The 49,063-nt window shown below is 64.7% G+C and carries 57 protein-coding genes and 1 tRNA gene; 33 read left to right on the forward strand and 25 right to left on the reverse strand.

Annotated features, from left to right (window positions below; translation table 11 throughout):
- The 3 genes from QZV93_RS10375 to QZV93_RS10385 form a co-directional block, all read left to right on the forward strand.
- Nucleotides 1-590: sigma-70 family RNA polymerase sigma factor (locus QZV93_RS10375; protein WP_295558191.1), on the forward strand; the 590-nt coding region annotated here is incomplete at its 5' end.
- Between the two features lie 137 nt (nucleotides 591-727).
- Nucleotides 728-2,113, forward strand: a complete 1,386-nt coding sequence (locus QZV93_RS10380; RefSeq protein ID WP_295558192.1) for an HD domain-containing protein — start codon at nucleotides 728-730, stop codon at nucleotides 2,111-2,113.
- Nucleotides 2,110-2,625: a hypothetical protein gene (locus QZV93_RS10385; RefSeq protein ID WP_295558193.1), complete on the forward strand. Its 516-nt coding sequence runs from the start codon at nucleotides 2,110-2,112 to the stop codon at nucleotides 2,623-2,625. The genes QZV93_RS10380 and QZV93_RS10385 overlap by 4 nt, the downstream gene beginning before the upstream one ends.
- Nucleotides 2,626-2,792: 167 nt before the next feature.
- Here the strand turns inward: QZV93_RS10385 and QZV93_RS10390 are convergent, their stop codons facing one another.
- A complete protein-coding gene (locus tag QZV93_RS10390; RefSeq protein ID WP_295558194.1) occupies nucleotides 2,793-2,984 on the reverse strand; it encodes a hypothetical protein in 192 nt (63 codons plus the stop codon).
- Between the two features lie 184 nt (nucleotides 2,985-3,168).
- Between QZV93_RS10390 and QZV93_RS10395 the strand changes: the two genes are divergently transcribed.
- The 5 genes from QZV93_RS10395 (at nucleotide 3,169) to QZV93_RS10415 (ending at nucleotide 6,279) form a co-directional block, all read left to right on the forward strand.
- A complete protein-coding gene (locus QZV93_RS10395) occupies nucleotides 3,169-3,648 on the forward strand; it encodes a hypothetical protein (protein WP_295558196.1) in 480 nt (159 codons plus the stop codon).
- Entirely contained in the window at nucleotides 3,645-4,523 is an 879-nt protein-coding gene (locus QZV93_RS10400) for an aldose 1-epimerase family protein (protein ID WP_295558198.1), read from the forward strand. The genes QZV93_RS10395 and QZV93_RS10400 overlap by 4 nt, the downstream gene beginning before the upstream one ends.
- 63 nt (nucleotides 4,524-4,586) lie before the next feature.
- Entirely contained in the window at nucleotides 4,587-5,339 is a 753-nt protein-coding gene (locus QZV93_RS10405) for a hypothetical protein (RefSeq protein ID WP_295558200.1), read from the forward strand.
- 5 nt (nucleotides 5,340-5,344) lie between these two features.
- Nucleotides 5,345-5,704, forward strand: a complete 360-nt coding sequence (locus QZV93_RS10410) for a hypothetical protein (protein ID WP_295558202.1) — start codon at nucleotides 5,345-5,347, stop codon at nucleotides 5,702-5,704.
- A 2-nt stretch (nucleotides 5,705-5,706) separates the two neighbouring features.
- A complete protein-coding gene (locus QZV93_RS10415; protein ID WP_295558203.1) occupies nucleotides 5,707-6,279 on the forward strand; it encodes a nucleoside 2-deoxyribosyltransferase in 573 nt (190 codons plus the stop codon).
- On the opposite strand, the gene QZV93_RS10420 is transcribed toward QZV93_RS10415, so the two are convergent.
- Nucleotides 6,276-7,550: a nucleoside transporter C-terminal domain-containing protein gene (locus tag QZV93_RS10420; RefSeq protein WP_295558205.1), complete on the reverse strand. Its 1,275-nt coding sequence runs from the start codon at nucleotides 7,548-7,550 to the stop codon at nucleotides 6,276-6,278. The genes QZV93_RS10415 and QZV93_RS10420 overlap by 4 nt on opposite strands.
- A gap of 41 nt (nucleotides 7,551-7,591) precedes the next feature.
- On the reverse strand, nucleotides 7,592-8,587 hold the full coding sequence (locus QZV93_RS10425) for a zinc-dependent alcohol dehydrogenase family protein (RefSeq protein WP_363156939.1): 996 nt from the start codon (nucleotides 8,585-8,587) through the stop codon (nucleotides 7,592-7,594).
- A gap of 123 nt (nucleotides 8,588-8,710) precedes the next feature.
- On the opposite strand from QZV93_RS10425, the gene QZV93_RS10430 reads away from it, so the two are divergent.
- Complete coding sequence (locus QZV93_RS10430) at nucleotides 8,711-9,187, forward strand: YbhB/YbcL family Raf kinase inhibitor-like protein (RefSeq protein ID WP_295558209.1); 477 nt, start codon at nucleotides 8,711-8,713, stop codon at nucleotides 9,185-9,187.
- Nucleotides 9,188-9,249: 62 nt separating this feature from the next.
- On the opposite strand, the gene QZV93_RS10435 is transcribed toward QZV93_RS10430, so the two are convergent.
- Complete coding sequence (locus QZV93_RS10435; RefSeq protein ID WP_295558211.1) at nucleotides 9,250-9,486, reverse strand: hypothetical protein; 237 nt, start codon at nucleotides 9,484-9,486, stop codon at nucleotides 9,250-9,252.
- 216 nt (nucleotides 9,487-9,702) lie between these two features.
- On the opposite strand from QZV93_RS10435, the gene QZV93_RS10440 reads away from it, so the two are divergent.
- Nucleotides 9,703-11,235, forward strand: a complete 1,533-nt coding sequence (locus tag QZV93_RS10440; RefSeq protein ID WP_295558213.1) for a GGDEF domain-containing protein — start codon at nucleotides 9,703-9,705, stop codon at nucleotides 11,233-11,235.
- 22 nt (nucleotides 11,236-11,257) lie between these two features.
- On the opposite strand, the gene QZV93_RS10445 is transcribed toward QZV93_RS10440, so the two are convergent.
- The 3 genes from QZV93_RS10445 to greA all read right to left on the reverse strand — a co-directional run bounded on the left by QZV93_RS10445 (nucleotide 11,258) and on the right by greA (nucleotide 13,012).
- Nucleotides 11,258-11,809, reverse strand: coding sequence for a YSC84-related protein (locus QZV93_RS10445; protein ID WP_295558215.1), 552 nt, complete (start codon nucleotides 11,807-11,809; stop codon nucleotides 11,258-11,260).
- A gap of 146 nt (nucleotides 11,810-11,955) precedes the next feature.
- Nucleotides 11,956-12,426, reverse strand: a complete 471-nt coding sequence (locus QZV93_RS10450; RefSeq protein WP_295558217.1) for a hypothetical protein — start codon at nucleotides 12,424-12,426, stop codon at nucleotides 11,956-11,958.
- Between the two features lie 118 nt (nucleotides 12,427-12,544).
- Nucleotides 12,545-13,012, reverse strand: a complete 468-nt coding sequence (gene greA / locus QZV93_RS10455) for a transcription elongation factor GreA (RefSeq protein ID WP_295558218.1) — start codon at nucleotides 13,010-13,012, stop codon at nucleotides 12,545-12,547.
- Nucleotides 13,013-13,058: 46 nt separating this feature from the next.
- On the opposite strand from greA, the gene QZV93_RS10460 reads away from it, so the two are divergent.
- The 5 genes from QZV93_RS10460 to QZV93_RS10480 all read left to right on the forward strand — a co-directional run bounded on the left by QZV93_RS10460 (nucleotide 13,059) and on the right by QZV93_RS10480 (nucleotide 15,956).
- Nucleotides 13,059-13,478: a secondary thiamine-phosphate synthase enzyme YjbQ gene (locus QZV93_RS10460; RefSeq protein WP_295558220.1), complete on the forward strand. Its 420-nt coding sequence runs from the start codon at nucleotides 13,059-13,061 to the stop codon at nucleotides 13,476-13,478.
- 48 nt (nucleotides 13,479-13,526) lie between these two features.
- Complete coding sequence (locus QZV93_RS10465; RefSeq protein ID WP_295558222.1) at nucleotides 13,527-13,808, forward strand: hypothetical protein; 282 nt, start codon at nucleotides 13,527-13,529, stop codon at nucleotides 13,806-13,808.
- Between the two features lie 145 nt (nucleotides 13,809-13,953).
- Nucleotides 13,954-14,379 carry a ketosteroid isomerase-related protein gene (locus QZV93_RS10470; RefSeq protein WP_295558223.1) on the forward strand — a complete coding sequence of 142 codons (426 nt, stop codon included), beginning with the start codon at nucleotides 13,954-13,956 and terminating at the stop codon, nucleotides 14,377-14,379.
- 78 nt (nucleotides 14,380-14,457) lie between these two features.
- Complete coding sequence (locus QZV93_RS10475; RefSeq protein ID WP_295558225.1) at nucleotides 14,458-15,048, forward strand: GNAT family N-acetyltransferase; 591 nt, start codon at nucleotides 14,458-14,460, stop codon at nucleotides 15,046-15,048.
- Nucleotides 15,048-15,956, forward strand: coding sequence for a carbon-nitrogen hydrolase family protein (locus QZV93_RS10480; protein WP_295558227.1), 909 nt, complete (start codon nucleotides 15,048-15,050; stop codon nucleotides 15,954-15,956). The genes QZV93_RS10475 and QZV93_RS10480 overlap by 1 nt, the downstream gene beginning before the upstream one ends.
- A gap of 13 nt (nucleotides 15,957-15,969) precedes the next feature.
- Here the strand turns inward: QZV93_RS10480 and QZV93_RS10485 are convergent, their stop codons facing one another.
- The 3 genes from QZV93_RS10485 to QZV93_RS10495 all read right to left on the reverse strand — a co-directional run bounded on the left by QZV93_RS10485 (nucleotide 15,970) and on the right by QZV93_RS10495 (nucleotide 17,934).
- Complete coding sequence (locus QZV93_RS10485; RefSeq protein ID WP_295558229.1) at nucleotides 15,970-16,170, reverse strand: hypothetical protein; 201 nt, start codon at nucleotides 16,168-16,170, stop codon at nucleotides 15,970-15,972.
- Between the two features lie 108 nt (nucleotides 16,171-16,278).
- A complete protein-coding gene (locus tag QZV93_RS10490; RefSeq protein ID WP_295558230.1) occupies nucleotides 16,279-17,070 on the reverse strand; it encodes a GGDEF domain-containing protein in 792 nt (263 codons plus the stop codon).
- A gap of 150 nt (nucleotides 17,071-17,220) precedes the next feature.
- Nucleotides 17,221-17,934: an SIMPL domain-containing protein gene (locus QZV93_RS10495; protein ID WP_295558232.1), complete on the reverse strand. Its 714-nt coding sequence runs from the start codon at nucleotides 17,932-17,934 to the stop codon at nucleotides 17,221-17,223.
- A 198-nt stretch (nucleotides 17,935-18,132) separates the two neighbouring features.
- On the opposite strand from QZV93_RS10495, the gene QZV93_RS10500 reads away from it, so the two are divergent.
- Nucleotides 18,133-18,208 (forward strand) — tRNA-Ile (locus tag QZV93_RS10500).
- Between the two features lie 94 nt (nucleotides 18,209-18,302).
- Nucleotides 18,303-18,758: a hypothetical protein gene (locus QZV93_RS10505; RefSeq protein WP_295558234.1), complete on the forward strand. Its 456-nt coding sequence runs from the start codon at nucleotides 18,303-18,305 to the stop codon at nucleotides 18,756-18,758.
- Nucleotides 18,759-18,988: 230 nt separating this feature from the next.
- On the opposite strand, the gene QZV93_RS10510 is transcribed toward QZV93_RS10505, so the two are convergent.
- From QZV93_RS10510 to QZV93_RS10520, 3 genes are all read right to left on the reverse strand, one after another.
- The gene (locus QZV93_RS10510; protein ID WP_295558236.1) at nucleotides 18,989-20,371 is read right to left on the reverse strand and encodes an L-serine ammonia-lyase; all 1,383 of its coding nucleotides are present in this window, start codon (nucleotides 20,369-20,371) and stop codon (nucleotides 18,989-18,991) included.
- A 101-nt stretch (nucleotides 20,372-20,472) separates the two neighbouring features.
- Nucleotides 20,473-20,856, reverse strand: coding sequence for a hypothetical protein (locus QZV93_RS10515; protein WP_295558238.1), 384 nt, complete (start codon nucleotides 20,854-20,856; stop codon nucleotides 20,473-20,475).
- A gap of 22 nt (nucleotides 20,857-20,878) precedes the next feature.
- Nucleotides 20,879-21,040, reverse strand: coding sequence for a hypothetical protein (locus tag QZV93_RS10520; protein ID WP_295558240.1), 162 nt, complete (start codon nucleotides 21,038-21,040; stop codon nucleotides 20,879-20,881).
- Between the two features lie 164 nt (nucleotides 21,041-21,204).
- Between QZV93_RS10520 and QZV93_RS10525 the strand changes: the two genes are divergently transcribed.
- The 3 genes from QZV93_RS10525 to QZV93_RS10535 all read left to right on the forward strand — a co-directional run bounded on the left by QZV93_RS10525 (nucleotide 21,205) and on the right by QZV93_RS10535 (nucleotide 23,070).
- Nucleotides 21,205-21,513, forward strand: coding sequence for a hypothetical protein (locus QZV93_RS10525; RefSeq protein WP_295558241.1), 309 nt, complete (start codon nucleotides 21,205-21,207; stop codon nucleotides 21,511-21,513).
- 377 nt (nucleotides 21,514-21,890) lie between these two features.
- Nucleotides 21,891-22,604 carry a hypothetical protein gene (locus tag QZV93_RS10530; protein ID WP_295558242.1) on the forward strand — a complete coding sequence of 238 codons (714 nt, stop codon included), beginning with the start codon at nucleotides 21,891-21,893 and terminating at the stop codon, nucleotides 22,602-22,604.
- 178 nt (nucleotides 22,605-22,782) lie between these two features.
- Nucleotides 22,783-23,070 carry a hypothetical protein gene (locus tag QZV93_RS10535; RefSeq protein WP_295558244.1) on the forward strand — a complete coding sequence of 96 codons (288 nt, stop codon included), beginning with the start codon at nucleotides 22,783-22,785 and terminating at the stop codon, nucleotides 23,068-23,070.
- A gap of 126 nt (nucleotides 23,071-23,196) precedes the next feature.
- On the opposite strand, the gene QZV93_RS10540 is transcribed toward QZV93_RS10535, so the two are convergent.
- The 4 genes from QZV93_RS10540 to QZV93_RS10555 form a co-directional block, all read right to left on the reverse strand.
- A complete protein-coding gene (locus tag QZV93_RS10540; RefSeq protein WP_295558246.1) occupies nucleotides 23,197-23,676 on the reverse strand; it encodes a cyclophilin-like family protein in 480 nt (159 codons plus the stop codon).
- 83 nt (nucleotides 23,677-23,759) lie between these two features.
- Nucleotides 23,760-24,209 (reverse strand): cyclophilin-like family protein, encoded by a 450-nt coding sequence (locus tag QZV93_RS10545; RefSeq protein ID WP_295558247.1) that lies wholly within the window; start codon nucleotides 24,207-24,209, stop codon nucleotides 23,760-23,762.
- 70 nt (nucleotides 24,210-24,279) lie between these two features.
- Nucleotides 24,280-25,524, reverse strand: a complete 1,245-nt coding sequence (locus QZV93_RS10550) for a beta-ketoacyl-[acyl-carrier-protein] synthase family protein (protein ID WP_295558248.1) — start codon at nucleotides 25,522-25,524, stop codon at nucleotides 24,280-24,282.
- 156 nt (nucleotides 25,525-25,680) lie between these two features.
- Complete coding sequence (locus QZV93_RS10555) at nucleotides 25,681-25,947, reverse strand: phosphopantetheine-binding protein (protein ID WP_295558270.1); 267 nt, start codon at nucleotides 25,945-25,947, stop codon at nucleotides 25,681-25,683.
- Between the two features lie 423 nt (nucleotides 25,948-26,370).
- On the opposite strand from QZV93_RS10555, the gene QZV93_RS10560 reads away from it, so the two are divergent.
- Nucleotides 26,371-28,092, forward strand: a complete 1,722-nt coding sequence (locus QZV93_RS10560; protein ID WP_295558272.1) for a long-chain fatty acid--CoA ligase — start codon at nucleotides 26,371-26,373, stop codon at nucleotides 28,090-28,092.
- A gap of 153 nt (nucleotides 28,093-28,245) precedes the next feature.
- On the opposite strand, the gene QZV93_RS10565 is transcribed toward QZV93_RS10560, so the two are convergent.
- From QZV93_RS10565 to QZV93_RS10590, 6 genes are all read right to left on the reverse strand, one after another.
- Nucleotides 28,246-29,124 (reverse strand): intradiol ring-cleavage dioxygenase, encoded by an 879-nt coding sequence (locus tag QZV93_RS10565; RefSeq protein ID WP_295558273.1) that lies wholly within the window; start codon nucleotides 29,122-29,124, stop codon nucleotides 28,246-28,248.
- 133 nt (nucleotides 29,125-29,257) lie between these two features.
- Nucleotides 29,258-30,562 (reverse strand): acetyl-CoA C-acetyltransferase, encoded by a 1,305-nt coding sequence (locus QZV93_RS10570; protein WP_295558275.1) that lies wholly within the window; start codon nucleotides 30,560-30,562, stop codon nucleotides 29,258-29,260.
- A 47-nt stretch (nucleotides 30,563-30,609) separates the two neighbouring features.
- A complete protein-coding gene (locus tag QZV93_RS10575) occupies nucleotides 30,610-32,655 on the reverse strand; it encodes a 3-hydroxyacyl-CoA dehydrogenase NAD-binding domain-containing protein (protein ID WP_295558276.1) in 2,046 nt (681 codons plus the stop codon).
- Between the two features lie 18 nt (nucleotides 32,656-32,673).
- Nucleotides 32,674-35,193, reverse strand: a complete 2,520-nt coding sequence (locus QZV93_RS10580; protein ID WP_295558278.1) for an acyl-CoA dehydrogenase — start codon at nucleotides 35,191-35,193, stop codon at nucleotides 32,674-32,676.
- 319 nt (nucleotides 35,194-35,512) lie between these two features.
- Nucleotides 35,513-36,844, reverse strand: a complete 1,332-nt coding sequence (locus QZV93_RS10585) for an NAD(P)/FAD-dependent oxidoreductase (RefSeq protein WP_295558280.1) — start codon at nucleotides 36,842-36,844, stop codon at nucleotides 35,513-35,515.
- A 29-nt stretch (nucleotides 36,845-36,873) separates the two neighbouring features.
- Entirely contained in the window at nucleotides 36,874-37,281 is a 408-nt protein-coding gene (locus QZV93_RS10590) for a thioredoxin family protein (RefSeq protein ID WP_295558282.1), read from the reverse strand.
- A 147-nt stretch (nucleotides 37,282-37,428) separates the two neighbouring features.
- Here QZV93_RS10590 and QZV93_RS10595 point away from each other — a divergent pair, with 147 nt between their 5' ends.
- The 10 genes from QZV93_RS10595 (at nucleotide 37,429) to QZV93_RS10640 (ending at nucleotide 45,383) form a co-directional block, all read left to right on the forward strand.
- Entirely contained in the window at nucleotides 37,429-37,923 is a 495-nt protein-coding gene (locus tag QZV93_RS10595; protein WP_295558284.1) for a thiosulfate oxidation carrier protein SoxY, read from the forward strand.
- Nucleotides 37,924-37,928: 5 nt separating this feature from the next.
- Complete coding sequence (soxZ, locus tag QZV93_RS10600; protein ID WP_295558286.1) at nucleotides 37,929-38,255, forward strand: thiosulfate oxidation carrier complex protein SoxZ; 327 nt, start codon at nucleotides 37,929-37,931, stop codon at nucleotides 38,253-38,255.
- A 108-nt stretch (nucleotides 38,256-38,363) separates the two neighbouring features.
- The gene (locus QZV93_RS10605) at nucleotides 38,364-38,606 is read left to right on the forward strand and encodes a CDGSH iron-sulfur domain-containing protein (RefSeq protein WP_295558287.1); all 243 of its coding nucleotides are present in this window, start codon (nucleotides 38,364-38,366) and stop codon (nucleotides 38,604-38,606) included.
- A 211-nt stretch (nucleotides 38,607-38,817) separates the two neighbouring features.
- Nucleotides 38,818-39,732, forward strand: a complete 915-nt coding sequence (locus QZV93_RS10610) for a branched-chain amino acid ABC transporter permease LivH (protein WP_295558289.1) — start codon at nucleotides 38,818-38,820, stop codon at nucleotides 39,730-39,732.
- 3 nt (nucleotides 39,733-39,735) lie between these two features.
- Nucleotides 39,736-41,064, forward strand: a complete 1,329-nt coding sequence (gene livM / locus QZV93_RS10615; RefSeq protein WP_295558290.1) for a high-affinity branched-chain amino acid ABC transporter permease LivM — start codon at nucleotides 39,736-39,738, stop codon at nucleotides 41,062-41,064.
- Between the two features lie 8 nt (nucleotides 41,065-41,072).
- Nucleotides 41,073-41,984 carry an ABC transporter ATP-binding protein gene (locus QZV93_RS10620; RefSeq protein WP_295558292.1) on the forward strand — a complete coding sequence of 304 codons (912 nt, stop codon included), beginning with the start codon at nucleotides 41,073-41,075 and terminating at the stop codon, nucleotides 41,982-41,984.
- Entirely contained in the window at nucleotides 41,981-42,700 is a 720-nt protein-coding gene (locus QZV93_RS10625) for an ABC transporter ATP-binding protein (protein WP_295558293.1), read from the forward strand. The genes QZV93_RS10620 and QZV93_RS10625 overlap by 4 nt, the downstream gene beginning before the upstream one ends.
- Complete coding sequence (locus QZV93_RS10630; RefSeq protein WP_295558295.1) at nucleotides 42,700-43,068, forward strand: DUF6867 family protein; 369 nt, start codon at nucleotides 42,700-42,702, stop codon at nucleotides 43,066-43,068. Before QZV93_RS10625 ends, QZV93_RS10630 begins: the two co-directional genes overlap by 1 nt.
- Before the next feature lie 103 nt (nucleotides 43,069-43,171).
- Nucleotides 43,172-44,302 (forward strand): branched-chain amino acid ABC transporter substrate-binding protein, encoded by a 1,131-nt coding sequence (locus tag QZV93_RS10635; protein WP_295558296.1) that lies wholly within the window; start codon nucleotides 43,172-43,174, stop codon nucleotides 44,300-44,302.
- Between the two features lie 7 nt (nucleotides 44,303-44,309).
- Entirely contained in the window at nucleotides 44,310-45,383 is a 1,074-nt protein-coding gene (locus QZV93_RS10640) for a branched-chain amino acid ABC transporter substrate-binding protein (protein WP_295558298.1), read from the forward strand.
- A 54-nt stretch (nucleotides 45,384-45,437) separates the two neighbouring features.
- Here the strand turns inward: QZV93_RS10640 and QZV93_RS10645 are convergent, their stop codons facing one another.
- Nucleotides 45,438-45,635 carry a hypothetical protein gene (locus tag QZV93_RS10645; protein ID WP_295558299.1) on the reverse strand — a complete coding sequence of 66 codons (198 nt, stop codon included), beginning with the start codon at nucleotides 45,633-45,635 and terminating at the stop codon, nucleotides 45,438-45,440.
- 589 nt (nucleotides 45,636-46,224) lie between these two features.
- On the opposite strand from QZV93_RS10645, the gene purB reads away from it, so the two are divergent.
- Entirely contained in the window at nucleotides 46,225-47,532 is a 1,308-nt protein-coding gene (gene purB, locus QZV93_RS10650) for an adenylosuccinate lyase (RefSeq protein ID WP_295558301.1), read from the forward strand.
- A gap of 24 nt (nucleotides 47,533-47,556) precedes the next feature.
- A complete protein-coding gene (locus QZV93_RS10655; protein ID WP_295558303.1) occupies nucleotides 47,557-48,531 on the forward strand; it encodes a DMT family transporter in 975 nt (324 codons plus the stop codon).
- On the opposite strand, the gene QZV93_RS17600 is transcribed toward QZV93_RS10655, so the two are convergent.
- Nucleotides 48,528-49,007 carry an excalibur calcium-binding domain-containing protein gene (locus QZV93_RS17600; RefSeq protein ID WP_363156933.1) on the reverse strand — a complete coding sequence of 160 codons (480 nt, stop codon included), beginning with the start codon at nucleotides 49,005-49,007 and terminating at the stop codon, nucleotides 48,528-48,530. The genes QZV93_RS10655 and QZV93_RS17600 overlap by 4 nt on opposite strands.
- Nucleotides 49,008-49,063: the final 56 nt, after the last annotated feature.

Below are 49,063 nucleotides of genomic sequence, written 5' to 3' on the forward strand. Positions count from 1 at the left end.
AGTTCGAGTACCGCCGCGGCTACAAGTTCTCGACCTACGCCACGTGGTGGATCCGTCAGGCCATCACGCGCTCGATCGCGGACCAGGCGCGCACCATCCGCATCCCCGTGCACATGATCGAAACCATCAACAAGATCGTGCGTACATCCCGGCAGATGCTGCATGAGATCGGCCGCGAGCCGACGCCGGAGGAACTGGCGGAAAAGCTCGCCATGCCGCTGGAGAAGGTGCGCAAGGTGCTCAAGATCGCCAAGGAACCCATTTCTCTGGAAACTCCGATCGGCGACGAGGAGGATTCACACCTCGGCGACTTCATCGAGGACAGGAACGCCGTGCTGCCGGATCAGGCGGCGATTGCAGCGAACCTGCGCGAGACGACAACGCGGGTGCTGGCTTCGCTCACGCCGCGCGAGGAGCGCGTATTGCGCATGCGCTTCGGCATCGGCATGAATACGGACCACACGCTGGAAGAAGTCGGCCAGCAGTTCTCGGTCACGCGCGAACGTATTCGCCAGATCGAAGCCAAGGCGCTTCGCAAGCTGAAGCATCCGAGCCGGAGCCGGAAGCTGCGGTCGTTCCTCGATAACTGAGATAAGAAAAACCCCCGAGCGAACCTCGGGGGTTTTTCGTGATCATTACGTCTTTCCAGTTGCGCAAATTTAAGGACACAATCAAATTTCCGTCAATTTCTTCTTTACAGAATCAATGAGAACATATAGAGAACATCATGGTTGGGCAACGGATCCGCGATCCACTGCATGACTTGATTATTTTCGATAATTCCCAGTTGGAGCGCGTGCTTTGGAAGGTGGTCCAAACCCGACCTTTCCAGAGGTTGCGGCGAGTTAAACAATTAGCCTTCTCTGAGCTTGTCTATCCTGGTGCCACTCATTCGCGTTTTGCGCACAGCATCGGCGTTTTTCATACAGCCAAGAGGCTTCTGGAGGTGATCCGTCGCCATCAGAACGATAGGCAGTACGAGGCGAATGCAGCCCAGCATGCGCTGGCAGCCGCCCTAGTTCACGATCTTGGTCACGGTCCCTTCAGTCACGCCTTTGAAACCGTCGGCAAAAAGCTCGGCTTGAAGATGATGGCCAATCATGAGCTGGTCAGTGACGCACTAATTCGCTCGAGCGAAGTCGGCGAGGCGTTGAAGGAGTTGGGAAGCGGCGTACCCAATGATGTTGCGAATATCATAAAGGGCGTCGGCAAGCGCGACATCTATAGCGCGGTAGTGTCCAGCCAGTTTGATGCGGACCGCTTGGACTATATGCGAAGAGACCGCCTTATGACTGGGACACAGCATGCCGCGATAGATTTTGAGTGGCTCCTCACTAACCTCGAGGTGGGCACAGTGCGGTACGGTGTTGACAAAGAATCCCTTGGCGAAATCGATACTTTCGTTCTTGGACAAAAGGCGTTCTATGCCGCAGAAGCCTTTGTTCTAGGCTTGTTTCAGCTCTACCCCACTGTGTATTTCCACAAAGCGACTCGCGGTGCGGAGAAGCTATTCGCGGAAATCTTCGCGAAGGCTGTCAAGCTCGTTCTCGATGGATCTGCTGCCAAAACCGGATTGCCTAACGGCCATCCGATTGTGAAGTTTGCGAAAGATCCCTCCAACCTAGATCGATTTCTTGATCTCGACGATGCAGTGGTGTTGGGTTCACTCTCACTCATGTGCGAGTCGAGTGACACTTTGCTTTCAGAGTGTTCCCGTCGTCTCCGTGACAGAAAGCTATATAAGTGCATCGACGTTAGGGTGAAGCTTGCTGCAGGAGGCGGTGATTCCGTCCAGCAACAGGCAGAAGTTGATCGCGCCTGTGAAGTTGTCGAAGGCAAATTGCTCGAATGGGCAGGAGCGACAGATGGCTCACCGCGCATCCTAATCGATAGAGCTAGCAGATCGACCTATAATCGCCTATCGGAGTCCAAAGGTCCGCTAGAGCAGATAAATATTCGAGCTCCGGGTGGTGCATTAGTTGATCTTGAGAGCGTGTCGAAGGTGGTCGCGGCCAGCGGAACATTTCGATTGTTTCGCGTGTACTACAAGCAGGAGGACGCACAGGCTAAGGAGCAGATCGAGAAAATCGTTGAGGGGGAAAAGCAACGATGACAAGGCGTCTCAACATAGATTCTGTGGCGCGAATTATTTCCGATGCTGGCGGAGAGGTCGTCGGCCGCACGAAACTGCAGAAGCTCACCTACCTACTTGAGGCTGCGGGCCTCGGAGAGGGTTTCAGTTTCGAGTACAAGCACTATGGTCCGTATTCGGAAGAGCTGACCTACACTTCCAAGCGTGCGAGTGTGCTTGGCACTATCCGAGAGAGCGAGCAGCAGGCCGCTTGGGGCGGCTTCTATACAATTTACTCAGTTACGCCAATCGCACCGCCGCGATCAGAGCCGCATAGGCGCTTGGCTCGGGAAGCTGCGCATGCTGATTCCGTTCTTCTTGAACTTGCTGCGACGGCTTTGTTTCTCCGACAGGAGGAGGGCATGGTCGACGCATGGGAAGAGACGGCTCGTCGAAAGCCCGACAAAGCAAGCAATGGGCGCCTGGATGCTGCAAAGCAGCTTTATTCTCAACTACGGCAAATCCCAACTCCTCGGCAATTGCCGGAATTGTGAAAATAGAACATCCGTGTGTTGCGGCGGTGCTTAGAACATCCGCCCACTCCGACATGAACTTGCCGATCTGGCGCGGCAGGAAATTCATGATGGCCGCGTCCTGGACAACTGGTCCAAGAAAAAAGCCCCCGAGAAATTCGGGGGCTTTTTGTTGGGTGAGTGGATGGCTAGGCGCTGAGGCGATTGCGGCGCGCGCGGAGGCTGCGGGCGAAGCGCAGCACGGCGACGGCGGCCGTTCGTCCCTCGCGCGTCTCGAGAGACGCATAGCGGCGGGCCTGCGCCTTGGCATGCTCGATGACGCTCCTATACGTCTCGTCGCGAACCTGAGCGGCCTCGGCCTGGTATCCTGTCATTTGCATCGATCATCCTCCGCACGGGTTGAACTGCCGAGAGATGTAGGCGCGCGACGTGGCTGTGCAACGGCGCTAATGCGGCGAAAATCTTACAAAATGTTCAAATCGCTGCAGATCGCTGCAACAGACCTCACGCCACCCTCAACCTTGCATCTTCACTGCATCGGCTGGCGGCTTTAGCTTCCGCTTCATGACAGAACCGCTCGATATCAAGGCAAAGGCGCCGTGGCCGGCGGGCGTGTTGAGCAATTTCGCGCCGCATGCGTTCACGTTCGATGGTGTTCGCTGCTCGTCGATGGAGGGCTTGCTGCAGTCTCTCAAGATCGCGGATACGGCGGAGCAGGAGCGCGTCTGTGGTTTGGATGGGCCGGTCGCGCAGAGCGTCGGGCGCAAGCACGACTGGCAAACCACGGGGACGCTCTGGTGGCGCGGCGCCGCCTATGACCGGCTCTCCGACGCCTATCAGGGGCTGCTCGACCGCGCCTATCAGGCGCTGTTCGACCAGGCGAAGAAATTCCGCGACGCGCTCGAGGCCACCGGGGATGCGCGCCTGACGCACAGCTTTGGCAAGACCGATCCGACCGAGACCATTCTGACCGCCGACGAGCTCTGCTCGCGGCTGGAGCGGCTAAGGAGCGGGCAGTCGCTGTTGAAGAGGTCCGACGCATGACCGCCGACACCCTTGCCATCTCCGGTCCCGGCCTTTCCGCCGAGATCAATCCGCTCGGAGCGGAGCTTTGGACGCTGCGCGATGGAGACGGGCGCGACCTGCTCTGGACGGGCGACGCGGCGTTCTGGAGCGGGCGGGCGCCGATCTTGTTTCCGATCGTCGGCACGGTCGCCGGCGATACCTATCGCGTCGGCGACACGGCCTACACGTTGCCGCGGCACGGGTTCGCGCGGCGGCGACGGTTCGCTCCGGTCGAGGCGCGCGCCGATCGCGTCACGCTGCGGCTCACGAGCGACGACGAGACGCGCGCCGTCTACCCGTTCGCGTTTCAGCTCGATCTTGCCTTCGCGGCGAGCGGCGCGCGGCTCGACATCGCCGCCGAGCTTACCAACACCGGCGGCGGGCCGCTCCCCGCGAGCTTCGGCTATCATCCGGCGTTCCTGTGGCCGCTGCCCTACGGGGCTGCGCGCGCCGAGCATCGGATCCTGTTCGAAGTGGCGGAGACGGCGTCGGCGCATCGCCCCGATGCGCAGGGGCTCATCGTTCCCGCGTCGCGACCGGCTCAGCTCGACGGGCGGACGCTCACGCTCGACGATGCGCTATTCGCCGACGGCGCGCTGGTCCTCACCGAGCTCAAGAGCCGGTCCCTCACCTACGGTGCGGCGACAGGACCGCACCTCCGTATCACCGCTCCCGACACGCCGCATCTCGGCATCTGGTCCATGCGGACTGCGCCGTTCGTCTGCATCGAGCCGTGGCAGGGCTATGCCGATCCGGCGGGATTTGAAGGTGAAATCTGGGACAAGCCGGGCATCGTGCGCGTTGAACCGGGCGCGCGGCGCTCCTGGCGCATGGGCATCGAGCTTCTGGATTAAAGCTTTGTCATCGGGTTCGGCGCCGGGGCCATGATACGCTGATCGCACAGGAGACGTGTGCGCATGCCAATCCCGCGCTTCGAGCACCAGAGCCAGAAGGTCGTCTCCAGCGCCGCGTTCGGGCCGCTTGCGACGGCGGCGCTGATCCTTGCCGTCTGGCTCACCGGTTCAGCCGGGGCCGCGCACGCGACGGACAAGATCATCGGCAATGCGCCTCTCCCCCAACAGGAGATCGCAATGCCTCCGGACCTTCCGGACATCGGCAAATGGATGTTCGACAAGGACGGGACGATCGCGCACTGGCTCGGCCAGATCGTCGACGGCAAAAAGCTGCACGAGCCGATCAATGTCATTCTCATCGATGCGTCGTCCGCCAGCCCCGACCAGGCGCGGGCAAGGCTTAAGGCGGCGACCAAGGCGGCCGGCTATCCCGTGCGCATGGGACATTCAACCGGGTATCGCGGCTTCATCGGCGGAGATCTTTTCAGCCAGCTGCCGCAGGGCCGTGACGATGCCTTCTCCAACCGCATTTTCGAAGAGACCAATAACCACGGGCGCATCTTCGGGCCGTATCCCTCCAGCCGCGGATACGTCTTCATCGGCGCCTTCAGCCGCGAAAGCGTGGACCTCATCCGCGATCCGCCGCACCGATACGCCTCGTTCAACGCGGCACGGGATGATTTTGCGCGGGCTCTTGCGGCCCACACCGGGTTTCGGCCATCCAACATGGTGGCTCTCGATAACGCGATTTCAGATGACCCGCATGTCACAACCGGCGATCATGACGGTCATGCCGTCGTCCTCGAAATGAAGTGACGCCCATGCTCACAGGCTTCGAACCCAGACGTCAGAAAGTGATCTCGCGTACCGCATTTGCGATGCGCATGGCGCGGGCCATCGGATTGTGGGCGCTGCTGACGTTCAGCGGGCTCGTGATCGGAATGATCGGATACGCATGGACCGAAGGCATGGGGCTTGCAGATTCGTTCGTCAACGCGGCGATGATCCTGTCAGGCATGGGGCCCGTCTCCGAGTTGCATACGACGGCCGGCAAGGTGTTCGCCGGCTTGTACGCGATCCTGTCGGGGCTCATCATCGTCATCGGCGCGGGCTTCGTTCTGGCGCCGATCGCGCATCGCGTGCTGCATCACTTCCACGTCGAAACGGGCAAGGGGGACTAGGGTTGGCTCTGCGCGTGTATCTCGCCGGCCCCGAGGTGTTCTTTCCCAATGCCGCCGCGCAAGGCGAGGAGAAGAAGCGACTTTGCGCGGAGCTCGGCTTCGAGGGCGTCTACCCGCTCGACAATGTCATCGGGGACGCGGCGTCGCTCAAGCGCGCGGATGTGGCGCGTGCCATCAGCCACGGCAACGAGCGGCTGATGCGCTCGTGCGACCTCGTGGTCGCCAATTGCACGCCCTTTCGCGGGCCGAGCATGGATGTGGGGACCGCGTTCGAAATCGGCTTCATGCGGGCGCTCGGCAAGCCGACGTTCGGTTACTCGAACGTAGCAGGCGACTATGCGGCGCGCGTGAAGGCCACGCCCGCTACGGCGCGGGCCGCCTGGGACAGCGAGACGCGCGGCGCGGACATCGAGGACTTCGGGCTCGCCGAGAACCTGATGATCGCGGTCGCCGTCATGGAGGCGGGCGGCACGTTCGTCGCCCGCGACGCGCCGGAGGATTGCGTGCTGTCGGATCTCGCGGCCTTCCGAGCCTGCCTCGCACTCGCACGGCGCGTGCTCGGCGAGACGGATTAGGGCGCCGTCAAGACGCCGACGACGGCGGCGGTCATGAGGGTAGCGAGCGTGCCGGACACGATGGTCTTGGCGCCCAGCTCCACGATCTCGGCGCGCCGTCCGGGCACCATCGCCACCATGCCGCCGATCATGATGCCGAGGCTGCCCAGATTGGCAAAGCCACAGAGCGCATAGGCCATGAGCAGGCGCGAGCGCTCCGACAGTGCCTCGGCCGGCGTTTCGGCGAGCTTCAGATAGGCGACGAACTCATTGAGCACGGTCTTGATGCCGATCAGGGATCCCGCCGTACCGCATTCGCTCCACGGCACGCCGATCAGCCAGGCGAGCGGGGCCAGCAGCCATCCCAGAATGCCCTCGATGGTCAGCGTGAGGCCCAACGGGGCCGAGGCGAAAGCGAGCAGCTTGTTGGCGAGCGCTACAAGGGCCACGGCCACGATCAGCATGGCCGTGATGTTGACGAGCAGTGCGATGCCTTCGCGGGTGCCCTGGGCAATCGCATCGACGCTTGAGCGCGTGGGGTCGACCGCGATCGCGGTCTTGTCGTCCGCGGCGACCGGCACGGCTTTGCTCGGAACCATCAGGGCGGCGAACATGAGCGCGGCCGGTGCGCTGATGATGGAGGCGACCATCAGATGCCCAGCGGCGCCGGGGATCTTTGGTTCGAGGATGCTCGCATAAAGTGCGAGCACGGTGCCGGCGACGGTCGCCATGCCGACCGTCATGGTGGCGAAGAGGTCGCCGCGGCTCATGGCAGCGAGGTAGGGGCGCACGAGCAGCGGCGCCTCCACCATGCCGACGAAGATATTGGCGGCGGCCGAGGTGCCGACGGGGCCCGTCAGTGCGAATGCGCGCTCGAGCACCCAGCCGATGGCCGCCACCACCCGCTGCAGCACGCCCCAGTGATAGAGCAGCCGCGACAGGGCGCTGATCACCAGTACCAGCGGCAGGGCATGCAAGGCGAGGACGAAGCTGTTCTCGGGGCGAATGGTCTCGAACGGCGGCGGCGCCCCGGCCAGATAGCCAAAGACGAGTCGCGTGCCGGCGTTGGTCGCGTCTTGCAGGGCGGCAACGAGGCCGGCGGCCCAATCGAAGACGACGCGCGAGGCGGGAAGCGCCAGCATGAGCGCCGCAATCGCAAGCTGCAATCCGATGCCGGCCACCAGGATGCGCAGGAGACGCGGGCCGGTCACGGCGCTGCGATCTTCCGAAATCGCCCAGGCGATAGCCGGCAGCAGCGCCAGCCCGAGCAGGCTTTGCCCCTGCAGCTCCATGTCGCCCGCCCCCCTTCGCGCTCGGTCCCGGCGCCAGTAATTCAGAGAGCGGGATCGGGGACAAGCACCAATGCTCCAGTGAGGTCACCGCGACGCAGGCGATCGAGCGCTTCGTTGGCCTTGGAGAGCGGCATCGCGGTCGTGTGCGTGACGACGGGGATGCGCGGGGCGAGGTCCAGGAAATCGATCGCATCCTGGCGCGTGAGATTGGCGACCGAGCGCACGACACGCTCGCCCCAGAGCAGATCATACGGCATGGCGGGGACGTCGCTCATGTGGATGCCGCCGAGGATCACGCGACCGCCCTTTCCTACTGCAGCGAGCGCGAGCGGAACCAGGGCGCCGACGGGTGCGAAGATGATTGCGGCCTCGAGCGGCCCGGGCGGGCGCTCGTCGGACCCGCCAGCCCAGACGCAGCCCAGCGCGCGGGCAAAGTCCTGTGCCGCGATGTCTCCCGGCCGCGTGAAAGCGTAGGTGGCGATGCCTTTGTGCACGGCCACCTGCGCGACAATGTGGGCGGCGGCGCCGAAGCCGTAGATGCCGAGCGTTTGAGCCGGCTCGGCCATCCTGAGGGCGCGATAGCCGATGAGCCCTGCGCAGAGCAGAGGCGCGGCCTCCACATCGCCAAGGCCGCCGGGAATAGGAAAGCAGTAGGCGGCATCCGCCACGGCATATTCCGCATAGCCGCCGTCGATCTGATAACCGGTGAAGCCGGGATCGTCGCATAGGTTCTCGTCGCCTCGGCGGCAGTAGGGGCAGACGCCGCACGTGTGCCCGAGCCACGGGATACCGACACGCTCGCCCTGCTTGAAGCGTGTGACGCCGGGGCCGAGCCTCTCCACCCGCCCGACGATCTCGTGGCCGGGAATGATCGGACGCTTCGGGTGTTTGAGGTCACCGCCCGCCACGTGGAGGTCGGTCCGGCAAACGCCGCAGGCCGCAACCCTGATGCGGACCTGACCGGTGGCCGGCTCAGGCCGCGGCACATCCGCCAACCGCAACGGCTGGCCGGGGCGGTCCAAAAGCATGGCTTTCATCGTGGCCGACATCGGGCCGCTCCTCGGAGGAACCGTGCCAAAGACACGCACATTTCATATCATGTGTGCCGGCTTGCCTTGATCTGGATCTGCTGCCGCTCGCCTTCATCCGGAGACAATCCCATGACGCTCGCAATCACCTCTCCTGCCTTTGCCGACGGCGATGCCATTCCACGCACGTACACGTGCCAGGGCGATGACCGCTCCCCTCCCCTGGTTTGGACGGGCGTGCCTGCCGGCGCCAAGAGCCTGGTGCTGATCGTCGACGATCCGGACGCGCCGGATCCTGCCAAGCCGCAACGCGTGTGGGTGCACTGGGTGCTTTACAATCTGCCGCCGGACTCGACGGGGCTTGCCGAAGGCATCGCGCCTGGCGCCTTGCCTTCGGGAACAGAGGACGGTCTCAACGATTGGGGACGAACCGGATACGGAGGTCCCTGCCCGCCGATCGGCCGGCATCGCTACTTTCACAAACTGTATGCGCTCGATGCGCGCCTCGCGGGCCTCAACGCGCCGACCAAGGCGGCCGTGCTGGCGGCCATGGAAGGACATGTGATCGGTGAGGCGGTGCTGATGGGCACGTACGTGAAGGCCGCATGAGGCGCGCCACTTCAGGTCGCGTCACTTCGCGACTCAATTGCTTGCATCACTTCGTGACTTGCTTACTTCGTGATGACGCGCCGCGCATCCCAGCGGTCCCAGCGGGCCTGCTCGACCGGCGTGCACCAGGGATTGCCGTAGTAGCCGTAGCGGCTGTTGATCCGGGTGCAGTCCTTGAGCGGTTTCTCGGAGGACATTTTGCGCGACGCGAACGTCGCGGCGCTCTCGGCTGCGGCATGAGATGACGCGATAGTCGCTGCCGCCAGCGCGATTCCGGCGGCTCGGATCCAGGGGCTCATGGCTCTCCTCGTCGGCTGCGATTTCAATGCCCCAATGTCGCAGGTCCCGGCGGCGCTGTCGATGCGCTCGTTGCGCCGTGCCGATGCACGCAGGGTCAGCATATTGGTGAATGCTTTCTTTCCCGATCCTCACGCATTTGGTGAAGCCTGTTTCCCTTCTCTCAAGGGGTCGCTCCTAGCTTCGGCACCTTGTTTCAAGAATTCTGGGGGCTTGGAATGAGGGAAGCTTACGTTCCGGACGGCTTCATGCTCACCCGCTGGGTCGGGTTGGCGATGGTACTCCCTGCGCTGGTCGCGGTCGCGTTGCTTGGCAAAGACGCGCTGATGGTCGTCGAAAAAATCAACGAAAATGCCCTGAGGCGCGAGACGTCGGCGCTCGAACGCGGCTTCAAGCTCATGGGCGAACTGGACGCCGCGGATGTGCTGTCGCAATCGTTGGGCAACGACGCTTTCAGAAGTGCCGTGCTGGCCAACGACACGGCATCGATGCGTCGGAGCCTCGGGGCGACCGCGCGGGCGGCGGATGACGCACAACAGCTCGTCATCGTCGATGACAGCGGGCGGGTCATAGTCTCCAACATCGGGGCAAATGCCCCATCCACATCCGCCACGCGTACTACCGGGCTGCTTGCAGCGGCGGGAGCAGCGATGGAGCGGGCGCGCGAACTCTCTGCCGCGGCGCGTGCGGCCAGCGTCGGCGTCAGCCATCGCATCCCGCGGGGAATGAGCGAGAACCTCTTCGTCACCGACATGATCAAGATCGACGGACGCGCTGCCCTGATTACGGTGGCGCCGTTCGTGTCGTCCGATGTCTTGCGTCCGGATGCGCGACTGGAAGCAACGCTGCTCGTCGGCCTGCAATTCATCACCGAGCGGATGCTCAGGAAGCTCGAGACGCTGTCTCATGTCAAAGGTCTGCGGCTGGTGCCGGAAGTGCAGTCCGACAAGGGCGGGCCCGTGTTCCCCCTTCTCGATTCCGGCGGCAATGCCGTGGCGCGGGTCACCTGGGATTTCTCGCCGCCCGGTTACGCCATCCTCAGGGCCATGCTGCCGGCCATCGCGCTCTCCCTGGGGCTGATCGCCCTCATGACGCTGGTGGCCGCCGTCACCATGCGGCGCGTCGCGCGGCAGCTTGCCGAAAGCGAGCGGGCGGCCGTCCACTCCTCCCGGCACGATACGGCAACGGGGCTGGCCAACAGAGGCTGGTTCATGCGCGTGTTCGCCGATCTGCTGGCGCCCGGCGAGAAAAAGAACCAGATCATCGCCGTGCTCCTGATCGACTGCGACTACTTCAAGTCCGTCAACGACACGCTCGGCCATGCCGCGGGCGACGCGGTGCTCGCGGCCATCGCGGAGCGGCTCAAGGGGCTGTCGCAACAGATCGTCATCGCGGCACGGCTTGGCGGGGACGAATTCGCTGTCGTCACGACGGCGCTCGCCGAGCCCGCCGACGCCGAAGCGCATGGCCGCGACATCGAGGAAGCGCTCACGGTCCCGGTGATCTTCGAGAGCTACGCCATCATGGTCAGCGTCAGCATTGGCGTAGCCGTGCTCGAGACGCCATCGACGCTCTCCATCGATACCTGGCTCGCGCGTGCCGACACGGCGCTTTACCGCGCCAAGCGCGATGGCCGGGGCTGCATCCGGTTCTACGACATTTCAGAGGACGCGGGCGGCACGCCTTTCGCACAGGGCACGCGCAACCCGGCAAACAGGCGCTCGGTGCAGGCGGCGAACGAAGCCGCCTGACGCACCACCTCTCGCGATACGGTCAGCGGTCGATGCGGGAGATCTTGGAGCCTTCAAGGGTGAGATTGTACATCAGCCCCTTCTGGTCGAGGATGAAGCCGATGACCGGCTTCTTGATCTGGTTGGTATCGATCGAGCCGCCGACGCCGACCGTAACCAGCGTCACGGAGCCGTCGACGCCGACCTTCCAGCCGTGCTTGCGCTGGAAGCTCGCCAGGGCGCTCTCGGTCATGAACAGGATGATGACCGTGCGTGCCTGCACGCCAAGCTGGAAACCGACGGAAGCGGAAACCGTATTGTAGTAGCCTTCGGTGTAGCCGCCGCGGCGCAGGGCGCCTTCGCCGTACTCGCCGCCGAAGCCCATTCCGGCCTTCACGACCGACGGAAAGACCAGGACGGCCGCCGCATCGCGCACGAGGTCGCGCCCGCCTCCCACCGTGTGATAGAACCGGTGCAGGGCGGCATCGACATCGGCGTCGATCTCATAGGCCGAGGCCGCCTTTGCATCGTGGGCCGCCGTCATCACGAGCGCCATGGCGGCGATCGCGGCGAGCATGAGCGATTTCGTGGTCATCAGGCCACCCCCCAAGGTGTGCTCCGGTGCGACTCACCGGTTGGCCATCATCTATCGAAAATATTGGAGCCAATGTGGCGCGCGGGCCTCAGAGAGGCTTTTTGGGCCGGCGGCGGCGCGCGTTAATCATGGTGCCGTGCTGCACCTCAGCAGAAGAGGCAGGCATCGCACATGCTCCTGGCCTCGGCGATGTGGGCGTCGAGAATGCGCGTGTACTCGGCGAGCTTCGGCTTCTGGCTGTCGCAAAGCGTCTTCTTCTTCTCGGGGTCGGCGAAGGCCGTCTCCCAGGCCTTTACGTACTCGGCCTTCTTGGAGCGAAAGACGGAGGCAACCTTGCGCAGCGAGGTCACCTCGACGCACGGACTCACGGCGGCCCAAGTGCGCTTTTGCAGGCTCAGCTTCTTGCCGCAGAAATCCAGCAAGGCGTCGACTGTCGCGTACTCGTCGACGCGGCGCCAAAGCTCGGTGCGCTGCTCCTTGGTGATGCTTTCGAGCCCCATCTTGACCTCGACCAGGCCGGCGGGGGTCCGGTCGGCCGCCCGCGCAAGGCCGAATGCGGCCAGAAGCGCCGCTGCAGCGAGCGCCAATGCTGCCTGTCTCGATGCCAGCCATTTCATGCCAGATGCGTGCTCCCCAGGATCTCGCCTTTGTCACCGAGTCTAAGGGGGCCACGGGCCTTTGGGCAAGCTTCTCGCGCAACGACGTGTGGACGTGGCCGCCACAAAATGGCCGCGACTATTCGATTGCCAGAATCTCGATCTCGCCGTGGCCGACGCGAGCCGTATCGCCCACCGCCTTGCCGAGCAGTGCGCGGGCGAGCGGCGACACATAGGAGAGCGTGCCGCCTGCAGGGTCGGCCTCGTCCTCGCCGACGATGCGATACGATTGGCGGCGGCCGTCCTCGCGCTCGAACGTCACGCGGGCGCCGAAGCGCACCTCGCGCCCATCGACCGACGGCGGGACCAGCTCGGCGGAGGCGCGCCGCGCCGTCCAATATCTGAGATCGCGCGCCGCCACGTTGAGGGCTGCGCGATCGCCCGATGCCTGCGCCTCTGCGTAGGCCCGCGACAGGCGCTCCACCTCGGCCTCGATCTGCCTCAATCCCTCCTCCGTGACGAGGTTCGGGTTGTCGGACACGAGGCGCTCGGGCAACTCCTCGAACGCATCGAGGCCGTCCGGCTCTTTGACGAATGCTCTGCTCATGCGTCTAATATAGCGGGCCTTTGGCAGAAAACACGAGGATGCGTCGATGCGGCAGGCGCAAAAGGAAATCACCGTTACGACGTCGGGACAGGGCCTTTATGAGATCAGCGGGGCCGTGCGCGCCTTCACCAAGGAGGCCGGTTTCGAAACCGGCCAGTTGACCGCCTACTGCCGGCATACGTCGGCGTCGCTCGTCATTCAGGAGAACGCCGACCCCGACGTGCAGCGAGACCTTCTCGCGTTCTTCCGTCGACTCGTGCCCGAAGGCGATCCCTTGTTCGTGCATACGATGGAGGGACCCGACGACATGCCAGCGCACGTCAAAAGCGCGCTTACGCAAACATCCGTTACGATCCCTATCGCGCGGTCACTTCTTGCGCTCGGCACGTGGCAAGGGCTTTATCTTTTCGAGCACCGACGCAATGCGCATCAGCGCAAGATCGTGTTGCATATCGTGGGCGCGTGACCCATACACCAGTCTCACGACTCTCTCGCTTTTCGACAGGAGGTCCAGATGGCGAAGAACAAGGAGCCGGGCGACAATCGCCGCGTCGGCGCGGTGAAGAAGCGCTCGCAGATCAAGAACAAGCTTACTGGCACTTGGACGAAGCGCGACGACACCACCGGAAAGTTCCTCGACGTGAAAGAGGACGCGAAGCCGTTCAAGGGCGTGCGCAAGAAGGTGAAAACCGCAAAGAAGAGCGCCAAGAAGGCCCCGGCGAAAAAGGCCGCCAAGAAGGCCGTGAAGCGCGTAGTCAAGAAAGTGCCGGCGCGGAAAGCGGCCAAGCGGCGTTAACTCTTCAGCTTCGGCCGGACCACGTTCATGGGCCGCACCCCCGCGCGATGCGCTTTGTCGCGCAGGTTGCGGCCCCTCTCCCCTTTGAGAACGGCGCGGCAACCTGCTAAGCAGGCCTCCAAAATTCAACATTTGGAGCCCCCCTATGAGCGATGCCGAGAGCAAGACCCGTATCGAGACGGCCAAGCTGATCCGCACCTACTACGAGGCTTTCAATGCCGGCGACAGCGACGGCATGCTGGCCCACCTCACCGAGGACGTGATCCACGACGTCAACCAGGGTGAGCGCCGCGTCGGCAAAGAGAAGTTCCGCGCTTTCAACGCGCGCATGACGCACCACTACAAGGAGACGCTGACGGAGATCGTCGTGCTGGTCTCGAAGGACGGCACGCGGGCGGCCGCCGAGTTCAACGTCAACGGCGAGTACCGCAACACGGACAGCGAGCTGCCGCCGGCCAAGGGTCAGAAGTACGTGCTGCCGGCCGGGACCTTCTTCGCCATCCGCGACGGCAAGATCTCGCGGGTCACCACCTACTACAATCTCACGGATTGGATCGCGCAGGTTGCCTAGCTCGCGCGCGGGCGCTGTTCGGATCGGCTTGGCGATCCGGCGCCCGTCCGGGCGAAGCTTCGCGGGAAAGGAATTGAGATGAGCATCGAGGTGCGCGCGCTCACCGGCGACGACATCAACTCCGTGCTGCCCGATCTCGCCCGGCTCCGCATCACGGTGTTCCGGGACTGGCCGTATCTCTATGACGGCACGCTCGAATACGAGGAGGGCTACCTCGCAAAGTTCGCCAAGGCGAAGGGCGCCGTGTGCGTGATCGCACGCGACGGCGATCTCGTGGTCGGGGCCTCGACGGGGGCGCCGATGGTCGAGCATGCCGACGAATTCGGCGAGCCGTTCCGTAACGCCGGCTACGACCTGGCGAAGATCTTCTATTGTGGCGAAAGCGTTCTTCTCAGGAGCCACCGCGGACATGGCCTCGGGCATCAGTTCTTCGATCTCCGGGAGGGGCAGGCACACAAGCTCGGCGGGTTCACGCACTCGACGTTCTGCCGCGTGGTGCGCCCCGACGATCACCCCTTGAAGCCGGCCGACTACATCCCACTTGACCGCTTCTGGACCAAACGCGGCTACGCGCCGGTCCCGGGCCTCACCGCAACCTACGACTGGAAAGACGTCGACCGGGCGGACGAGACCGCGCACACGATGCAGTTCTGGATGAAAGCGCTCTGATGGCCGCGCCCGCGTATCTCAAAGTCGCCTCCGCGCAATACCCGATCGGGCAACCCGCCTCGCTCGCCGAATGGGAGGCGAAGATCGCGTCCTGGGTGGCCGAAGGCGCGGCGACGGGCGCCGAGCTCCTGGTGTTCCCCGAGTACGGCGCCATCGAGCAGGCGGCCGCGCTCGGGCCTGAGGTCTACAACGATCTCACCACCACGCTCGAGCGCGTCGCGGGGCTCGCGGAGGCGCGTGTCGCGTTGCATGCGGCGCTGGCGAAAACGCATGGCGTGCACATTCTGGTCGGCTCGGGTCCCGCAAAGCATGTGGACGGGCGCTTCGTGAATGCGGCTCAGCTCGTGACGCCGTCCGGCAAGGTCGGTGTGCAGGAAAAGCTGATCATGACGCCGTTCGAGCACAACTGGGGCGTCACGGCGGGCGGTCCGCTGCGCGTATTCGAGACGGCCTTGGGCAAGCTCGCGGTTCTCATCTGCTACGACAGCGAGTTTCCGCTGCTGGCGCGGGCTGCGGTCGAGGCCGGGGCGGACGCGATCCTGGTCCCCTCCTGCACGGAGCGCATCTCGGGCTATCACCGCGTGCGCACCGGCTCGCAGGCGCGCGCGCTCGAGAATACGATCGTCACGGTGCAGAGCCCGACGGTGGGTGATGCGCCGTGGTCTCCGGCCGTCGACTTCAACGTCGGCGCGGCGGGCATCTTCGTACCGCCCGAGCACGGGGTCAGCGACACGGGCGTGCTGGCCGAGGGTACGCTCAACGCGGCGCAGTGGGTGTTTGCCGCCGCGGACCTCGGCGCATTGCGGCGCCTGCGCACGAGCGGGGAGATGCGCAACTTCGGCGACTGGCCGTCCCAGCCCGGCGCCTCGCCTCTGAAGCACACGGTGGAGACCGTGAAGCTGGTCTAGGTGGGCTCGGACCTCACGGGCCCTGCTTGCGCTCGCGCAAGCGCTCCATCACCGCCTCCCAACAGGCCGCCAGGGCGACGAGGATGGCGATCAGGACCACGGCGACCACCATCTGGATGACGCTGAAGTTCGCCGCGTCCTCAGCAACGAACCACCCGGCGATGACGGCGGCCAGGATCAGGACGGGGCGTACGAGCCAGGACAGCACGGGCATGGGATCCACCGGGATTCGAGCATCGATGGATGGCAGCCTAACCGCTGTTTCTCAGCGTTGGCTTGATGCGCATCAACGGCCTGCCGCCACCGATGCCGCGCGGTAGGGTCAGGCCGCTTCGTAGAACTGCAGGTTCGAGCGCCGTGCCGCCTTGGCCTTGTACATGGCCAGATCGGCGTGATGCGTGATGTCCTCAGCCGTCGTGCCATGCTTCGGATAGAGCGCGACACCGACGGCAACGCCGACCGCATAGGACCGACCGCCGAACGTGACCTCGTCGCCGAGCGCGGACACGAACCGGTTGCCGATCTGATCCGCCGTGTCGTGGCCTTCGACATCGCGCGCGAGCACGGCGAACTCGTCGCCGCCGAGGCGCACCACGAGATCCTCCTTGCGGGCTGCGGCGCGAAACCGTTTGGCGACCGAACGCAGCAGCTCGTCGCCGGTCGCGTGGCCGTGCTCGTCGTTGACGCGCTTGAAGCCATTGAGATCGAGCAGATAGAAGGCGTGCATTCTCCCGGGCGCCGGCCGCTCGGCGACCGCCTTCTCGAGTGCCGCCTCGAGGGCGCGGCGGTTGGGCAGCTCGGTCAGCGGATCCATCATGGCGAGCGCGCGGGCTGCGTCGGCACGCACCTCGCGCTCGACATCGAGGCGGGCTTCCTTGAGACGCCGCGCCGTGAACACGATCAGGCCGATCGCTAAGAGCGTGGTGAGCATGAAGACTTCCTCGACGCGGATGCGCCGCTCACGATCGGTGAGCTGATCCCAGAACTCGACGAGGTCGTATTCGAGGGCGAGGAGCACGCTGCCGAGCATGACCAGCGTCAGGACGACAGCATCCTGCGTGCTGGACATCGGATGCCGTCTGACGGCCGAGGCCAGCCAAGCCAGCGAACTCATCACGCCCTCCACCAAACTCCAGCAGGGAGATGTAACGCAGAAAGAATAACATTGGCTTCACGGTCGGCGCGCTGCGGGTTTGCGTCGAAAAGCAACGGGGCGCCAAAGACTTGGCGCCCCGTCCTCGACTCCAGCTTGGTTAGGGAAGCGTTACTTCAGCTTCCAGGTGACGGTGACGCGGGCTTCGAGCGTCGCGGTGCCGGCCTCGATCGGCGCCGCATCCGACTTCGCAGCGCGCATCGCCATGGGGCGCGGACCGTCGAAGCTCGTCTCCTCGGCGATGGTGACCACCTCGCCGACGCCGGCGCCGGCTGCCGTCGCCAGAAGCTCGGCACGGCGGCGCGCGTTGGCGATCGCCTCTTTGCGCGCCTCGTCCTTGAGGGTCTCGGCCTTGCTCACCTCGAAGTCGAGGCCGTGCACCTGATTGGCGCCGAGCTTGACGAGCTTGTCGAGCAAGCCGCCCGTGGATTTGATGTCGCGCACGAGGATGGTGACCTGGTTCGACACCTGGTAGCCGTTGATCTCGGGCGGCGCCCCGTCGCGCGGATTGGTGTAGCGGGGCTGGACGGAGAAGTTGCTGGTCTGGATGTCCTTGGCGTCGATGCCGCTCTCCTTAAGCCCGTCCACAACCTTTTTCATGAGCTCGGTATTGGCCGCCAGCGCCGCTTCCGCCGTATCGGCCTCGGCGGTGACGCCGGTCGTGAGGCGGGCCTGATCGGGCTCGGCCGTGGCGTAACCCGTGGCTGAGACGGTGATCAGGCGGTCCATGGGCTTGTCCTCGGCGCGGAGCGGGGTGGCGAGGGTGAAAAAAATCGACGCGGCGGCGAGCAGCGCGACAGGCGTCGACTTGGTCGTCAGTGGCATTTGGTCCTCCAGTGTAGGTCCCCTGGATAGGGCAGCTTCGCGGATGAATGAAGGCTGAAAGCCGCCTGCCGGCTCTTTTCGCGCGGCTGGAACGGGGCGCGAACTCTGTTATAGAGGCGGCTCGCTCCCCTCCCCGCGCTCGCGTGGGCGGATGATCCGGGCGGTGATGCGGCCGCTCCGCGGCGATCATGGCTCAGGGGGCCCGTAGCTCAATGGTTAGAGCTGGCGGCTCATAACCGCCTGGTTCCAGGTTCGAGTCCTGGCGGGCCCACCAATTCCGTCTTTGCTTCTTGTTTGGCGTTCCTCATGCCCCGGGCGCTATCGTACTGTCGCTGGGATATGTATCCGCTAGGATCCTTGATGGGAGTATGGCAACCGTTATCGTCGGCGCCAGGGAGTTCGAGATGCGCTTCAGCCTGCTGTTCCTCGCACTGGGCTTTTGCAGCTCATTCACTTCTGCCGTCGCAGCGGACGCGCGCCCAAACGTCCGGCCTCCGGAAAGAACAGCCCCCGATCAGAGCCTCGACGGCACTCTGCTCCTCGCCGCGGACGTCGAGCAACTCCTCAAGGATAATACCTCCGAGGGGTTCATGCTGAGCGGCGGAAACTACCGGGAGTACTACGCGGCCGACGGCACCGTGGTCGGCAACACCTACAAGGGCTCGTGGTGGATGAAGGAGGATGCGATCTGCATGTCGTATCCCGGAATCAACACCTACTGCTACCGCGTGCGCAAGCTGCAGAGCGGGGCCATCGTTTGGGAGCTCGACGGCGAGCCGTCTGGGTACGCTCGGATCCTCAGCGGCAACCACTTCAAGTTCTGAGTTGCAGGCGGCGCCTGTGCCCGCCCCTTGCTACCCTCACCGTTACCCGGACCGTGAGCCCCTGAGACTTTTTTCACAAATCGCGTGGAACCAACGGCCGGCATCTGCGTTGTCGTCAGCAGAGCCTGGTGTCCCTCCCCAGGTTTGCCCGACCCAGCCCCCGGTCCCCCTAGCCGGGGGCTTACTTTTGGCCATGCTGCATTCGGAGCCGATCGAGCACGGCCAACGCCTCAACATTCAGGCAGGTTGACGGCGAGGCCGCCGAGGCTGGTCTCCTTGAGCTTTGTGCTCATGGCTTCGCCCGTCTCGCGCATGGCGGCGATACAGTTGTCGAGCGGCATGAAATGCGAGCCGTCGCCACGGAGTGCGATCGAAGCCGCCGTCACGGCCTTGATGGCGCCGAGACCATTGCGCTCGATGCAAGGCACCTGCACGAGGCCGGCGACGGGATCGCAGGTCATGCCGAGGTGATGCTCGAGCGCGATCTCGGCCGCGTTCTCCACCTGCTCCGGCGTGCCGCCCAGGACCTCGCACAGTCCAGCCGCCGCCATCGCAGCCGCGGACCCGACTTCCCCCTGGCATCCGGCCTCGGCGCCTGAGATCGATGCATTGTGCTTGATGAGCCCGCCGATGGCGGCGGCGGTGAGGAGGAAGTCCTCGATGCGCGCCGGATCGGCACCGACGCAATGATCGAGGTAGTACCGGATGACCGCTGGAACGACGCCCGCCGCGCCGTTGGTGGGCGCCGTGACGACGCGTCCGCCGGCGGCGTTCTCCTCGTTCACGGCCATGGCGTAGAGATAGAGCCAGTCGGTGGCCGCGTGCGGCTGTAGGCGATTGGAGCTTTTTTCTTCGCGCATCTGCTTGAACATGCGCGGGGCGCGGCGGCTGACGTTGAGCCCGCCAGGCAGCACGCCGTCCGTCGCCAGGCCACGCTCGATGCAGGCCGACATGGCCCGCCAGATGCGCGCCGTCCCAGCGCCGACCTCGGCGGGCGTTCGCGTCGCTTCCTCGTTGCTCCGTTTCATCTGACTGATCGAGAGCCCGCTCGCGTGTGCCATTTCCAGCATGGCGTTGGCGGAGGCGAAAGGAAACGGGCAGCCTCCGGCATCCTCGCTATCCGGCGGGGGCACGTGCTGCTCCTCGGCGCTGACAACGAACCCGCCACCGATCGAGTAGTAAGTTTCCGCGACCTGGAGCATGCCGCTGTCATCGAAGGCCAGAAACCGCATGCCGTTGGGGTGGCCTGGAAGCGGCGGCCCGTATTCGAACACGAGATCCGCCTGCGGGTCGAACGCAATGGGCGGCAGTCCGGCGAGGTGCAGCGACTTCGTTTTGGCGAGTTGCTGCATGGCCGCCTCCGCGTCAGCTACGTCGAGCGTCGCCGGTTCGTAACCGAGGAGGCCCAACAGAACAGCGCGATCGCTGCCATGGCCTTTGCCGGTAAAGGCCAGCGATCCATAAAGCTCGGAGCGGATACGCCGAATGTTCTCGCGCGACGGGACGTTGCGCAGCTTGTCCACGAATCGGCGCGCAGCCGTCATCGGCCCCATGGTGTGCGAGGACGAGGGGCCGATGCCGATTTTGAAGATGTCGAAGACGCTGAGAAACATATGGCTGAAGATTAGCCAATCCCCGGCCGGAATCCAGATCGCGATCCGAGCCTTGCCGCGACCGAATGGCCGCACGCACAAGCAAAGACGGGAAGGCACCGCTAGAAAATCTTCTGCTTCTTGTGCCTGGCGGGCGCTGACTTGGGAAGGAGCGCCTGATTGGTCGGCTGCTTGAGCTCGCGATCGATGTCGAGCGGCGCGCACCCCATGCCGGGCAGCATGCGGTTCAGCACATCGGCTTCCTCGCGGTCGCGGGTGGCGATCTGCTGCGGCGTCTCCTGGGGGTGCTTGGACGGCGCAGCCAGACTGTTCGCGGGCTGGGCTTTGAGCTGCTTGATGACCTCGATCTGGCTGCGGAGGTCTCGCGTGACGGCGGTGCAAGTGTCGGTTTCGGCGGCTTCGACGGCCGTGGAGAGGCTGGAGGAGGAGATTCCGATGGCGATCCCGACGTGCGCGGTTGCCCGCATCCACGTTCGGCTGCGCATCTGCTCTCCTCCTCCCACTCGACTACTTCTTCACGCACGTCTTGGTGGTGGCGTCCCACTTCATGTCGGCGGCCTTCTTGCAATCCGCCTTGGTCGTCGGAGCGGCGGCATCGGCTGCGAAAGCCGGGGCGACGCCGACGAACAGGATGCCGGCAACAAGAGCGGTGCTGAGTGCTTTGATCATGGCATTTCCTCCGTGTTTGAAGTGACGCGACGCTACGCCCCTCCGCTTACGGCCTCCTGTGCTGCGGCATACGGTTTCGTAAGTCTGTGGACGGCGTGTGCAAAGACGCCGCCAACGCCTGCGAATTCGCCTACCCTCCAAATCTCAGCGGTGGAGGGAGCCCCATGCTCGACACGCGCCTTTCCGACGATATTGTGCTCAGATGCGACGCCGTGCTCAGGTGCGATGCGTTGATCGATCGTGTCGCGGCGACGCCCGTTGGCGCAAATGCGCATAGCCTCAAGGTGATGCTGGCCGAATGCGATGCGATCGAGCGGGCCATTGCGGATCCGGTCGCCATTTGCAGATTGCGCGACGTGCGTCACTGGCTGCGACTGGCCTACGGGCACACGCTGCATGGCTATCCGCCGCCGCATCTGCGCGTGAACCTGCTTCGTGCGCTGGAGGCTTTCAGGGCCGCTTCGCGGATCTGAGCGGCATCCTGAAGGATGCGCCTTCTCGCGATTTCTCGCGACTGCGGAGGGCTGAGATAACGTGCGCATTGCACGGTTATTCCGCGGGCAGAACTATATTTTTTTGTTTAGGGCTCGTTTACTATACTTCGTTCACGCTCCTCGTTGCCGGGACATCTGCCCTCAACCCTTGTCTCGGTCATCGAGGAGGAGGTCTCGTTCCGTCCCCGCGTACGGGGCCTCCTCTGGCGACCCTCCATCCTCCCTTGACGGCTCCGTGACATTCGGTCTCAATCGCGGGGCGTTGTCGGTTGCGCGAACTCATATATTTAGCAACGCATACCTTCGACCCACTCCGCCGGGGGGGCTTCGCTCCATCCAAACGTCGGGACATCCAATTGACAGCTCAAGCGAAAATCGACACCGCGCCAAGCGTTGCGGATGAGGCTGATGCGGTCGTTCGCACGGTCTGGTATGCGGCTGACGACAACCGGCGCGAGGCCTTCGCGCTGCGCTACCGCGGCTATGTGAACGCCGGGCTGATCGAGGCGTCTCCGTTTGGCATTTACACGGATGCCTACGACGATCTGCCGACGACCGTCATCGCCGGGCTTTTCCGCCGCGGCGCCTGCATCGCCACTCTGCGCCTGAGCTTCTACAAACCCGGTGCGGCCGAGCCCGTGCTGCCGTGCGAGAAAGTCTATCCCGAGGTGGGGGCGATCAAGAGCGACGCCCAAGGGCTCGTGGTCGAGCTTTCGCGCCTTGCCATCGATCCCGACATCACGAACACACGCTATCGGGCGCGTCTCTACGCAGCCGCGATCCGCGCGGGCGTCTCGGCCTGCCTCGCCATGGATGCCAAGCACCTGCTGGTTGCCACGCAGACCAAGTGGCGGACGTTCTACGAACACGTGCTGGACTTCAAAGTAGCCGGACCGGCCCAGTTCTACCCGCCCGGCGACGTGCCGGTGGTGCTGCTCGCACGCGAACTCGACGACGCCCTCAAGCGGCGAATCGCAAAGAACATGTTCTTCAAGCTCGATCCGGCGGAGCTCGAGGACCTGCGGGTGCGCCTTCCGGGGCTGGTGCGTCTCGGCGAGACGCAGGCCTAGGGCGGCTCCGCCGGGGCCTTTTCGGCCCGTTTATGGTTGCATCATCACCCTGCGCCAGCCCCTGCCGCCAGAAATTTGAAAATTTCCGGCTTTTTGCGTGACCGGTTCCTCCCGGAACAGCGGGATGGCGCGGTCCGGGGCAAAGTCTCCTCATCAACCCCGGTGATGGAGAGCACCAATGACCCCGATCAGCACCCTTCTCGCAGCCCGCGCCGCACTCGCCGCCGCTGTCGCCATCGGCACCCTCGCCGCCTCGACCCAGGCCGGCGCCACCAGCCTCGCCGTCAAGATGGCCTGCGCCTCCGACTACTACGCCCACTGCAGCCAGCACGATCCCGACAGCGCCGGCGTCCGCAAGTGCATGCGCGCCGTCGGCCGCAACCTCTCCTCGCGCTGCATCAACGCTCTCGTCGCCGCCGGCGAAGTGCCGAAGTCCAAGGCACGCCCCCAGGTCGCTGCGAAGTAAGATCCGGCTTCGGCAGGGTTTTCAAGGAATTAGGTTCTATCGCCCGAGCTCTCTCGGGCCACCAAGCCGGGGCGGCTCTCCACGCCCCGGTTTTCTTTTTGCGGGAAGGGCCGGGGGGCCTAGGCGCTAAGCCGGGCCGCCTTCTTCGCCTGACGGGCACATGGCCGCCTGCATGGCGTGTTGCGCCCGGCGGGCGTCCCGCACCTGCGGACCCGTCATCCAGTCCTCGTCGTCGTCGGCCTCGACCACCGTGATGTCCTCACCGGGATAGACGCCCTTCAACTGGTCGACGTCGTCGATGGCGACGGCCCAGACGTTGCACTTGCTGGTAAACCGGATCTCGCCGCGCTTCGCGATCGGGGTGGCACCGAAGCCGATGGCGATGGCATCCCCATCAGGCCAGAAGGCGATCTCGCCCTTGCTGACGACGACGCGGGCGTCGGGCTCCAGATCCTGCGAAACGGGGGTGCGGAAATAAACTTCCTTGCCCCAGGTCTGAACCGAGCCGCAAATCGGCAATGCCTGCCAGATGCGATCCGCCGTCGGCGTCGCCAAAAGGCGCGCGCGAATGGCAACGCTGCCTGCTCTGATGAGTATGTGCCGCACCACAGCCTCCCGAGACGTTTTTGGACGGCACGACTTCCTTGCCACTCGTCCTTTGCCCCCCTCGAGGCTCGGACCGCGGCGGGTCATATGCTTATAGCCGTCACCGACACCTTCTCACCTGGAGCGACGTCCTTCAAGAGGGTTACGTCATCGAGAGCTTTTGCCCAAACGTTGCAAGGTCTTGGAAGGCGGATTTCGCCGGGACGGGAGATCGGTGTGGGGCCGAATGCGATCAGCACGCGGTCGTCTTCCGTCCAGAAACAGATGTCGCCGAGGGTCCCCAGTAGCCGCGCGGAGCGGTCTCGCCCGGTCTCGATGGGCGTTTCGAAGTGGATGGCCTGGCCCCAGGTCTCGGCTGTCGAGTGGAGCGGAAGGGCGGCCCAGATGCGGTCCGCCGTCGGGGTTGCATAGAGTTCGGCGCGCACAGAGACGCGGCCGGCCCTGATCAAGACGTGGCGTGGCGGCGCCGTCTCCGGGCGCCCGTTCGGCGCACGCTCGGGCTTGGGCCGCTTGCGGAGGATGTTGGTCGGCATCGGAGCAATTGAAACAGAACCGGGGCCTCGATCAAGGCCCCGTCTGCATGCGAGTTTTGTGCGTGCTCGATCAGGCCGGCGGCGGGCCGAAGACGACCACCGCGTTCAAGCCGCCGAAGGCGAACGAGTTCGACATGGCGTACTCGACCTTCTTGTTGCGACCGACGTTGGGCACGTAGTCGAGGTCGCACTCGGGATCGACCTCGTCGAGGCCGATGGTCGGAGGGACCCAGCTTTCCTGCATCGCCCTGATGGTGGCCACGGCCTCGATGCCGCCGCCCGCGCCCAGCGGATGGCCGGTCATGGATTTGGTGGACGAGATGGCGAGCTTCGAGGCGGCGTTCTTGAACACCTCCTTGATGGCCTTGGTCTCGTTGATGTCGTTGTCCTTGGTCGCCGTGCCGTGGGCGTTGACGTAGTCGATGGCCGAGGGGTCGATCTTGGCGTCGTCGATCGCCATGCGCATGGCGTAGGACGGGCCTTCCACGGTGGGCTTCACCATGTCCTGGCTGTCGGAGGCCATGCCGTAGCCGGCGAGCTCGGCCAGAATCGTGGCGCCGCGGCGCTTGGCGTGCTCGTATTCTTCGAGCACGAGAATGCCGGCACCTTCGCTGAGCACCGTGCCGTTACGCTTCTTGGCGAACGGGAAGCAACCCTGCGGCGACAGAACGTGAAGGGCCTGCCAGGCTTTCATCGTGCCGTAGTTGATGACTGCCTCCGACGCGCCGGCGATGGCGACATCGACCAGACCGTTCTTGATGTAATCGCGGGCGATGCCGAATGCGTGCGTGGCCGTCGAGCAGGCCGAGCAGGTGGCAAACGTCGGGCCTTTGATTCCGTACTCGATGCCGACATGCGCGGATGCGGACGAGCCGATGATGCGGAGCAGTGTCAGCGGATTGGTGGCGCGCTTGTTGTGAATGAAGAGGTCGCGATAGGCGGTCTCGAAGGTGGTGAGGCCGCCGGCGCCCGAGCCGATGATGCACGCCGAGCGATACGGGTTCTCGAGAGGAAACTGCAGTCCCGATTGCTGGACCGCCTGCTCGGCAGCGGCTGCCGCGAACCAGGAGTAGCGGTCCGCATGCATGATGATCTTGTCGCGCTTGTAGTTCTTGAGCTGGACCTTGGGATCGAAGTCCTTGATCTGCGCAGCAATGAGAATTTTGAGATCCTCGAGCGGGAAGCCACCGAGATCAGAGACGCCCGATTTGCCTGCTTGCAGTCCCGCCCAGAAGTCGGCCACGTTGAGTCCGATCGGCGTCACCACGCCAAGACCCGTGACGACCACACGACGTGTGCCGTTGCCGTTTGTCATTTGTTTCAATCAATCCCAACTGCCGGGGCAAGCATCGGAGATGTCGCCCAGCGATAATGAACCGCGCAGCCATCCGAGTCGACATGGGTGCCATGACGACAACGGACAGTCAGCTTACGGGTCTCGAAGGCCCGCAGATCACGGGCCCTTTGTGGGTTACGCCTTGGCGGCGGCAGGCCCAGCGGCCATCAAACCCTTAACCTTGTCGACGACGGAGCCAACAGTCTTAAAGTCGCCCACGTCCTCGTTGGCGTTGTACGGAATCTCGATACCGAAGGTATCCTCGATGTCGAACACAATCATCGCAAGGTCTAGCGACTCGATCTTGAGATCCGTCAAAGCGGTCGAGAGAGAGATGTCATCTCTCGGCTCTTTCATATGCTTCTTGAGGATGTCGATGATTTTGGTTGCGACTTCGTCCATCTCGCTCTCCAAACCCTGCCCACGCGACTTGCAGGGACCCCGCTTCTGTCAACTTAAGTAATCAGTCACTTAAGTAGTGCAGGGCCGCAATTATCACAAGCTTGGGCGTCACATATCCTTAAACCAGCCTGAAGTCCAGCCGACGGGGGTCTAGGCCCCTGCGGCTCTCCAGCACAAGCCATGCATGACAGATCCCGAGGCGCCTGGAAGTTCCGCGTGACACAGGCTTTTACCGTGCCGTTTCCAGGGCACAGACTAGGCGAGGCGCGCAAAAAAGTGTTGAATGAGCCGAGCGATGTGCAGCGTCTCGCCGAAACCAGATAATGCTTGCCCGGAGAATTAACAAAGCCACGACAGCCTGCGCGGCACTCAGACGCGGGTTTCGGGCTAACCTCCTAAAAGGGCGGCGCGGGAGGTCCATTGATGGCAAATACCGGGGTGGCTGAGGGCGTCGACCGTGCAGCCCATGCCTGGATCAAGAGCTATCCCGAGGGCGTCGACTGGAACATGGCGCTCGAGCCAGCGCCGCTGTTCCACCTCATGGACGCGGCCGTGGCCCGCAGCGCGACGCTTCCCTGCACGACCTTTCTCGGCCGTACATTGAGCTATGGCGAGATCGGCGCACTGGTCGACCGCGCAGCGACAGGTCTGCAGCAACTCGGTGTCGTCAAAGGCACGAAGGTCGGCCTTCTTCTTCCCAACACCCCAACATACGTGGTCTATTACTTCGCGATCCTCAAAGCAGGCGGCGTCGTCGTTAATTTCAACCCGCTTTATTCTCTGGAGGAGCTCGCCTTCCAGGTGAAGGACAGCGAGACCGAGCTCATGATCACGCTCGATCTCAAGCTGCTGTTCGACAAGGTCGAGACGCTCATTGCCGACAAGGCGCTCAAGGGTGCGGTGGTCGCTTCCTTCGCCGATCTCCTGCCGGCGGCCAAGGCGGTGCTGTTCAAGCTCTTCAAGTCGAAGGAGCTTGCGAGGCCGCGCTCTTCACCCGTGCGGGAGAAGCTGCGGCTCGAAAGTGAAGTGCTCGCCGACCCTGCCCTGTTCGAGCCCGTGGCCATCGATCCCGTGTCCGACATCGCCGTGCTGCAATACACGGGCGGAACGACCGGGACGCCCAAGGGCGCGATGCTCACGCACGCCAACATCTTCTGCAACGTCGAGCAGATCGGCGCGTGGGCCCCCGAGCTCGTCTACGGCGAAGAGAAATCGCTCGCCGCGCTTCCGTTCTTTCATGTGTTCGCGATGACGGTGATCCTGAACCTCGGCGTGAAGTTCGCCGCCGAGATGTTTCTGATGCCGCGTTTCGTTCTCAACGATGCGCTCGACCTCCTCCACAAGCACCGCTTAACCGTGCTTGCCGGCGTGCCGACGCTGTTCAATGCCATCCTCAATCATCCGCAAGTTAAATCCTTCGATCTCTCGTGCCTGAAGTTCTGCCTGTCCGGCGGTGCGGCCCTTCCGGCCGAGGTCAAGGAGCGCTTCGACACCGTGACCGGCTGCTCGCTGGTCGAGGGTTACGGGCTCTCGGAAGCCTCTCCCGTCGTCACCTGCAATCCGCTCGACACGCCGGCGCGGCGAGGCTCGATCGGGTTGCCCATTCCCGGCACCATAGTGTCGCTTCGCGACCTCACCGACCCGACGCGAGAGGTGCCGAAAGGCGAGCGTGGCGAGATCTGCATCGCCGGCCCGCAGGTCATGAAGGGCTACTGGAACAAACCGGCCGAGACGGCGGCGCAGTTCGCGGGCGCCTATCTGCGCACCGGCGACGTCGGTGTGATGGACGACGACGGCTATTTCTTCATCGTCGACCGCATCAAGGACCTCATCATCTGCTCGGGCTACAACGTCTACCCGCGGCGCATCGAGGAGGCGCTTTACGAGCACCCGGCGGTGGAAGAGGCCATCGTCATCGGCGTTGCGGACAAGTACCGGGGCGAGGCGCCGAAGGCGTTCGTCAAGCTCAAGGCCGGCGCGACCGTGACACGCGGCGACCTCATGAAGCATCTCGAGGTGAAGATCTCCAAGCTCGAGCTGCCGTCCGAGATCGAGTTTCGCGACAGCCTGCCCAAGACCATGATCGGCAAGCTCTCGAAGAAGGAGCTCAAGGCCGAGGAGTCGCAAAAGACGCGCGGCAGTTGACGGCCGCGGACGGCGCGCGTGGGAGTTGGAGCTCCTGTCGCGTTGATTTCACACACTGTCATGCTCGGCTTTATGCCGAGGATCCAACTCTCCAACGCACCCGACATGTGAGCGTGCGCGAGATGACGGGGGGTGGTGCGGCTTTCCTCGCGCTCAGATCTTGGCGCCGGGGACCATAGAGCCCGTGCCGCGCGGCTGAGCCGGGCCGCCTTCCATGCCCGGTGGTGGACCGCCGGGCGGCGGACCCGGAGGACCACCTGCGCCCGGGCCACCCGGAGGCGGGCCCGGCGGGCGGCCTGAGCCCGCGGGCTCGGGGGCAGCCGCGCGATCGACACCGATGACCAGCGTCGCCACGTAGGCATCGGCCTCCTCTCGGACGCTCACGAACGAAATGTGGTCGCCATCGGCGCCGGCAATCCAGTCGGTGCTGTTCAGCGTGTCGCGCTTGGCGTTGCGGGTGTTGTAAGGGGCGATATTGGTGAAGATGTACTCGGAGAGCGCATCGGGGAAGTACATCTGCCCCGTGAGCATCGTCTTCTCGTCGAGCAGCACCTTGAAGTGGATGTGCGTGGTGCGGCCACGATACCAGCCGGGATAGATGGTCTTGAAGACAACCTCGCCGGCGCTGTTGGTCGATTGCGTGCCGCGCAGGAATTTTTCGCCCTTGGTCGAGACGCTCCGGTCGTCGCTTTGCCCGTCATAGCCCGAGTACTGACCGGTGGCATCGCAGTGCCAGACATCGACACGCGCGCCGGAGATCGGCTGGCAGGTTGCGCCCTCGATGACCTGGAGCGCGAGCTTGAGCGGCACGCCGGGGCGGCTCTCGGCGATATCCTCGCGCACCAGCGTGGGGTCGAAATAAAACGGTCCCTCGACCATGCGCGGCGTGATGCGGCAGACGTTGGCGGCAGCGGAGACGACGGGAGATGCGGGGCTTGCAGCGGTTGCGGCCTTGTCACCGGCCAGCAAGGCTGCCGATCCCGCGAGCCCGGCCAAAGCGCCTCTGCGTGATATTCCCGTGTCGTTCGTCATTCCGGCGCCCCTTCGCTGCAACCCTGATCCACGTCAGACGCACGTCCGGCGGGATGAGCGCTATGAACGAAGCATCGACCGGCAATCCGGCGCGGGAAAGGCGCGCCTGGGTGACGCACCCTCGCCCGAGGGACTATGCGGCGGCGCGGGCCTCCGCGCGGGTGGCGCTTTCGAGAATGGCAGCGACGCCCATGCCGCCCGCGGTGCAGATCGAGATCAGGCCGCGCCCACCGTTCTCGGCGAGCAACTTCGAGAGGTTGGCCAACACGCGCGCGCCGGTGGCGGCGAAGGGATGGCCGAAGGCGAGGGACGAGCCTCTGACGTTGAGCTTGGCGCGGTCGATCGAGCCCAGCGGATGACCCTTGCCGAGATGATCCCGGCAGTACTCGGGATCCTCCCACGCCTTGAGGGTCGCAAGCACCTGAGCGGCGAAGGCCTCGTGGATCTCGTAGAAGTCGAAGTCCTGCAGATGGAGATGCGCGCGGTCGAGGATCTTCGACACGGCGATGGTCGGCGCCATCAAGAGCCCCTCGCCGTCGACGAAGTTGTTGGCGGAGGTTTGCGTGTAGGAGAGAAACGACTGGAGGGCGAGGCCGCGCTTCGCAGCCCACTCCTCGCTCGCGAGCAGCACGCAGGCGGCGCCGTCAGTCATGGGCGTCGAGTTGGCGGCGGTCAGCGTTCCCTTGTCGGACTTGTCGAAGGCCGTCTTCAGGGTCGCGAGCTTGTCGAGGCTGATGTCCTCGCGCAGGTTATTGTCGCGAAACACGCCAGCCGTCGGCACGATGAGGTCATCCATGTAGCCGGAGCGGTAGGCCTCGGCGCCCTTGCGGTGGCTCTCGAAGGCAAAGCGGTCCTGCGCCTCGCGCGTGATCTTCCATTCGCGCGCCATCAGCTCGCAGTGCTGACCCATGGTGAGGCCGGTGCGGGGCTCGGCGACGTTGGGCGGCTGCGGCACCAGCTCGCCGGGGCTGAAGCCCTGGAAGACGCGCAGCTTGTCCATCGCTGTCTTCTGCTGCTGGAGCTGGATCAGGCGGGAGGCGAATTTCTTCGTGAAGACGATCGGAGCGTCGGAGGTGGTGTCGGAGCCGGCGGCGATGCCGCACTCGATTTCACCCGTCGCGATCTTGGCGCCGATGCTGGCGGCCGCTTGCAGGCTGGTGCCGCAGGCCTGCTGCAGCGTGATACCCGGCGTCGAAGGCGCGAGCCTGGTTCCGAGCACCGCTTCGCGCGCCAGATTGAAATCCTTGGAGTGCGTGACCACCGCACCCCCGACCACCTCGTCGATGTGTGCGCCCTTGAGGCGGTACTTGTCGACGAGGCCGTTCAGCGCCGCGGTCATCAAGTCGAGGTTGGAGAGGTCCGCGTAGAACGTATTCGAGCGGCAGAAGGGCGTGCGGACGCCGCCCACGATGCCGACCCGGCGCAATGTCTCTGCCATCCGTCATCTCCCTCTGCTCCCACGCACGGCGGAGAGCGCGATTCCAACTACTCTGCGGCAGCGAGCGCGGCATTCTGCTTCTGCTCGCTCGCCTTGAAGTGCAACGGTCCGCCGCGGAACGGCGCGAAGCCGGTGCCGAAGATGACGCCAGCATCGACCAGGTCGGCGCTCTCGACGATGTGCTCGTCGCGGACGCGCTCGGATTCCTGGATCAGCGGCTCGACCAGCTCGCGCCCCAGGCGCTCCAGCTCGGTCGCCGGGTAGGCCTTGTCGCCCTTGTCGGGCTTGCCGTCCTTCCAGACGTAGAAGCCCTCGCCCGTCTTCTTGCCGAGCTTCTTCGACTCGACGAGGCGCTGCAGCAGCGAGCCATCCGGCGTGAGGCCGAACGTGCGGCCGACGTGCGCGCAGACGTCGAGGCCAACGGTGTCGGCCAGCTCGATGGGTCCCATCGGCATGCCGAACGTGCGTGCCGCCTCGTCGATCTTCTCCTTCTCCTCACCCTTCTCGAGGCGTGCCATGGCGCTCATCATGTAGGGAACGAGGATGCGGTTGACGAGGAAGCCGGGCACGCTCTTGGTGATGATCGGGAATTTGCCGATGGCGGTGACGAAGGTCGCGCCTTTCTTCACATCCTCCTCGCGGCTGCCGGCGCCGCGGACAACCTCGACCAGCGGCATCAGCGCCACCGGATTGAAGAAGTGCAGTCCGATCAGGCGGCCGGGATCCTTGAGCGGCGCGGCGATGGCCTCGATCTCGAGCGACGACGTGTTGGTCGCCAGGATGGCACCGGGCTTGATCTTGCCTTCGAGGTCGGCGAACAGCTTCTGCTTGATATCGAGGCGCTCGACGATGGCCTCGATGATGACGTCGGCATGGCCTGCGCCGACGCCCTGAGGATCGGCGATGAGGCGCGCTCTGGCTGCCGCCTTCTGGGCCTTGGTCTTGAACTTGCGCGAGAAGAGCTTCGACTGGGCCTTGATGCCTTTGTCGATCACCTCAGGCGAGAGATCCTGCAGCGTCACCTCCATGCCGGACGCGACACACCAGCCGGCGATGTCGGCGCCCATCGTTCCGGCGCCGATGACATGGACACGCACCGGCTTCCAGCCCGTATCCTTCGGTGCCTGGCTCTTCAGAAGCTCGGAGAGCTTGAAGACGCGGCGCAGATTGCGCGATTGCTCGGAGATCAGGAGCGGCGCGAAATAGCGCGTCTCGGCGGCCTTCAACGCTTCCAGATCACCGCCGTGCAGCTCGAAGAGATCGATCAGGCGGAACGGTGCGGGATAGTGCGCCTCGCGCGCCTTTTTCTTCGTCTCGTCGCGCATCTTCTTGGCGAGCAGAGCACGCGCCGGCCAGCGCGTCAGAAGGGATTTGGTCAGCCCGGCGGGCTTCGCCTTGCGTTTTCTCAGCACGGCCTTGCGGGCCGCCCAGCGGAGCGCGCTGCGGCTCGCGACCAATTCATCGATGAGGCCCATGGCGCGGGCGCGCGAGGCGGAAATCATGCTTCCGGTCAGCATCGCCTGCATGGCGGCGATGGGGCCCGCCTGGCGAATGGAGCGCGCGGTGCCGTGCCAGCCGGGGAAGATGCCGAGCTTCACCTCAGGGAAGCCGACGCGTGTGCCCTCGTCGCGGGTCGCGATGCGGTAATGGCAAGCGAGCACCAGCTCGAGGCCGCCGCCGACGCACACGCCGTGGATGCCGGCAACGACGGGAATGGCGAGGCGCTCGATGCGGTCGAACAGCGCCAGCACGTGGCGCAGGCGATCGATCACCTGGGCTTCGGTCTCGAAGCCGTCGAACTCGTTGATGTCGGCGCCGACGATGAAGCCCTTGTCCTTGCCCGACAGGATTACGAGGCCCGACATGGTGCGGCGGCGTGCGCCCTCCTCGGCCCAATCGACGATCTTGCCCAGCTCCTCGAGGGGACGTGTGCCGAGGGCGTTGGCGCTTTGGCCTTCACGATCGAAGATCGCCCAGCCGATGCCTTCCTGATCGACGGAGAAATGCCAGTCGCGGAATGCCAGCGCGCTCGGCTGCGGCGCCAAGGGCTCGGCGCTTGCCGGGGTGTCGCCGGACTCGGTGCTATCGGACATGGGGCGTCGCCTCTTTTCTCACGCTTGGTTGGCGCCCGTCAGGCCGCGGGAGTTGTGGCCGATATTCACGGGCGCGGCTTTGCGATAATGGGGCATCAGCTCCTCGGGCGCAAAATGATCGACGGCAATGACGCGTTGCGTCAAGGCCTCGGCCTCGCGCAGGAGCTGCGCCTCGCTTTCGGTGATCGATCCGGCATCGGCGGCGTCGCCGATCCAATCGAGGCCGTGGTAGCGGCGCACGGTGCCGGCGCGGATGGCGCGCTCCAGCTTCTTTTCCGCCTCTTCCGCCGCAACGACCTTTTTCAGCGTTACCTCGAGCAGTCCCGTGGCGTCGTCCGGATCTTCGGACACGTAGATGTCGCGCGTCAGGCGATCGCGAACCTCGCCGGGCTGCAAGACTTGGCGCACGATCCGCGCGCCGAGCGCGTCGGGTGCCGGATAGTAGTGGCGGCCGAACGGGAAGACGATGACGCGGAGGGCGGCGCCCACGACCGGGTTGGGGAAGTTCTCGACGACGCCACGCAACGCTTCCTCGAAACGGTGGAGTCCGTTGGCGGCGGCAAAGGCGACGATGTCACGATCGGCCTCGGGCCGCCCATCGTCCTCGAAGCGCTTCAGGACGCAGGACGTGAGATAGATCTCGGATAGAGCGTCGGCGAGGCGGCCGGTGAGCTTCTGCTTCACCTTGAGGCCGCCGCCCAGCAGCGCGACCGTAATGTCGGCGACGAGTGCAAAGTTTCGCGAGGCGCGCGACAGCTGCCTGTAGATCGTCTCCAGACCCTGGGCGCGTTCGGCGGACTCGGCGAAAAGGCCGAGCGTGATGTTGTGGAAGAAGGCGCCGGCGACGTTCGAGAGCGAAAAAGCTACGTGACCGCCGAAGGCCTCATCGAAGGCGGCGAGCCCGGCCGCCGCGTTGGGGTTCTGCACGGCCTGCACCTCTTTGTAGAGGTAGGGGTGCGAGCGCAATGCGCCTTGCGCGAACGTGATCAGCGTGCGGGTGAGGATGTTGGCCCCTTCGACCGTGATGCCGACGGGCACGAGCTGATAGGCGGCCTGAAGGTAGTTCGAGGGGCCGTCGCAGATGGCGCGGCCGCCATGAATGTCGAAGGCGTCGTTGACGGCGCTGCGCAGGCGCTCGGTGGTCTGGTATTTCATGAGCGCCGAGATGACCGACGGGCGCTCGCCGCGGGACACCATCGCGGCGGTGACGGCGCGCGCCGCCTCGTTGACGTAAGCGGTCTCGACAAGGCGCGCCAACGGCTCCTCGACACCTTCCATGCGTCCAACAGGCAGGCCGAACTGACGGCGGATGCGGGCATATGCGGTGGAGACGCGCAGCATCATCTTGGCGCCGGCGGTGGCAGAGGACGGCAGCGAGATGGCGCGGCCGGCAGCGAGGCACTCCATCAGCATGCGCCAGCCCTGGCCCACCATCTTCTGGCCGCCGATGACCCAGTCGAGCGGGATGAACACGTCGGTGCCCCAGTTGGGGCCGTTCGGGAACGCGGCGCCGGACGGCAGATGCCGGCGGCCGATGTTGACGCCGGGATGGGTCGTCGGGATGAGCGCGACGGTGATGCCGATGTCCTCCTTGTCGCCAAGGAGCTTGTCGGGATCGAAAAGGCGGAAGGCGAGGCCGAGCAACGTCGCGTCGGGGCCGAGGGTGATGTAGCGCTTCTCCCAGGAGAGGCGGATACCCACCACCTCGCGGCCCTCGTGCTCTCCTTTGGCCACGGTGCCGATGTCGCGCATGGTGGCGGCATCAGAGCCGGAGTTGGGCCCCGTCAAGCCGAAGCAGGGCACCTCCAGCCCCTTTGCGAGGCGCGGAAGATAGTGCTCCTTCTGGGAGTCGGTGCCGTATTTCTCGATCAGCTCGCCGGGGCCAAGCGAGTTCGGCACCATGACGATGGTCACCACGTCAGGCGAGCGGGAGGCAATTTTGCCAAGGATCAGCGATTGCGCCTGGGGGGAGAAGCCGAGGCCGCCATGCTCCTTGGAAATGAGCATGCCGAGGAAGCCGTTCGCCTTGACGAACTCCCAGATCTCGGCCGGCATGCGCCGCTCGGCGTGACGGATCTGCCAATGATCGATCTTGGCGCACAACTCATCGGTCGGGCCATCGAGGAAGGCGCGCTCCTCGGGGCTGAGCACGATGGGCGGCACGGCGCGCAGCTTGGTCCAGTCGGGCGTGCCGGAGAAGATCTCGGCGTCGAAGCCGACGGTGCCGGCGTCGAGGGCCTGCTGCTCGGTGTCGGAGACCTTGGGCAGGATGTTGCGGACCAGCTTGAAGGCCGGCTGTGTGACGGCGCGGCGGCGCACCTCGGCGACCGAAAGAGATCCCAGAGCGGCAAGACCGACCCAAACCAAGAACCCGAGAACGCCGATGTGAGGCCAATGCGCGGCGCCATGGAAGACACCGCATTGCCAAAGGAGAGTCACGAGGCCGAGGCCGGCGGCCCACTGCCAAGGTGAGGCTCGCCACATGCCGAGCGCGACCGCAATTGCGATCAAGGCGATCAAAAGCAGGATCAACGCCATCGACCTCTCCGCTCTCGCCTGTCCGTGATCCGCGGGCTCGGCCCGTCGGTTCGCGGCCAGGGCGCAAAGCCATCACCGGCTCAGCACTCCTCAAGAGTTGCAGATTAAGAGTTGCAGAGACCAATCGTTCCCGACTGTCCTGCGCCCCCGCACAACCCCTCCGGCGCCAGAGGATACGTGGAGAATATAAAGTGTTTCTCTCTGAAACGGCTCCCCGGAGTACGGATCGGTGGAAATCTTCGTCCGCGGACTATGGCCGAACGTTGTATTTACTCGCAATTTCCAAGCAGCCGGTGTTGCAGATCAGAGATCCTGCCGCTCAACCGCGGCCGGATGGGGCAACGCGGCCGGTGGCGGAAGCCCTTTTGGCGAAGATGTCGTCGGTCAGCGTCTGGTACCAGGCGAGGCTTTCCTCGTAGGTCTCCTTGCGCAGCGCGGCGCTCTCGCCCGTCTTCGAGATGAAAGGATCCTTGGGGACCAAGGCGTGCTTGCCCTTGAGATCGCCCGGCGCATAGTCGGCACCGATCTTGACGCTGTCGTCGGGGGCCAGCATCGACCAGCAGGTGTTGCGGTAGGCGGCGGCGGGCCGCTCTGCCCCGGTCAGATCGGCGAGGATGTGGCCCGCGACGGCGCGCGCCTGGCTGTTGGCGGAAAAGGCCGACTTCGGCATGTCGGCGGCCACCGTCGCGTCGCCGACGACATAGACGTTCTCCATCTTGGCCGAGCGAAACGTCTCCGGCAGGATCGGGCACCAGCCGCCTTCCGCCAATCCGGCATCGAGCGCGATCTTGCCGGCCGTCTGATCGGGAATGATGTTGGCGACCGCGGTCTTGAACGTCTCGCCGGATTTGGTCACCACCTCGCCGGTCTTCGGATCGACGCGGACGACGCTCATGTCGTCGATGTCGTTGGTGAGGCGCAGCTCGACGATGCCCTTGTAGTATTTCGCGAACGCCTCCTCGAAGACGGCCTGCTTCGAGAACGCCATCTTGGGATCGAGGATGATCAGCTTGCTCTTGGGCTTCTCGCGCTTCAGGTAGTTGGCGATGAGGCAGGCGCGCTCGTAGGGTCCCGGCGGGCAACGGTACGGATTGCGGGGGGCTGCGATGACGACGAGACCGCCGTTCGGCATGTCGTCGAGGCGCTCGCGCAGCAGCCGCGACTGGCGCCCTCCGCTCCAGGCGTGGGGCATGAAATAGCTCGCGGCCTCGCTATAGCCCTCGATGGAGCCGTACTTCAGGGCGATGCCGGGCGCGACGACGAGCCGGTCGTAGGGGACGTTGGCGCCGTGCTCGATCCTCACCTCGCGCTTCTCGGCATCGATGGCGGTGGCGCGCTCGTAGATCACGTTGATACCGAGCGAGACGAGACCGGCATAGGTATGCGTGATGCGGCTGAAGGGCAGGAATCCGCCGATGAAGTGGTTCGAATAGAAGCAGGTCGTGTACTGGCGCTGCGGTTCGATGAGGGTGACGTCGATGTCCGGCGCGGCGCGCTTTAGCGTGACGGCGACCGTCGCGCCGCCCGGCCCGCCGCCGATGATGGCGACGCGTGAACGCGCCGCCGCGCGCAGGCTGCCGGGGCGCAGCAGAACACCCAACGAAAGGGCGGCCAGTCCGCCGGTCAGCTGTCTACGGTCGATCTCGTGCATGGCTCTTCTGTCCCTCGGCTCAAGATTCGTCACAGGCTTGGAAAAAATCCGGCGGCGGCCAGGAGCGGCCGTAGCTCGCCGTAAAAGTAGTCGGCCCCGGGATAGCCGGTGATGCGGCCCAGCTCCTCGCCCGAGCGCATGACGACGAACGTCGGCGTGTAGACGATCGGTGCAAGGCCTTTTGTCTCCGGCGCGCCGCGCCGCACGCGCTTCAGGGGCGCGAAGCGTCCTTCGGCGCTCTTGCGGTAGCCGGGACCGATCTCGGAGTCCCATGCGCGGCAGAAGCGGCAGCCCGGCTCCACAACCATCAGCAGGCGAATATCCGACGCCGAGCGTGCCGGCTCGGAAAGCGGGGCCATGAGACCGAAGCCAACGAAGAACAGCGCGGCAAAGAGCAGAAATGCCCCACACCGCCGGCGTCGTCCCTTAAAGCTCATGACCGGGCCGCATGATTTGCACCCTATTTCAATCCTATGCTAGCAGTCCCAAAGACTCGGGAGAAGCTGCCACGTGGCGGTTGGACTTTTCTCTTTGCAATGATTGCGAGATCGCTTGTGACCTCCGACATTCCAGGTCGACCGCTCGTGGACAGGCGCAGGGTGCTGGCAGGCGCTGGAGCGCTCGCGCTCGCGGGGGCCGCGCGTCCGGCAGTCGCCGAGCCCGATCACCCCGCAGCAGCGGCGGCTACTGCCGATCCCGCTCCCCTCGTGCCGACAGCCCACTATCAGGACGCGCTCGCCAAGATCGTCGGCAATGGGTCGCCGATCGAAGGACGGATGACGCTCGAGCTTCCCGAAGACGCCGAGAACGGCAACATCGTGCCCTACAAAATCGGCGTCGAGAGCCCGATGACCGACGCGGACCATGTGGCGCGCATTCATCTCCTGTCGACGCAGAACCCTCAGCCCCTGGTGGCGACGTTCCGCTTCACGCCGTTGTCGGGCAAGGCCGCCGTCTCGGGACGCATGCGGCTCGCCAAAACTCAGGACGTGGTGGCCGTCGCGCTCACCTCCGACAATACGCTGCTGATCGCGCGGACGACGGTCAACGTCGGCATCGGCGGTTGCGGAGCGGAGTGACGCGCATGGCCGCTTCCAAACCCCGTGTCCGGTTTCCAGAGCAGGCGCAAGCTGGCGATGTGATCGAGATCAAGGCGCTGATCACGCACGTCATGGAGACAGGCAACCGCAAGGATGCGGACGGCAAGCCGATCCCGCGCAACATCATTCACACCTTTACGGCGCACTACGACGAGGCCCTGATCTTCAAAGCGGAATTCGGATCCGGCATCGCCGCCAACCCTTACGTGTCTTTTTTCTTCAAGGTGCCGGGGCCGGGCGAGCTTCGGGTGTCGTGGCAGGACGACGAAGGCGGCGAGACCATCGAGCGCTATCCCCTCAACGTGGTTTAGAGCGCGGCTCGATCCCGGTTCGGCCCTGATCTCGGCCAATACGTCGCTCTTGCCGCTGGCGTGCGAAGCCGGTACGCCGGAAGACACATGATCTATCGGGAGTGGAGCATGGCTGAAGAACCCGTCGTTGCGCAAACGAGCCCCTATCAGGTGGACCTCGTGGAGGGCGAGACCTACTGGTACTGCCGCTGCGGGCGGTCCAAATCGCAGCCTTTCTGCGACGGCTCTCACGAGGGCACGGGAATCGAGCCGCTCGAGTTCCAGGCGCCCTCGACGGCCACGTTCAATCTCTGCGGCTGCAAGGCCACCGACGACGAGCCGTGGTGCGACGGCACCCACAACGTGATCTAGGCGCTCGCGAGAACGGGCGGGCCACCTCCTTGCGGTGGAGGGAATCGATATCGCGAGGCAGGCCGCTAAAATTTGCTCCGGTGTTGCCCAAATCCACAGCAGGTGATGCCTCTGCACGCCTGCCCCTGGCGGAATCGCGAAAAATCAGTTCCCTTGGCGCCCTCGCCCGCTAAAACCATACGGTGAAGCCAACTCGGGGGACGGCCGGCCTATGGATTATTTCGTCCAGCAGCTCATCAATGGACTCACGCTTGGATCCATCTACGGTCTGATCGCCATCGGCTACACGATGGTCTACGGCATCATCGGCATGGTCAACTTCGCCCACGGCGACGTGTTCATGCTGGCCGCCTTCATCGCCCTCATCCTGTTCCTCCTCCTGACGCAGCTCCTGGGGATCGGCTCGCTCGGGCTGGCGCTCCTCATCGTGCTCGTGCTCGGCATGGCGCTGACCAGTCTCTGGGGCTGGGTCATCGAGCGGCTCGCCTACCGCCCCTTGCGCGGGTCGTTCCGGCTGGCGCCGATGATCTCGGCGATCGGCATGTCGATCTTCCTCTCCAACTTCGTGCAGGTGGTGCAGGGCCCAAACAACAAAACGCTCGAACCCATCCTTTCCAACGTCATCAACCTTCCGATCGGCAACGGCTCGGCGACGCTGGCCGAGAAGCAACTGCTGATCATGGTGGTCACGGCGGTGCTGCTCGGCGTGCTCTGGTATGTGGTGCGCCATACGCCGCTCGGGCGCGCGCAGCGGGCTTGCGAGCAGGACCGCAAGATGGCCTCGCTGCTCGGCGTCGATGTCGACCGCACGATCTCGATCACGTTCATCATGGGAGCGGCGCTGGCGTCGGTCGCGGGCCTGCTCTGGATGACCTACTACGGCGTCGTCAGTTTCTCCGACGGCTTCGTGCCCGGCGTCAAAGCCTTCACGGCGGCCGTGCTCGGCGGCATCGGCTCGCTGCCCGGCGCCGTGCTCGGCGGCCTCCTGATCGGCCTGATCGAGACCTTCTGGTCCGCCTACTTCACGATCGACTACAAGGACGTGGCGGCGTTCTCGATCCTGGCCATCGTGCTCATCTTCCTGCCCTCGGGCCTGCTCGGCCGGCCCGACGTCGAAAAGGTCTGAGCCATGGCAAGCGCGGGTGCCGCGTTGAAAAAGGCGTTCTTCGCCGCCTTCGTCACATTCGGCCTCGCGTTCCCCATCGTTGCGCTGCGCACGGATGCCAACCTTTCCAATCAGCTCGTCCTGACCGAGCGTTGGCCGCTCGCCTTCGGGCTCGCGGGGATCGCTCTCTTCGGAACGCTGCTGCTCGAGATGCTCGGACCGGCCATCCGCGCGCGTACAGCCTCCAAGACGGCGCCTTCCACGGCGCCGCCGCATCCCTTCCTGGCGTACCTGCCGCGTCTCGGGCTCTTGCTGCTCCTGGCCTTCCCATTCATCGCCACGGGAATTGCCGCCGCCGGCGGACCGGGCGTTCTCAAGGTCATGGACAATTACGGCATCCAGATCCTGATCTACGTGCTTTTGGGCTGGGGGCTCAATATCGCGGTCGGCCTCGCGGGCTTGCTCGATCTCGGCTACGTGGCCTTCTACGCCGTCGGCGCCTACTCGTCGGCGCTGCTCGCCAAGACCTTCGGCCTCTCGTTCTGGATCACGCTGCCGCTGGCCGGCATTCTCGCCGCTTTCTGGGGCCTGCTCGTGGGGCTGCCGGTGTTGAGGCTGCGCGGCGACTATCTGGCCATCGTCACGCTCGCCTTCGCGGAAATCGTGCGGCTCGTGCTCATCAATTGGGTACCGGTCACCGGTGGCTATGCCGGCATTTCCAGCATTCCGAAGCCGTCGGTGCTCGGCTACTCGCTGGGCTCCGAGCCCACCGGGCTCGCAGCGACGCTCGGGCTGCCGCGCATCACCTTCATGTACTATCTGCTGCTGGCGCTCGCTCTCTTCACCTACTGGGTGACGACGCGGCTCAGGACGCTGCCGGTCGGGCGCGCCTGGGAGGCCATGCGTGAAGATGAGATCGCGTGCCGCTCGCTCGGCATCAATACGTTCAAGACCAAGCTTTCGGCGCTGGCTGCCGGCGCCTTCTTCGGCGGTCTTGCGGGGGCATTCTTCGCCACGCATCAGGGCTTCATCAGCCCGAAGTCGTTCGAGTTCATGGAAAGCGCGATCATCGTCGCCATCGTCGTGCTGGGCGGGCTCGGCAGCATGCTCGGCGTCGCCATCGCGGCCACCGTCATGATCGGCGGCACGGAGCTTCTGCGCGAGCTCGACGTTTTGAAAGCGGTGTTCGGCGGCGACTTCGATCCGGCGCAGTACCGCATGCTGCTGTTCGGCCTCGCCATGGTGATGCTCATGGTCTGGCGGCCCAAAGGGCTGATCGCAACGCGCGAGCCCACCGTGCGCCTCACGCCTGAACCCAGACGCGGCGCCCCGGCCGCGGTCGCGGCAGAGTGAGGCCCTCCATGCGCTGGCTTTCCGAACCTCTGCTTGCCGTCGATCACCTCTCGATGCGGTTCGGCGGCCTGGTGGCCGTGAACGATCTTTCCTTCACCGTCGGGCGCGGCGACATCACGGCGCTCATCGGTCCGAACGGCGCGGGTAAAACCACGGTCTTCAACTGCATCACCGGCTTCTACAAACCGACGAGCGGACGGCTCGCGCTGGCGCATGGCGGCACGCCCGACGAGAGCGCGGTGGCCCTGCTCACACGCTCCGACAAGCGGCGCACGCATGGCGCGAGCCCGGAGCTGTTCCTGCTCGAGCGCATGGCCGATCACGCGATTGCCGCGGAAGCGCGCGTGGCGCGGACCTTCCAGAACATCCGGCTCTTTCCCGGCATGACGGTGCTCGAGAACCTGATCGTGGCTCAGCACAAGACGCTGATGGCCGCCTCGGATTTCAGTCTCGGAGGGCTTCTCGGCCTTGCCAAGCATCGCGCCGCCGAGCGCAAGGCGCTGGAGCTGGCCAAGGCGTGGCTCGAGGTCGTCGGCCTCATCGACCGCGCCGACGACCCGGCCGGAGACCTTCCCTACGGCGCGCAGCGGCGGCTCGAGATTGCGCGCGCCATGTGCACCAATCCGGTGCTGCTCTGCCTCGACGAACCAGCCGCGGGCCTCAACAACAGGGAGAGCGCCGAGCTGACGCGACTCCTGCGCGGCATCCGCCAGCAGACAGGCGTCTCGATCCTTCTCATCGAACACGACATGTCGGTGGTCATGGACATCTCCGATCATGTGATCGTCATCGAGTACGGCGTGAAGATCGCCGACGGCACGGCCAACGACGTCAAGTGCGATCCCAAGGTGATCGCCGCTTACCTCGGCGTCGACGACGAGGACGTGGCGCGGGCAACGGCCGGGAGGGCCGGCCCATGACGGCTCTGCTCGATATCCGCGGCGTGTCGGCCTTCTACGGCAACATCCAGGCGCTCAAGGGCGTATCGCTCGACGTGCGGAAGGGCGAGATCGTGACGCTGATCGGCGCCAACGGCGCGGGCAAGTCCACGCTGATGATGACGGTGTTCGGCAATCCCCGCGCGCGGGAGGGCGAGATCCTGTTCGAGGGCCAGCCGATCACGCAGCTTCCGACGCATACCATCGCGCGGCTGAAGATCGCGCAATCTCCCGAGGGACGGCGCATCTTCCAGCGCATGACCGTGCTCGAGAACCTGCAGATGGGCGCCGCCGTCGACGGCAACGCACATTTCGAGGAGGACCTTGAGCGCGTGACGCGGCTGTTTCCGCGTCTCAAGGAGCGGCTCGGGCAACGCGGGGGCACGCTCTCGGGCGGCGAGCAGCAGATGCTCGCCATCGGGCGGGCGCTCATGAGCCGTCCGAAGCTCCTGATGCTCGACGAGCCGTCGCTCGGGCTAGCTCCGCTCATCGTCAAGCAGATCTTCGCCACGCTTGCCGAGCTCAACAGCCAGGGCATGACGATCTTCCTGGTCGAGCAGAACGCGTTCCATGCGCTCAAGCTCGCGCATCGGGCCTACGTGATGGTCAACGGCGCCATCACCATGAGCGGATCCGGCCGTGAGCTGCTGGCGCGTCCGGAGATCCGGCAGGCCTACCTCGAAGGCGGGAGGCATTGATGGAGTCTTTTTTGGCCTCGCTCGGCTATGCGGTGGACAGCGAGCGCGGGCTATTGCCGTTCATCCTGCTCACGCTTCTGATCGGGGGCGGCGCCGCGTGGCGCACCGGGCAAGCCGTGGCGCAGGGCTGGGGGGCGATGTGGCCGGTCGCCGCCTACACGGCGCTGCTCGCGGCCGGCATCCGCTTTCTCCATTTCGCGCTGTTCGGCGGTCCACTGCTTTCGCTGCCAAGCTATCTCATCGATTTCGCGATCCTGGCCGTGATTGCCCTCGTCGGCCATCGGGCGCGGCGTGCGCGACACATGACGGAGCAGTACGGCTGGATGTTCGAGCGGTCCGGCCCTCTCACCTGGCGCGATCGCTCCTGACGGATGTCCAGGGACGTGACTTCGCCGCCATTTCACGCCACAAAGTTTGCCGAGATCGACTGCTTCCTCCGCTTGCGGAGCCCTCCATAGGAAGGATTTTCGAATGCGCCTCGTGAAACTTGCGGGAGTTCTTCTCGCCACCGTCCTGGCCTCGCTGGCGCTCGCATCGTGCGGCGGCGAGCAGAAGCTGAAGGTCGGAGTCGCCGGCCCGCTGACCGGAAAGGACGCCGTGTTCGGAGCGCAGCTCAAACAGGGTGTCGAGCAGGCGATTGCGGACATCAATGCCGCAGGAGGTTTGAACGGGCAGCAGATCGAGCTCGTTGTCGGTGACGATGCGGCCGATCCGAAGCAGGGGCGCTCGGTCGCCAACACGTTCGTGGGTGAAGGCGTGAGTTTCGTCGTCGGTCACTTCAACTCGGGCGTCACCGAGCCCTCGTCCGATGTCTATGCCGAGAACGGAATCCTGATGATCACGCCCGGCTCGACCAATCCCAAGATCACGGAGCGCGGGCTCACCACCGTGTTCCGTGTCTGCGGGCGCGACGATCAGCAGGGCAAGGTCGCGGGCGAATACATCGCCGCGAACTTCAAGGACAAGAAAGTCGCCATCGCCCACGACAAGACGACCTATGGCAAGGGTCTCGCTGACGAAACCAAAAAGGTCATGAATGGCCTCGGCGTCCAGGAAGTGCTCTACGAGGGCATCAATGCGGGTGAGCGCGACTTCAGCGCGCTGGTCTCGAAGATCAAGGATTCGGGCGCGGATATCGTCTACTGGGGCGGCGTGCACACGGAAGGCGGCAGCATCCTGCGCCAACTGCGCTCGGCGGGCGTCAACGCGGTGCTGATGGGCGGCGACGGCATTGCCACCGCCGAGTTCGCGGCCCTCGGGGGGCCCGGCACCGAGGGCACGCTGATGACGTTCGGCCCCGACCCGCAGAAGCGTCCCGAGGCGCAGGCCGTGATCGAGAAATTCATGGCGCGCAAGTTCAAGCCCGAGGCGTACACGCTCTACAGCTACGCCGCGGTGCAGGTGATCGCGGAGGCGGCGAAGGCCATCGGCTCGGTCGATCCGCTCAAGGTCGCGGCCGAGTTGCACTCCGGCAAGCCGTACAAGACCGTCATCGGCGATCTCGCATTCGACGCCAAGGGTGACGTGACGCGCATCGACTACGTCATGTACACCTGGAAGAAGCAGCCGGACGGCTCCATCACCTACGTGCAGAACGATTGAGGCGCCCATGCGCGCGGAAGGGCCTGCGGGATTGCTTCTCTCGCTGGCGATCGCCGCGAGCCTCGATGCGATTGCCGCGGCATCGGCGCAGGCGGAGATCCGCGTCGGGCTTGCGGTGCCGCTCAGCGGCCAGATGGCGAGCGTCGGAACCGCCATGGAGCGCGCGCTGCAAGCGGCGATCGCGGACGCCAACGGCCGTGGCGGCGTGCTCGGACAGACGCTCATCCTTTCCGTCGAGGACGACGGCTGCGCTACGGCCACGGGGGCCGGGGCGGCGGCCCAGCTGATCGCGCAAAAGCCGGCGCTCGTCATCGGGCATCCGTGCTCGAGCGCGGCGGCAGCGGCGGTTCCCGTCTACGCCAATAGCGGCGTATTGCTGATTGCCGTCGGGGCGCGCCATCCAGACGTGACGCGCGCCAATGCGAAGCTTCCCGTGCCGGCGTTGAGGCTTGCGGGGCGCGACGATCGGCAGGGGGCTGCGGCGTCGGCGTGGCTCATTGCCCACGCGCCGGGGCGGCGCGTCGCCATCATCCATGACCGGACGGTCTATGCGCGCGGCATCGCCGACGGCGCCACAGCAGCGCTGCTGGCCCTCGGCGTAACGCCCGTTGCGGTTCTGCCCATCGTCGCGGCCAAGCACGACTACGACACGAGCCTGGTCGCGCTCCGGGAGAGCAGCGCGGAGGCGGTGCTGTTCGCGGGCTATCCGGAGGAAGCAGGGATCGTTCTCGCCGGCATGGTGCGGCTTGGTCTCTCGATCCCGCTGATCGGCTCGGATTCGCTGGCGACGGCTGCCTTTGCCCAACGCGCCGCTACGGCACCGATGGCGGTGCAAACGCTGCTTCCGCTTGCGCCGTCCGCGGCGGAGGACGAAACGCGGGGCGCTTTCGAAGCATGGGTGGCGGCCGCCGAGCGGCTCGGGGCGGTGGATCCGGAAGCGCTATCCAATGCGCTGCGGAGTGCGCCGGTTGAGACGCGTACGCTCGGTGAGGTCCGCTTCGATCTCAACGGCGATCTCGAAACACCCGCCTTTGCCGCCGCGTCGGCGCACGCGGGCCGATGGGTGATCGGGGAAAAATAAAGCAGCCGCAAAAGCGGCTGCAAGTCCGTTCAGTTCCGTCGGTTCGCTGTTCGATCAGCGGCCCTGAGATTCGATCCTGCACTCTGCAGCCAGCCGGCGTTCCATGAGCGCAAGGGCTTCAGGAACCTTCTGGCCGTGGTTGCGGTAGTTGCGGATCTTCTCTTGCACGATCGCGAAAGACCGACGCGGATCGTCGATCTCTTCCAGCCTCAGATTGAGCTCTGCAATCTCGGCTTGCATTTGTTCAGTCATCACGTACCCCTAGTTTCGTCGCGTCATTGCCGACGTTTCGGCTTTGGCTCCGGTGGGATTTCTGTCTGACGGTCAGTGAACGTGCGCTGAACGCCTCAGCTTTCTCACGCGGTTCCATTCCTTTCGACCAAGCTCAACAGCCACTGTTATAGAATAGACAAACTCGGACGCAGTCGCTCTGACAATTCCGCCACAGTTAAGTCTTGCCAGTACTCGTACCCTCGGCGTCGGAGCGTCAGGAAACATCGAAATATGGCCCGATCTTGGCACTTTGCCTTCACGAAATGTTGCGGCGCGGGGTTGTGTCTTTTGCGACGCAGCAGTGTGTAACTTTCTGGCTTGTATCCGTTTTTTGAAAAATTTCGGCTGAAATGAAACGTGATACGCTGCATTGCAAATCCATTTCGCGGAACCTCGAAAAGGGCTTTGAATTCGGGCTATTCCGATAGAAATGCGACTCCCAGCCATGACAGAATGTCGCAACAGCCATCCACAATCCGCAGGACCGCTTGCCTGATCGTTAGGCAGAATTGATGCGGGGCGCGGTGTCTGCTAGAGCGCCGACTCGGCTCCCGAACGAGAGAACCCAATGATTCCCCGCTACTCACGCCCGGAAATGGCGTCCATTTGGACGCCCGATTCTCGCTTTCGCATCTGGTTCGAGATCGAAGCCCACGCGGCGGCGGCCATGGCCGAGATCGGCATCATCCCGAAAGAGGCCGCGCGCATCATCTGGGAAAAGGGCTCGAAGGCACCCTTCGATACGGATCGTATCGACGAGATCGAGGCGGTGACGAAGCACGACGTGATCGCGTTCCTCACCCATCTCGCCGAGCACGTGGGGCCAGAAGCCCGCTTCGTGCACCAAGGCATGACCTCGTCCGACGTGCTCGACACCTGCCTCAACGTGCAGCTCGTGCGGGCCGCTGACCTCCTGATTGCCGACGTCGACAGGCTGCTGGCCGCACTCCGGGAGCGTGCCTTCGAGCACAAGACCACCGTCACCATCGGCCGCAGCCACGGCATCCACGCGGAGCCGACGACGTTCGGCGTCAAGCTCGCCTTCGCCTACGCCGAGTTCGCCCGCAACCGCGAGCGGCTGGTGGCGGCACGGCGCGAGGTTGCGACGTGCGCCATCTCGGGCGCGGTGGGCAGCTTCGCCAACATCGATCCCTTCGTGGAATCTTACGTGGCCGACAAGCTCGGCCTCGTTCCCGAGCCCGTTTCGACGCAGGTGATCCCACGCGACCGGCATGCCATGTATTTCGCCACGCTCGGTGTGGTTGCCTCATCCATCGAACGGCTCGCGACCGAGATCCGCCATCTGCAGCGCACCGAGGTGCTGGAAGCGGAAGAGTTCTTCTCCAAGGGACAGAAGGGCTCGTCGGCGATGCCGCACAAGCGCAATCCGGTGCTGTCGGAGAACCTCACGGGACTTGCGCGCATGGTGCGCGCCTATGCCCTTCCGGCGATGGAGAACGTGGCGCTCTGGCACGAGCGCGACATCTCGCATTCCTCCGTCGAGCGCATGATCGGGCCCGACGCAACGGTGACGCTCGATTTCGCGCTGGCGCGATTGGCCGGCGTGATCGAGAAGCTCGTCGTCTACCCCGAGACCATGAAGCGCAACCTCGACAAGCTCGGAGGCCTGCACAATTCGCAGCGCGTGCTGCTCGCGCTCACGCAGGCGGGCGCCTCACGCGAGGAGGCCTATGCGCTCGTGCAGCGCAATGCCATGAAGACCTGGGAAAAGGGCGCCGATTTCCTCGCCGAGCTCAAGGCCGACAAGGACGTGACGGCCAAGGTGCCGGCTGCCGAGCTCGAGGCGATGTTCGACCTCGGCTATCATCTGAAGCACGTCGACACGATCTTCAAACGGGTCTTCGGCGAAGCTTAGCGGACTTAGGGGACAAGTGCCCGCATGGGATCGTCTCTCAGCCGCCTCGTGGGATATGCGTGTGCCGCAGTCGGCGCGGCGTTCTTCTCGACCAAGGCGATCTTCATCAAGCTCGCCTACCAAGATCAGGTCGATGCGGCGCTCTTTCTTGCCTACCGGATGATCTTCGCGACCCCGGTGTTCGTCGCCATCGGCGCATGGGCCTATGCGAGGCGACGCGCCGACGGCGAGCCGCCACCCGACTTCGCCAGCGTCGCATGGGCGGCATTCATCGGGCTCATCGGCTACTACGTGGCCTCGGCATTCGACTTTGCGGGTCTGCAGTACATCAGCGCCGCCCTCGAGCGACTCGTGCTGTTCACATATCCGCTGTTCGTCATGTTCATCGGTGCTGCGCTCTATGGCGAAGCCGTGACGGGCTTCGGCATCGCGGCCGCCGCCGTCACCTACATCGGGCTTGCCATCGTGTTCGCCGCCGATCTGCCCGAAGGCGGGCGCAACACCGCCATCGGGACGGCGCTCGTGCTCGGGGCGGCGATCTCGTTCGCCTGGCACCAGATCCTGGCGAAGCGCGTCATTCCCCGGCTCGGGAGCATGCTGTTCACGAGCATCGCGCTCTCAACGGCAGGCGTTGCGTGCGTTCTGCATCAGGTGATCATCGGCTCGGGCAGCTTCGCGGCCTCGCCGCGCTTTCTCTGGCTGGCGTTCGGCTGTGCGATCATCGCCACCGTGCTGCCGACGTTCCTCATCAACGCCGGGCTGGCGCGCGTCTCGTCCTCGGCCGTGTCCATGATCTCGACCGTGTCCCCCATCGTGACCATCGGGCTTGCCATCACCATTCTCGGCGAGCCGTTCACGCTCGCGGATGCCGTTGGTGCCGGTCTGGTGCTGGCCGGAGTGGGGCTCTTCACCTGGGGCGATGCGCGCGCACGAAAATCATCGCCCACGCAGCAAAAGGCCGAAGCCGATCCGCTGCCGGCGCCGACCTCGGCCCCTTAGCGGCAGAGACTGTTACAAGCCGTCCCGTCTCCGTCACGGTCGAGCGAACCGACACCGCAGGTCCGCAGATAGAATTGCGCCTCTTCGCACGAGTTCATTTCCGTGCATCTCCGCTTGCCGGCGCAAGTCAGCTCCGAAGAAATGAGCGGCTCCGCTTGCGCCGGGGGAATGAACTCCAACGCCTTAGACCGTTCGGGGAGCGTAGCGAAGGGCAATCCCTTCGGCCACGTTGCAAGTGACCGCACCTCGAACGTTGCAATGTCCTCGCCGCAGATATCTTCGCAGGGTATGCCGTCGTTGTCGGCATCGCGCTCGCCGTGGCCGCAGACGTAGAGCTTGTAGCGCGCTTCGGCGCAGGTCATTATTTGGGGACATTGCGTTTGCGCACAGTCGAATGCACGGGCAGACACCGGCGCCGCCGCGACGACGGCGGCCGTCATGCCCAGAAGGACCATCCTAGTGACGCGCTGCGCCATGGCTCGAAATCCCGTCCACGGACCAATGTATCACACTCGCCAGAAAAGGGCCGACC

Origin of the sequence: uncultured Hyphomicrobium sp. (genome assembly GCF_902826555.1) — a bacterium.
Classification (GTDB): domain Bacteria; phylum Pseudomonadota; class Alphaproteobacteria; order Rhizobiales; family Hyphomicrobiaceae; genus Hyphomicrobium_C.

Excerpts from the sequence above, each read along its gene's own strand:
- QZV93_RS10575 (WP_295558276.1), bottom strand. The coding sequence starts at position 32,655 with ATGTCCGATAGCACCGAGTCCGGCGACACCCCGGCAAGCGCCGAGCCC.
- QZV93_RS10640 (WP_295558298.1), top strand. The coding sequence starts at position 44,310 with ATGCGCGCGGAAGGGCCTGCGGGATTGCTTCTCTCGCTGGCGATCGCC.
- QZV93_RS10395 (WP_295558196.1), top strand. The coding sequence starts at position 3,169 with ATGACAGAACCGCTCGATATCAAGGCAAAGGCGCCGTGGCCGGCGGGC.
- QZV93_RS10550 (WP_295558248.1), bottom strand. The coding sequence starts at position 25,524 with ATGACAAACGGCAACGGCACACGTCGTGTGGTCGTCACGGGTCTTGGC.
- QZV93_RS10585 (WP_295558280.1), bottom strand. The coding sequence starts at position 36,844 with ATGCACGAGATCGACCGTAGACAGCTGACCGGCGGACTGGCCGCCCTT.
- QZV93_RS10555 (WP_295558270.1), bottom strand. The coding sequence starts at position 25,947 with ATGGACGAAGTCGCAACCAAAATCATCGACATCCTCAAGAAGCATATG.
- QZV93_RS10645 (WP_295558299.1), bottom strand. The coding sequence starts at position 45,635 with ATGACTGAACAAATGCAAGCCGAGATTGCAGAGCTCAATCTGAGGCTG.
- QZV93_RS10515 (WP_295558238.1), bottom strand. The coding sequence starts at position 20,856 with ATGCGCAGCCGAACGTGGATGCGGGCAACCGCGCACGTCGGGATCGCC.
- QZV93_RS10380 (WP_295558192.1), top strand. The coding sequence starts at position 728 with ATGGTTGGGCAACGGATCCGCGATCCACTGCATGACTTGATTATTTTC.
- QZV93_RS17600 (WP_363156933.1), bottom strand. The coding sequence starts at position 49,007 with ATGGCGCAGCGCGTCACTAGGATGGTCCTTCTGGGCATGACGGCCGCC.
- QZV93_RS10475 (WP_295558225.1), top strand. The coding sequence starts at position 14,458 with ATGAGCATCGAGGTGCGCGCGCTCACCGGCGACGACATCAACTCCGTG.
- QZV93_RS10570 (WP_295558275.1), bottom strand. The coding sequence starts at position 30,562 with ATGGCAGAGACATTGCGCCGGGTCGGCATCGTGGGCGGCGTCCGCACG.
- QZV93_RS10625 (WP_295558293.1), top strand. The coding sequence starts at position 41,981 with ATGACGGCTCTGCTCGATATCCGCGGCGTGTCGGCCTTCTACGGCAAC.
- QZV93_RS10460 (WP_295558220.1), top strand. The coding sequence starts at position 13,059 with ATGCGGCAGGCGCAAAAGGAAATCACCGTTACGACGTCGGGACAGGGC.
- QZV93_RS10435 (WP_295558211.1), bottom strand. The coding sequence starts at position 9,486 with ATGAGCCCCTGGATCCGAGCCGCCGGAATCGCGCTGGCGGCAGCGACT.
- QZV93_RS10655 (WP_295558303.1), top strand. The coding sequence starts at position 47,557 with ATGGGATCGTCTCTCAGCCGCCTCGTGGGATATGCGTGTGCCGCAGTC.
- QZV93_RS10580 (WP_295558278.1), bottom strand. The coding sequence starts at position 35,193 with ATGGCGTTGATCCTGCTTTTGATCGCCTTGATCGCAATTGCGGTCGCG.
- QZV93_RS10560 (WP_295558272.1), top strand. The coding sequence starts at position 26,371 with ATGGCAAATACCGGGGTGGCTGAGGGCGTCGACCGTGCAGCCCATGCC.
- QZV93_RS10505 (WP_295558234.1), top strand. The coding sequence starts at position 18,303 with ATGGCAACCGTTATCGTCGGCGCCAGGGAGTTCGAGATGCGCTTCAGC.
- QZV93_RS10520 (WP_295558240.1), bottom strand. The coding sequence starts at position 21,040 with ATGATCAAAGCACTCAGCACCGCTCTTGTTGCCGGCATCCTGTTCGTC.
- QZV93_RS10450 (WP_295558217.1), bottom strand. The coding sequence starts at position 12,426 with ATGAAATGGCTGGCATCGAGACAGGCAGCATTGGCGCTCGCTGCAGCG.
- QZV93_RS10565 (WP_295558273.1), bottom strand. The coding sequence starts at position 29,124 with ATGACGAACGACACGGGAATATCACGCAGAGGCGCTTTGGCCGGGCTC.
- QZV93_RS10635 (WP_295558296.1), top strand. The coding sequence starts at position 43,172 with ATGCGCCTCGTGAAACTTGCGGGAGTTCTTCTCGCCACCGTCCTGGCC.
- QZV93_RS10610 (WP_295558289.1), top strand. The coding sequence starts at position 38,818 with ATGGATTATTTCGTCCAGCAGCTCATCAATGGACTCACGCTTGGATCC.
- QZV93_RS10390 (WP_295558194.1), bottom strand. The coding sequence starts at position 2,984 with ATGCAAATGACAGGATACCAGGCCGAGGCCGCTCAGGTTCGCGACGAG.
- purB (WP_295558301.1), top strand. The coding sequence starts at position 46,225 with ATGATTCCCCGCTACTCACGCCCGGAAATGGCGTCCATTTGGACGCCC.
- QZV93_RS10545 (WP_295558247.1), bottom strand. The coding sequence starts at position 24,209 with ATGCCGACCAACATCCTCCGCAAGCGGCCCAAGCCCGAGCGTGCGCCG.
- QZV93_RS10420 (WP_295558205.1), bottom strand. The coding sequence starts at position 7,550 with ATGGAGCTGCAGGGGCAAAGCCTGCTCGGGCTGGCGCTGCTGCCGGCT.
- QZV93_RS10480 (WP_295558227.1), top strand. The coding sequence starts at position 15,048 with ATGGCCGCGCCCGCGTATCTCAAAGTCGCCTCCGCGCAATACCCGATC.
- QZV93_RS10430 (WP_295558209.1), top strand. The coding sequence starts at position 8,711 with ATGACGCTCGCAATCACCTCTCCTGCCTTTGCCGACGGCGATGCCATT.
- QZV93_RS10525 (WP_295558241.1), top strand. The coding sequence starts at position 21,205 with ATGCTCGACACGCGCCTTTCCGACGATATTGTGCTCAGATGCGACGCC.
- QZV93_RS10605 (WP_295558287.1), top strand. The coding sequence starts at position 38,364 with ATGGCTGAAGAACCCGTCGTTGCGCAAACGAGCCCCTATCAGGTGGAC.
- QZV93_RS10445 (WP_295558215.1), bottom strand. The coding sequence starts at position 11,809 with ATGACCACGAAATCGCTCATGCTCGCCGCGATCGCCGCCATGGCGCTC.
- livM (WP_295558290.1), top strand. The coding sequence starts at position 39,736 with ATGGCAAGCGCGGGTGCCGCGTTGAAAAAGGCGTTCTTCGCCGCCTTC.
- QZV93_RS10400 (WP_295558198.1), top strand. The coding sequence starts at position 3,645 with ATGACCGCCGACACCCTTGCCATCTCCGGTCCCGGCCTTTCCGCCGAG.
- QZV93_RS10620 (WP_295558292.1), top strand. The coding sequence starts at position 41,073 with ATGCGCTGGCTTTCCGAACCTCTGCTTGCCGTCGATCACCTCTCGATG.
- QZV93_RS10385 (WP_295558193.1), top strand. The coding sequence starts at position 2,110 with ATGACAAGGCGTCTCAACATAGATTCTGTGGCGCGAATTATTTCCGAT.
- QZV93_RS10470 (WP_295558223.1), top strand. The coding sequence starts at position 13,954 with ATGAGCGATGCCGAGAGCAAGACCCGTATCGAGACGGCCAAGCTGATC.
- QZV93_RS10410 (WP_295558202.1), top strand. The coding sequence starts at position 5,345 with ATGCTCACAGGCTTCGAACCCAGACGTCAGAAAGTGATCTCGCGTACC.
- QZV93_RS10425 (WP_363156939.1), bottom strand. The coding sequence starts at position 8,587 with ATGAAAGCCATGCTTTTGGACCGCCCCGGCCAGCCGTTGCGGTTGGCG.
- QZV93_RS10535 (WP_295558244.1), top strand. The coding sequence starts at position 22,783 with ATGACCCCGATCAGCACCCTTCTCGCAGCCCGCGCCGCACTCGCCGCC.
- QZV93_RS10465 (WP_295558222.1), top strand. The coding sequence starts at position 13,527 with ATGGCGAAGAACAAGGAGCCGGGCGACAATCGCCGCGTCGGCGCGGTG.
- soxZ (WP_295558286.1), top strand. The coding sequence starts at position 37,929 with ATGGCCGCTTCCAAACCCCGTGTCCGGTTTCCAGAGCAGGCGCAAGCT.
- greA (WP_295558218.1), bottom strand. The coding sequence starts at position 13,012 with ATGAGCAGAGCATTCGTCAAAGAGCCGGACGGCCTCGATGCGTTCGAG.
- QZV93_RS10440 (WP_295558213.1), top strand. The coding sequence starts at position 9,703 with ATGAGGGAAGCTTACGTTCCGGACGGCTTCATGCTCACCCGCTGGGTC.
- QZV93_RS10405 (WP_295558200.1), top strand. The coding sequence starts at position 4,587 with ATGCCAATCCCGCGCTTCGAGCACCAGAGCCAGAAGGTCGTCTCCAGC.
- QZV93_RS10490 (WP_295558230.1), bottom strand. The coding sequence starts at position 17,070 with ATGAGTTCGCTGGCTTGGCTGGCCTCGGCCGTCAGACGGCATCCGATG.
- QZV93_RS10495 (WP_295558232.1), bottom strand. The coding sequence starts at position 17,934 with ATGCCACTGACGACCAAGTCGACGCCTGTCGCGCTGCTCGCCGCCGCG.
- QZV93_RS10485 (WP_295558229.1), bottom strand. The coding sequence starts at position 16,170 with ATGCCCGTGCTGTCCTGGCTCGTACGCCCCGTCCTGATCCTGGCCGCC.
- QZV93_RS10590 (WP_295558282.1), bottom strand. The coding sequence starts at position 37,281 with ATGAGCTTTAAGGGACGACGCCGGCGGTGTGGGGCATTTCTGCTCTTT.
- QZV93_RS10630 (WP_295558295.1), top strand. The coding sequence starts at position 42,700 with ATGGAGTCTTTTTTGGCCTCGCTCGGCTATGCGGTGGACAGCGAGCGC.
- QZV93_RS10510 (WP_295558236.1), bottom strand. The coding sequence starts at position 20,371 with ATGTTTCTCAGCGTCTTCGACATCTTCAAAATCGGCATCGGCCCCTCG.